Below are 57671 nucleotides of genomic sequence, written 5' to 3'. Positions count from 1 at the left end.
GCCGCGGAGCCCGCGCCGGTGGAATCTGCTCCCCATGGGATCTCCTCGGTTGACGTCGCACGGCGCCCTGCGCTTACCGGGGGGCCTGGTGCGTTCGATGCGGAGAATGTATAGATGGTCCCGCATGAAGTCAACGGAACTAATTCGCTTTGTTCGCAGACTTCTTTCGGTTTAGAGTCGAAGTCGCCGGTGCCTCATGATGGGGCTCTGTTGCGACGACGGGCCTGCCGGGGAACCGGCCTGAAAGAGGAGCGGCATGCCGGAGCCATCGAGTCCCGCCAACCTGCGTGAGCAGGCGCTCAGCCTCTTGGCCAGCGGTGCGGCGACGTCGCGCGCCGATCTGGTGGAGACCCTCCAGGTGGCTCCGTCCACGGTCTCCAGCGTGGTCCGGCGGCTGCTGGAGGAGGGCGCCATCCTGGAGGAGGGCGTCGGCCGCTCCACCGGCGGGCGCCGGCCGCGGATCCTGCGGCTGCGCGACGTCCCGGGCGCCTTCGCGGTGTCCGAGCTGGGCGCCCAGCACGCGCGCGTGGGGCTGTGCGCGCCCGACGGCCGGCTGCTGGCCGTACGGGAGATCGCCACCGACATAGCGGAAGGGCCCGGCCAGGTCTTCGACGCCATCTGGCGGGCGTACGAGCAGCTCAGCACCGCCAAGGCCCCCGGCCAGACGCTGCTCGGCATCGGCGTCGCGCTGCCCGGCCCGGTCGAGTACCCGCACGGCCGGCTGATCGGCCCGGCCCGGATGCCCGGCTGGAGCGGCTTCGACGCCCAGACCCACCTGAGGGAGCGCTTCGGCGTGCCCGCGGTCGTCGACAACGACGCCAAGGCCGCCGCCATCGGCGAGTACGTCAGCCGGGGCCGCGACCCCGGCGACATGATCTACGTCAAGGCCGGCACCGGCATCGGCGGCTGCCTGGTCAGCGGCGGCCAGATCTACCGCGGCGGCCGCGGCCTCAGCGGCGACGTCACCCACGTGCGGGTGGCCGACAGCGGCGAGCGCGAGTGCTCCTGCGGCAGCCGCGGCTGCCTGGAGACGGTGGCCAGCGGCGCCGCCCTGGTCCGCCAGCTCAAGGACCGCGGCCTGCGGGTCAGCACGCCGCGCGACGTCGTCGCCGCCACCGTCGACGCCGAGCCGTCCGTCGTGACCCTGGTGCGCCACGCCGGCGAGCTGCTCGGGGTCGCCCTGTCCGGCCTGGTCAACTTCCTCAACCCCGACGCCGTCGTCATCGGCGGCGCGCTGTCCAGCCTCGACGTCTACGTGGCCGCCGCCCGGAGCATGCTCTACAAGCGCTGCCTGCCGTCCATGACCCAGTCACTGTCCATCGAGGCCAGCGCCGCCGGCCCGGACGCCGCCCTGATCGGCCTCGGGCACCTCGTGCGCGCCTCGGCCGACGTCCGTCCCTCCTAGGCAAGGAGTCCCCCGCCCGTGTCCCGTCCCCTCCGCGTCGCCGTCGGCGGCGTGCACATCGAGTCCAGCACCTTCTCCCCGCACCTGAGCACCGCCGCCGACTTCGAGGTCACCCGCGGTGACGCCCTGCTGGCTCGGTACGGCTGGCTCGCCGAGCCGTGGGCGGCCGACGTCGAGTGGATCCCGCTCGTGCACGCCCGCGCCCTGCCCGGCGGGGCCGTGGCCAGGGAGACCTACGACGCCTGGGCCGCCGAGATCGCCGCCGGGCTGGCCTCCGCGGGCCCGGTGGACGGCGTCCTGCTCGACATCCACGGCGCGATGAGCGTGGTCGGGCTGGAGGACGCCGAGGGCGACCTGATCACGGTGGTCCGCTCGGTGACCGGCGGTCAGCCGTTCGTCTCGGCGGCCATGGACCTGCACGGCAACGTCTCCCACCGGTTCTTCGCCGGCTGCGACCTGCTCACCTGCTACCGCACCGCCCCGCACGTCGACGTCTGGGAGACCCGCGAGCGCGCCGCGCGCAACCTGGTGGCGGCCCTGCGCCGCGGGCAGCGTCCGCACAAGGCGCTCGTGCACGTGCCGATCCTGCTGCCCGGCGAGATGACCAGCACGCGCGTCGAGCCGGCCAAGGGCCTCTACGCCCGCGTCCCCGAGATCGAGGCCAGGGACGGCGTCATCGACGCGGCCATCTGGATCGGCTTCGCCTGGGCCGACGAGCCCCGCTGCCGCGGCGCGGTGGTCGCCACCGGCACCGACGCCGACGCCACCGCCGCGGCCGCCCGCGAGCTGGGCGAGCAGTTCTGGGCGGCGCGCGACGCCTTCACCTTCGTCGCGCCCACCGGTTCCATGGACGACTGCCTCGACCAGGCGCTGACCGCGGTCAAGGACCCGGCCCGGCGCCCGTTCTTCATCAGCGACTCGGGCGACAACCCCGGCGCGGGCGGCGCCGACGACGTCACCTTCGCCCTCGAACGCATGCTGGCCCGTCCCGAGATCGCCGGCGGCTCGGTCCGCGCGGTTTACGCCTCGCTGGTCGATCCCGAGGCCGTGGCCCAGGTCGCCGGCCTCGCGCCGGGCTCGCCGGTCAGCCTGCGCGTCGGCGGCCGGATCGACGCCCGCGAGCCGGGGCCGCTGCCGATCGAGGGCGTGCTGGAGGCGGTCGCCGACGACCCCGACGGCGGGTTGTGCGTCAGCGTGCGGGTGGGCGGTCTGAGCGTGTTCGTCACCTCCCGGCGCATGCAGTACCGCGAGCTGGCCTCCTACGCCCGGCTGGGCGTCCAGGTGGACGACGTCGACCTGGTGACGGTCAAGATCGGCTATCTGGAGCCCGAGTTGTTCGACGCGGCCGGCGACTGGCTGCTCGCGCTCACGCCGGGCGGGGTCGACCAGGACCTGCAGCGCCTGCCGTACGAGCGCCTGGCCCGGCCGGTCTTCCCCCTCGACCGCGACTTCGAGGCCGACCTCACCGTGATCACCGGCCCACAGACGCCCTGACGCGCCGGCCCCCTCCGGCACCGGACCCGGCAGGGCTTGAAGGGGGCTCCCAGTCGGCTCCAAGCCAGGAACAAGAGGGCTAACTCATCATTTCCGCCTGTGAGCGGATATTTCAGGAAAAGGCTGATGAGGGTCGCCGCGGGTGCGGCGGTCGTCGCGGCGGTCATGCTGCCCGCGCTGCCGGCGGCCGCCGACGGCGCCCCCGACGAGCGGCCCGACATCCCGGTAGGCACCTGGCTGGCGGCGCGTACGCAGCCCGCGGTGCAGCTGACCAGCTTCACCTACACGGCGACGGTGTCCGTCCCGTCCAACACGATCAACGAGGCGGCCTACAACCAGATCGTCCAGGAGGCCGTCGCCGCCGTCCAGTCCGGCAAGATCTCCTCGGACGAGCGCAGCATCGGCAAGTGGGTCTTCCAGCAGATCGCCGCCAACGTGGACACCTACGTGTCCTCGACCACGCCGATGCGTACGGTCGAGGCCGAGGTCGGCGGCATGTGCACCGGCTGGTGGGTCACCCCCGACGGCTACATGGTCACCGGCGCGCACTGCGTCCAGGTCGGCGAGACCGAGCTCAGCCAGCTCTTCGCCCAGCAGGCGCTGGCCAAGTTCAACAAGCAGGACGCCAAGGAGATCATCAGCGGCCTGGGCGACCTCAAGAACGACGAGGAGATCCTCAAGCTCGCCCAGCAGATCTACGTCACGTTCAACTCGACCCACATGCAGCTCAGCAACCTCAAGCAGAGCCTGTCGGTCATGCAGAGCCTGCCCGGCGGCGGGGTGGACAAGACGGCCAAGGCGGTCCCGGCCGAGCTGGTGTCGGTCGGCGAGAGCTACCCGGGCAAGGACTTCGCGCTGCTCAAGGTGAACGGCCAGCAGAACCTGCCGACCGTGCCGCTCGGCGACGACGCCGACGTGCGCACCGGTGACACGCTCTACATCAGCGGCTTCCCCGGCCTGGTCACCAACACGCCGTTCTTCAGCCTGGAGTCGAAGCTGGAGCCGGCCCTGACCGAGGGCCCGTACAACGCCAAGCGCACCACGCAGACCGGCGTGCCGTACATCCAGACGCAGGCGCCGTCCTACCACGGCAACTCCGGCGGGCCGGTGTTCAGCAAGGACGGCAAGGTCGTCGGCATGCTGATCGCGGGCACGGTGAGCGAGGGCGGCGAGGCGTCGGAGAGCGAGAGCTTCGTCCTGCCGGTCGGCATCATCAAGGAGAAGCTCGGCGAGAAGAACGTCAAGCCCGCCCAGGCCGTCACGACGACCCGGTACAACGAGGCGCTCAACGACTTCTTCCGGCACTACTACTCCGACGCGCTGCCGAAGTTCCGCGAGGTCCAGGCGCTGTTCCCGAACCACCCGTACGTGGCCAAGTACATCAGCGACTCCCAGCAGGCGATCTCCGCGGGCAAGGACGAGACGCCCAAGCCGATCCTCATGTGGGTACTGATCGCCGGCGGCGTGCTGCTGCTCCTGGTGCTGGTCGCGGTCGTGGTCAAGGTCCTGCGCGGACGCCGGCGGCCCCAGCCGGCCATCGTCTCGCCCCAGCCCGGGTACGGCGCGGTGCCGCCGCCCCCGTGGCAGCAGCTGCCCGCGGCCCAGGCCCAGCTCTCGCCGCCGGTGCACCAGGCCCAGAGCCCGTACGGCCACGGCGGCGACGGCTACGGCCCCGGCGGGTACGGCGCGAACGGCCACGCCGCGAGCCCGTACGGCTCGGCCCCGGACGCCCACTTCCACCAGCCCCCTCACCAGCAGCCCTCCTACGAGCAGCCCTCCTACGAGCAGCCCGGCGGCGACCAGACCAGGTCCGTCCGCTACGGCCAGTTCAGCCCGCCCGCGGACCCCAGGTCCGGGCAGGTCGCGGACCTGGAACGGCAGATCGCCGACCTCCAGCGCCGGCTCGGCGACCAGCCCCCGAACGCCTGACGGGCCCGCGTGAGCCGAGTCCCGCCAGACACGTCAGGATGCGTGGCCCCGGAACCCCATGACGGGTTCCGGGGCCACGACGTGTGCCCGCCGGATCCGGGCCGCAGCGCCCGCCGCGGCCTACGATGACCTCGTGGACGTGCTGAGCAGCCGCGTGCTCCTGCGGCCGACCGACCCCGCCCGGACCCGCCGCTTTTACGCCGACACCCTCGGCCTGGCGGTCTACCGCGAGTTCGGCCCCGACGACGATCCCGGCGTGGTGTTCTTCCTCGGCCAGGGTTTCCTTGAGGTCGCCGGGCGTTCCGACGGCCCCGCGACCGGCGGCACGCTGTCGATCTGGTTGCAGGTGCGCGACGTCGGGCGCGAGGAGGAGCGCCTGCGGCAGGCGGGCGTCACGGTGCTGCGCGAGCCGCGGCTGGAGCCGTGGGGCCTGGTCGAGATGTGGATCGCCGACCCCGACGGCCATCGCATCGTCCTGGTGGAGGTGCCGCCCGGCCATCCGCTGCGCCGCGACCCGCGGTGAACCGCCCCGCGTTTGCCTCCGGAGCAGATCGTGTGCTAGCTTTAATCCCGTTGCAGTTGTGGTACCCATAAAAGACTTTGTGCGCACCTGACCTAGCTGGACTTTCAGGTGCGTTTTTGTTTTCCGGTCATCTCCGGGATGGGCTCATCGCGGCGACACGGGGATCCGCACGGTGCGGATCCCGTCTCTGCACGTCATCTGAAGGAGATCGTTATGGCTACCGGTACCGTGAAGTGGTTCAACTCGGAAAAGGGCTTCGGCTTCATCGCGCAGGACGGCGGCGGCGCCGACGTCTTCGCCCACTACTCCAACATCGTCTCCAACGGTGGCTACCGTGAGCTGACCGAGGGCCAGAAGGTGGCCTTCGACGTCGTGCAGGGCCAGAAGGGCCCGCAGGCCGAGAACATCGTTCCCGCCTGACCTCACGCAGCCCGCGTCTGGGCCCGCACCCTCTCCGGGGTGCGGGCCCAGACCGCTTTCAGGGGCATTTGATCGGGTATGGACCGATCAGCTCCGCGCGGTTATGTTGCGAGAGCGTCAGGCACGTTGTCAGACGACGCCGGGGAGCACCACCAGGACTGCGTCTGAGAGGACCCTCGCATGTGCGGCATCGCCGGATGGGTGGACTTCGACCGCGACCTGACCAGCGAACGGGCCACCGCCCTCGCCATGACCGCGACCATGAGCTGCCGGGGCCCCGACGACCAGGGCCTGCACCTCGAACCGCACGCCGCGCTCGGCAACCGCAGGCTCGCCGTCATCGACGTCGAGGGCGGCCACATGCCGATCGAGGCCGAGGGCCTGGCCGTCATCACCTACAGCGGCGAGGTCTACAACTTCCGCGAGCTGCGCGAGGAGCTGGCCGCCAAGGGCCACCGCTTCCGCACCAGAAGCGACACCGAGGTCGTGCTGCGCGGCTACCTGGAATGGGGAGAGGGCGTCGCCGACCGGATCAACGGCATGTACGCCTTCGCCGTCTGGGACGAGCGCGCGCAGGAGCTCGTGCTGATCCGCGACCGCATGGGCATCAAGCCCCTGTTCTACTACCCCCTGCCCAACGGCGTGCTGTTCGGCTCCGAGCCCAAGGCGATCCTGGCCAACCCGCTGGCCCCGCCCGTGGTCGACCTCGACGGCCTGCGCCAGCTCCTCAGCATGGCCACCGTCCGGCAGCGGTCGGTCTACAAGGGCCTGTGCGAGCTGCCGCCCGGCCACCTGCTGCGCGTGGGCCGGCAGGGCGCGCGGCTGCGCCGCTACTGGTCGCTGGAGGGGCGCGAGCACACCGACGACCTCGACACGACCGTACGCACGGTGCGCGAGCTGCTCGACGACATCGTCGGCCGGCAGCTGATCTCCGACGTGCCGCTCTGCACGCTGCTCTCCGGCGGCCTCGACTCCAGCGTCGTCACCGCGCTGGCCAGGACGCACGGCCCGATCCGCTCCTTCGCCGTGGACTACGCCGGGTACGCCGAGCACTTCCGGGCCGACGAGTACCGCGGCGACCCCGACCGGCCGTTCGTGCGGATGCTGGCCGAGCACGTCGGCTCCGAGCACACCGACATCGTCCTCGGGCCGGCGGAGCTGGCCGACCCCGGGCTGCGGGCCTCGGTCGTCCGGGCCTGGGACGCGCCGAGCTTCCTGGGCGACATGAACTCCTCCCTCTACATGCTGTTCCGCGCCATCCGCGAGCATTCGACCGTGGCGCTGTCCGGCGAGTCCGCCGACGAGATCTTCGGCGGGTACGCCTGGTTCCACCTGCCGCAGACGGTCGAGGCCGACACCTTCCCGTGGCTGGCGATGGTGATGCGCGAGCAGCAGCCGACCGACATGCTCGACAAGTCGTTGATCCGGCAGCTCGACCTGGACGCCTACACCGCCGACGGCTACCGTACGGCGCTGGCCGAGGTGCCCCACGTGGCCGGGCAGGACGCCCGCGAGCGGCGCATGCGCGAGATCTGCTACCTGCACCTCACCCGCTTCCTGCCCTTCCTGCTCGACCGCAAGGACCGGATGAGCATGGCCGTCGGGCTGGAGGTGCGCGTGCCGTTCTGCGACCACCGGCTGGTCGACTACGTGTTCAACACACCCTGGTCGATGAAGACGTTCGACGGCAGGGAGAAGAGCCTGCTGCGGGCGGCCGGGGCCGACCTGCTGCCCGAGCCCATCGTGCGCCGGGTCAAGGCCCCGTACCCGGTGACCCAGGACGTGGGCTACGAGCAGGCGCTCCGGGACGCGCTGCGCGAGCTGGCCGCCGACAAGGACGCCCCGGTGCTGCAGCTGCTCGACGCCGACGCCGTCCGCGAGGCCGCCTTCGCGCCGGCCGAGAAGGTGACGACCACGATGAGCAGGTACGGCCTGGAGCTGGCGCTGGATCTGAACGTCTGGCTGACCACCTACGGCGTGCGCCTGGAGGTGTAGCGGGCACACTGGGCGGATGACGTCCACTGATCATCTGCCGGCCACGCCGTTCGAGGAACAGTTGTGGGCGGCCCACCAGGACGGGCAGACCGCCCTGTGCCTGGGCCTGCTCCGCGACGCCGACCTGGCGTTGCCGATCACCGCCGCCGCGGCGGCCGGGACCGAGCCGCCCGCCTGGGCGACGGCCACGGACTCCGGCCGTACGTGGGTGCTCGCCTTCACCTCGGTCGAGGCGATGGTGACCGCGACCGGCGGCCTGGCCACGCACTGCCGGATCGTCTCGCCCGCCGAGCTGGCGGCCGGCTGGCCGGACCCGCGATGGGGCCTGGCGGTCAACCCGGGCCTCGGGGCCTCGTTCCTGCTGGAGCCCGGGACGCTGGCCAGGCTGGCGGTGCCCACGCTCGTCCAGGACCTGCGGCTCGCGCCCGGGTCGGGGGTGCCGGTGGTGCAGAAGCTGCTGTCCCCGGCCGACATCGCCGACCTGCTGGCGACGGCCGAGCCGCGCGTCTCCGGCTACTGCCACCACGCCCTCGACGTCTCGCACATCGCCACGCCCACGGTGCTGGCCGACGCGCTGAAGCAGCCCGGCATGCTGACCGAGAGCGGCTCGCTGAACATCCTGCGCTGGCATCCCGTCGGCCTCGACCTCTACCGCACCCCGTACGGCGGGCTCGACGAGCAGGGCCGGGACGCGGTGGCCGGCTGGGTGGTCGAGGAGCCGCCGTTCGTGGGCATGGGCCTGGTGCCCAACGTCGACCAGGTCATCCGCGAGTACAAGGTGTACGGCGTCGGCCTGCCGCACGGCGCGGAGATCTGGGAGCTCACCCACGAGGGCACCGAGCACCGGCGCGCGCTCTACCACGGCGACCTGCGGCGATGGCTGCTGATCGGCCGGAAGGCGGCGGCATGACCTGGCACTTCTACCGCGCCCACTGGCAGGGCGCCGACTACGTGGCCAGCCCCGAGCCGCACCCCCTTGAGCTGTGGGTACGCCTGCGCGTCACCGGCCCGGCCGACGGCTTCGAGGAGGTCGAGCCCGGCTGTCACGTCCGCACGGTGCCGTTCACCGAGTGCGCGTCCCTGCAGTTCGTCACCACGGAGTGCACCTGGCGGGGCGAGCGGTTCCAGGTGCACGACGAGCGGGACGGCCTGCTCCTGCTCGAATACCTGGGCGGCTCCGCGCCCGCGGCGCTCGCGCTGGGGTTGGAGCGGGTCGAGCGGGGGGTGTACCGGGCGTGGGCCCCGCGGACGGAGATCACCGAGCTCCGCGAGGAAGTTGTGGCGATAAGTCCACAGGATGGGCCTTTTTGAAGATTGGCTCTTGTCTCCTGTTGTTCATGTGACAGAAACTGACCTGAAAGGTGCATGTGACGTAAGAAACACGCGGCATGGGGGCGGGGGTGTCATGGATTCTCCTGACGTGGCGGGGATGCGGGCATACGGCGACGAGCTGCGCGACATGTTCCGCCAGATCCAGGACGTGGGCATGGAGCTGCACCAGCAGGCCAAGGCCGTCCAGGTGACCGAGACCTCGAAGGACGGCCTGGTGTCGGTCACCGTCGGCTCGCGCGGCGAGCTGATCCGGCTCGACCTCGACCCGCGCATCTACCGCCGCCCCGACGCCCGTCAGCTCGCCGACACCATCGCCGAGACCACTCGCCTGGCCGCCGAGCGCGCCCAGGAGCGCGTCACCGAGATCTTCGAGCCGGTGATCCCGCGCGAGGACTTCCAGGCGCATCTGAGCGGCGATCTCGAAACCGTCATGGCCCGGCTCGCCGACCGCATGGGAGGCAGCCGATGAGGCCCTGGGACGGCACCCAGATCATCAAGCCCGTCGTGGACTCGGGCATCTCCCAGTGGACCACCGTGGCCGAGGACTGGGAGAAGGAGTCCGAGCGGCTGGTCGCCGCGGTCGTCGAGGCGCTGGCCGCCGCGCCCTGGGGCAACGGCGCCGAGGGCCAGGCGTTCATGAACTCCCATTTCCGCGACGACGGCCCCAACCGCATGCTCAACCAGTGCGTCGAGCTGTCCAAGCAGATGATGGACGCGTGCGGCAGGCTGCGCGCGAGCATCGACAACACCCTCGGCGTGGACGCCGCCATCGAGCAAGACCTCAAGGCACGAGAGGTCTGACGCGTGACGCACAGCGCCACCGGCCCCCAGGGGTCGACTTCTCAGAATTCGTCGGATGTGTCCACCGTCCAGCCCCCGGTCCGCATCGACCGGGACGTGGAGCCGGTCTGGGAGACCGAGGTGCTGCCCGACTGGGTGGTCAACTGGTTGATCCCGATGTTGTCGGCCGGTCAGAAGTGGCCGGAGGCGAGCGAGAGCGGGATGTCCAAGCTCGCCCACGCCTACCACGCGCTCGCCGCCGGGGCGATCGGCACCGCGCCGCGCGCCGGCTCGGCCGTGCGCACCGTGGCGACCGGCTGGTCCTCGCCGGCCAGCGCCGACTTCGTCTCCCGCGCCAAGTACCTGTACGGCCACGGCGCCGGCATGGCGGGCGCGGCCGGCAAGTCGCAGAACTACCTGAGCCAGTCGGAGAACTTCGCGGTCGAGACCCAGTACTCCAAGCTGTCGGTCAACGTGGCGTTCTGGGTCACGGTCGTCGCCATCGCCATCGCGCTCTTCGTCGCCTTCTTCACCGCCGGCTCCGCGACGGCGATCATCGGGCCGTACGCGGCCGCGGGCCGCGCGGCGATCAGCCGGATCCTGGTCCGCCTCGCCATGATCGGCGCCAGGGAGGTGGGCGCCGGCAAGCTGGCCCGGGTGACCGCGCTCAGCGGCGCCACCGGGCGCGGCCTCATCGCCCGGCTGCTCGGCTCCGCGATCGGCAAGGAGCTGATCGAGGAGATCGGCGAAGAGTTCTTCATCGACGCCGGCGCCCAGTACCAGCAGATCCAGATGGGCACCAGGAAGGAATGGGACTGGAAGAAGTCCCGGGCGGCGATCATCGGCGCCGGCGGCGGCGCGCTCGCCGGCACCGCGCTGTCCGGGCCCATATCCAAAGTCACCCGGCACATGCCGGGCTTCCCCGGCCGTGCGATGACCACCGGCCTGACCAACACGATCGCTTCCCCGTTCGGCAGCTTCTTCGCCAACGGCCTGGTGTACGGCCAGTGGGACAACCCGTTCACGGCCGACGCCATCTTGGGCGGCTTCATGGGCGGCGCCGGGCGTACCGGGTCGATCAGCCCGTTCAACCCCGAGGTGTACACGACGCTGGCCAACCCGGTCACCGCCTTGGCCTCGGCCTACGACAGCGCGGCCCGTACCGACGCGGCCCGCGCGGGTGGCGGCGACCCCAACGCCGGGGTCGGGAACCCGCCGGCCGGCGGCCCGGCCCCGTCGGGCGGCGGGCCCGTCGTGCCCGCCGGGGCGGCGCCCTCCTCCAGCCAGAACGACGACGTCAGGCGCGGCACACCGGCCACCTCCGCCCCCGACTCCGACGCCGGCCCGCGCCGCGGCTCCACCTCGCGGGACGACCGCCAGAACACCGACCGCGAGCCCCGGGCCGAGACGAACGAGGACTCGACCGACGACACCGCCGACGACGACGCCGCGGCGAACACCGACACGACGCCGCAGGCCCCGGACCCGAAGGCGAAGAGCAGCTCCGCACCGGCTCCGCAGACCACCGCCGCCCCCCAGACCCAGGACGACTCCCAGACCCAGGACGACTCCCAGGACGCCCAACAGGACGACCAGCAGCAACCGGCCCCCCAGCAGGACGCCCAGCCCGCCCCGGCAGCCCAGCCGGACACCCAGCCAGACGCTCAGCCGAACGCACAACAGGACGCCCAGCAGGACAACCAGCCGAGCGCACAACAGGACGCCCAGCAGGACAACCAGCCGAGCGCACAACAGGACAACCAGCAGAACCCGCAGCAGGACAACCAGCAGGGGCCGATCGCGCAGCAGGGCGACCAGCAGGGAGCGGCCGCCCCGCAGAACGACGACACCCCCGCCACCACGTCGGCCGCCGCCCCCGACGACGCGCCGCCGCCCACGCCCGTCCTGGCGACCGTCCGGGCCCGTAACGCGCTGATGAACTCGCTCACCGTGGACTTCCCCGGCGCGGTCGTCGGCCCGAACGGCGACCTCCTCATCCCCTCCCCCGACGGCAGCGTACGGGTGATCCGCGCCGCCACCATGAGACGCGTACGCGCCGCCCTGGACACCCGCGCCGACGAGGTCACCGACGCCGACGAGCTGCAGGCCGAGGCCACCGCGCTGGTGCTGCTGGCCCAGGAGACGGGCGAGACCCGGCAGCCCGCCACGAGCAAGCCGGGCACGGTCACGTCCAGGCCCGTCCCGGGCACCCGGCACGTCCCCGACGCCCGGCCGGGCACCTCGTTGCAGCCCGACGAGGTCGAGGCCGGTGCCGACGCGCTGCGGACGTCCCACTTCCTCAACCAGGACGTGCAGGACATCACCTGGTCGGCCGACGGCACGCTCGTCGTCCGGACCAGGAACAACGGCACCCACCACTTCCGCCCGGTCATCGGCGGGATGACCGAGGGGCTCATGGGCGAGACCGAGCTCTCGACCGGCGAGGACGCCCAGAACGCCCACGTCGTGCACTTCGCCCCCGGCATGAACCCGAGCCAGGTCTCCCGGGTCTGGCTGCACGAGATCACCGACACCCTGCAGAAGCTCCAGGAGGACACCGCCCCCAAGCGGCGCGGCTTCCTGCGCCGCAAGCCGGCGACCAGCGAGCCCACGCAGGACATGTGCGCCCAGGCCCAGCTCAACGAGCTGGCGTTCCTGGCCGAGCAGTGGCACGCCGCGCAGACGCCGCAGGAGCAGCGGCTGCTCGCCCTCGACATCGACGGCGTGTCCCGCCAGCTCACCGAGCGCGGCCACACCCCGCCGCTGCCGCCGTGGGCTCCCAAGCCGGGGTCCCGGCCCACGCACGCGCCGCCGCTGCCGCAGGGCCGCCCGGCGCGCGAGGAGCTGCCGGCCGTCATCGACGCGCTCAAGCGGGCCGAGGCGGCGATGCAGGAGCAGATCGACGCCAAGCGGAAGAGCGCCGAGGAGGCCAAGGAGGCGATCCGCAAGTCGCGGCAGGAGGCGCGGAAGGCCGACAGGCAGCACGACCAGGGCCACGCGGAGCGAGCGCGCAAGGCGCGGGCGGAGAGCCGCACCCATCGCGCCACCCGGGAACGGCACACCAGGATCGCCGACGCGTACGAGGTCGCGCTGCGCGAGGCGACCCGGACCCGGCAGACGTACGAGCAGTTGCTCACGGCGTTGAACGAGATCGAGAACCCGAGCGCGCCCGCCGGGCCGGTCGGCATGCGGCCCGTCGCCGAGCGGCTGGCCAACCAGGTCCTGCGGCAGCACGCCGCGTACCTGGACGCGCTGGCCGCCGCGTTGCCCCAGGAGATCAACCTGGCCGCGGCCCAGCCCACGGGCCGGCTGGCCCACGTGTCCGCCCTCACCACCGCCGTCAACGACCTGCTGGCCGACAACGGCATCGGCCACAGGTTCACGACGCACGAGCTGGAGGGGGCGATCCGAGCGGACTTCCACAAGGCCGTCTCCGCCGACGGCCTCGTCGTGCAGGTGGGGCAGCACGGCAAGGCGGCCGAGGTGCGCATCAAGCTGACGCTCGCCGACCTGGTCGAGGTGCTCGATCCGGCCATCAAGGGGTCGGAGATGATGGTGGGCCTGTTCCACCAGGCCGGCCGTACGGCCTCGGTCACCCAGGCGGGCAGCGGCGGGCTGTCGATGGGCTTCGACACCAGCGTCCTGGCCCAGTTCCTGCCCGAGGACACCGCGACGCGGATGATGACCGAGCTGTTGGGCGTCGGCATCGGCGCCTCGATCGGGCGCAACTGGTCGAACGGCGGCGGAGCCGGCATGTTCGCCCAGACGGGCTCGGTCACCGACAACCGGAGCGAGTCGCTGCTGTTCGACGCCGCCGCCACCTGGACGGCCGAGATCCGCACCGGCCAGGACGAGAACTGGCGGGGCACCGTCACGGTCGACTCCGGCGCTCCCGGCGACTCGTCGAGCCAGCGGTTGTGGTTCTCGCACTCCGCCACCGACCAGCCGCCGCGCAGGCTGGAGTGGATCGACAGGGCCAAGCGCCGCACGGAGATGCCCAACGTCGTCGTCCAGAGCATGAGCGACCTGGAAGGCGCCGTCGACATGCTCGCGGACGTGCTCGGCGGCGACTACGCCGAGATCGGCACCTCGGCCCGCGACGCGCTGCGCGGGTTCGTCACCCATAACCTGCCCCACAGCCTGCGGACCGCGGTCAACGAGGGGCTGGAGCGCGTCTTCACCAAGAACGGCGAGCCGCAGGTCCGGGTACGCGCCGAGAGCCGGGTCGTGGTGGAGCTCTCCCAGCCGGTCGGCGGCTCGACCTCCGAGGAGTGGGAGGAGGAGGTGCTGGTCGACTTCGTCGCGACACCCGCGGGCGCGTCCTCGGGCGCCTCGCTCGAAGGCAGCGCCTCGGCCGGGTTCAACGCCCCCGGGCTGGCGGCCGTGGATCTCGGCGGGTACCAGCCCAAGATCGGCCCCAAGGCCAACGGGGCGAGAGGGGCGTCGCGGTCGTATTCGGCCACGGCCAACAAGCAGGCGATCCACCCCAGCGTGCGCCGCATGACCCACCCCAAGCAGAGCTACCGGCTCGTGGTGGTCACCACGTTCACCGTGGAGCGGTTCGGTGAGCCGCCCGTCACGTTGACGCCGGTGCGCAGCACGGCGCTGGCCGACATGCGCGAGAAGGCCGCCTTCCGTTTCGGCCTGCCCGTGGACAGCGCCGCGCTGGTCCGCAAGAACGGACAGCCGGTCACCGACGCCAACGGCGAGCCGGTCCTGCGCGGCGACCCCAACCCCGCCCCGCCGCCCGGCCGCAAGCCGGAGCTGCCCGTATGGCTCGGCGAGGGGCCGGGGAAGATGCGCGGCGCGGGCCCGGCGCTGGTGGAGGAGATCGAGGGGCTGGCGGAGTTCCGGGAGAAGGTCCTGGAGGAGCTGGCCGAGCGGGGGGTCATCCCCAAGGTCGTGAACGGCGTGCCGGAGTACGCCACCAACGATCTCGCCCGCGCCAGCCAGATCCTCAACCGGCAGGAGCTCCTGGAGCAACTGTCGGAGCAGCGGATTCGCGCCGCCTACGACTCCCTGGCTCAGGACGGCATCGTCCTCGACCTGACGCTGCACGGTCTCAACGCCGCCCCCGAGCACTACATGCTGCACCTGTCGCTGCAGCAGGACTTCAAGGACGTGACCTACGTCGGTCACACCGACACCCAGACGGTGGTCAACCTCGACATCGGCTCCGACACCTCGGCCCGCGCCATCAGCAGGTCCAGGACGTACAGCGGCGGCGCGTCGGTCAGCGAGAGCGACGGCCCGGACAAGGGGCACGACGGCCTCACGCACGAGGTCGGCGTCAACGGCGGCGGCAACCGCACCCGTACGGCGGGCTCCAGCGCCGGCGGCACGACCAACATCGTGACCCTGGAGGAGAGCAACGGCCCGGTCGCGATCCTGAAGTTGGGTCACCACATGACCGCCGACCTGCTGCACAACGGCACGACGACGACGATCGCGACCGCCGAGGGCTCGGCCCAGCTCGTCTTCGCCGCCGACCTGCTCCCGTCGACGCAGGAGACGCCGCCCGCGCCGATCGGGCGGATGTCCCCGAAGCTCCGGTCCATCGCACAGCTGCTGCACGTGGACGTGGGCCGTCCCCTGGACGCGGCCCGCCAGGTGCTGCCACGCGGCACGACCGCCGACTCCGTGGCCCTCCAGCACCTCATGACGTTCCTGAACGTGCGCAACCTGGTCGGCCATCCGAAGCTGCTGAACCGGCCGTTCACCACGGACGGCGCGATCCGGCCGAACGGCGGCCCCACGCGCTCGTCGCTGTCGGTGTCCGGCGAGATCGGCGAGACCGAGGTGGTGGGCGTCGTCGACCACGTCACCGGCAAGATCAAGTTCGGGCTCGGCAGCGCGGGGATCTCGTGGGGCGGCTCGTCCGGTCTGTCCGCGGGGATGTCGACGAGCGCCTCCGACCTCGACGACGGCGGCACGACCAGCGACGGCGGCTCGCTCTCGCTGCCCTCCCGGTCCGGCGGCACGTCCGAGTCCACCGCGCTCACGGACATCTGGGGCAGCGAGGAACTACTGATCAACTTCGGCCGCCACTACATGCTGCGCAGCACCGTCGATCTCACCCTCACCGGCTCCGAGAGCGCCGAGCACGGGGTGCCGACCGGCGAGCGCATCACCGTCAGCGGGTCCAGGACGGAGACCGTCTCCGGCACCGCGCTGTTCGCGGTCGCCGAGGACGACGCGCTGCTGATGTACGGGGAAGGCGACCTCGACCTGCCGCTCCACCTGGTCGGCGACGCGGTCGAACGGTTCCTCAACGGCAGCCTGACCCTCGACCGGAGCATCGCGGTCCCGCTGGTGCAGCGCTACGTCAAGGACATGGCGCAGTCGGGGGTCACCAACGAGTACACCGAGCGCCACACCCCGCAGGCCCTGCTGACCAAGCTCAAGGAGGTCTCCGGGCTCGGCTCCCCCGCCCCGGGAAGCCCGCAGGAGAAGCTCGACCAGGCCCTGGACGACGCCGGCAAGCAGCTCGAACGCTCCAGGGACGTGGTGCTCGCAGCGCCGTACGACCGGTCGGTGGGCGCGAGCGCGACCGAGTCGCTGACCCTGACGGACGAGAACGGCGACCCGGTCGACCTGATCGACGCGGTCCGGAGCGCCGTGCAGGACGCCGTGCCCGGGGCGCTGGACGAGAGCACCACCCTCGGCGAAGAGCTGAACGTCGACTTCTCCGAGGACGCCGCGGTGATCCACGTCGCCGACATGTGGTCATCGCGGGGCTTCGAACGCAGCTACCACGTCCAGCAGGGCGCGCAGGTGACGCAGGCCGAGGAGGTGACGGTCAGGGTACGCCTCGAACCCGTCGGCGACCCGCGCACGGCCAGGATGCTCAGTCAGACGTCGCAGGCCGGTCTGATCGTCCAGCACTACCGGTACACCGACAAGACGCATTCGGAGTCGTACAACGGGTCCTATTCGGCCGGCCTCGACTCGTCCACCGGCGACCCGGCCGGCGGCCAGGGCGGCGGCCTGTCCACCGACCGCGGACGCGGGTACTCGGGCTCCACCAACCACCAGAACACGCGGCTGCAGCGGATCGGCCTGTTCAACGGGCTGACCCAGGTGGAGCAGCAGATGCGGGTCGTCATCGAGGTGGAGCGCCGTCCCGTACGGGGAGGCAGGATCCCGGCCGGCGCCAAGAAGGCCGCCGACAGGCTCCAGCGCAAGCCGCGCGCCACGCCGCCGGTCGTCTACAACGCCGCGCTGGTGCGGCGCATCCCGACCGGCATGACCAGGCCCGTCGCCGAGGACCCGGGGCCGGTCGTCATGAACACCGACCCCCGGCAGGCCGAGCTGCATCCCGGCTTCTTCCCGCAGGCGCTGTGGGAGAACCCGGCCAAGCCCAGCCTGTACGAGGTCATCACCGCCCAGCTCACCAAGATGCTGGGCGCGGCGGCGGTGCAGGAACGCCGTCCCGAGCTGATCAGGCGGCTGGCGCCGTCGGCGCTGCTGACCGCGTTCGAACGGATGACGGACCCCGCCGGCGAGCCGATCGTCCCGGTGTCCAGGCAGAAGTTCAAGGACCAGGGCGCGACGGTCACCGCCCACGCCCGCCTGTCCGACCTGACGATCGTGGCCGGGCCGTACGACGGGGAGAAGGGGCAGGTCGACCGGCAGGCCGACGCCCAGAACGTGACGGTCTCCCGCGGGCACACGACCCCGGTGGGCTGGGGCGTCAACGGGTCGGACAAGTCGACCGGGGTGAACGGCGGCGTCAAGGGCGGGGAGCAGACGTCCGAGAACGTCAGCGACCACCACGGGGCGCGCCGCGAGCGCAGCATGTTCGAGAAGGGCAAGCTCTACACCGTACGTCTGCGGGTGGACTTCGACCTCGACTTCCAGTACATGGCGCGGCTGCGCGACGGCAACGAGCACCCGGTCGGCGACCCCGTGCACCTGCCGTCCGCCTCGACCGGCGAGGTGGACGTGGTCATGTTCGGGGAGGAGCTCGAGGAGCTGCGCGCCCGCATGGAGGCGGGCGTACGGCTCGGGCCGCCGCACTCTGACGGCCCGCCGCCCGCGACGTTCACCTTCGTGCCCGCCGCCGACAACCAGAACCCGATCCAGACCCTCCAGGAGGCCCGCATGGCCGCCCGCGACCGCGGCGAGGTGGCCAGGGTGGCGGTCCGGGAGGCCGGCGGCCTGCACCGCTACCGCGTCCTGCCGGACGGCTCGTTGTACAGCGAGACGCCCGACGGCGGCTACGCCGACGCGTTCGCGGGCCTGGCGCCCGATCTGCTGGACGCGGCCGTCGGCGCCGGGCTCGATTTGCGCGACGTCTACATGAACCCGAGCACGGAAGGCACCTTCACCGAGCAGGTCAAGGCCGCGCTCGCGACCGTCGACGCCCTTCCCGCGCCCGCCCCGCCGCCCGCCTGGCCCGCCCCCGCCACCGCCGAGCACACGAACCCGGTGGGCGGCAGCGTGGCGCAGGGCGTGACGCCGGCCGCCGGGATGCCGTCCCCCGCGATCGAGAACACGCCGTTCAGCAGGTCGGCCCGCCCCGAAGGGGTGCCCGACCTGAGCCTGGACGAGCTGCGCGGCCAGCCCCTGTCCGCCGTCGACCTCGGCGGCGCCGCCGCCCACGTGGGCTGGACCGGGGACGACGTCCTGACCGTCCAGGTGCCGGGCGCGCCCGACCAGCACGTCCGCGTGGAGGTCGGCGAGCCGGGCGAGGGCCTGAACGCGCTCACCGTGCCGCGCGCGGGCACGGCCGAGGACCCGCACCTGCTGCGGATCTGGGGGCGCGTGCATCCGGACCTGGTGTCGTCGGTCCTGGTCCACGACCTCTCGCACGTCGTCCAGACGGCGACCGCGGCGGCCGCCGGCATGCCGCAGGGCGTGCTCAGGACGTCGCCGCAGGGCGAGCAGACCGAGGGCACCGACCTGTGCCTGCTCCCCCGCATGGACGAGCACGCCCACCTTTCCGACAAGTGGCACGCCACCACCGACCCGGCCCGGCGCGAGCGCCTGGCGGCGGCGATCGACGCCGTCGCCGAGGACATCCGCCGGCGCGGCCACACCCCGCCGGCCCCGCCGTGGGGCACCGGACCCCGCGCCCCGGCCGCCCCCGAGCCGCAGAGCCGGATCGCCCGCCTGCTCAACGGCGGCTCGGCCACCGGCCTGGACACCTCGCCGCCGGGCCTGGGCAAACTGGCCGAGATCGCCGGCGTGCCGGCCATCACCCCGGGAGCCGCTCCCGTCAACGGCGCCGCCCCGCACGTGGGGCCGGCGGACACGTTCACGGTGACCACCCCAGGCGGCGAGTTCACGCTGACGCTGGCCGAGGCCGCGCCCGGCGCGGCCGGGGTGACCGTCGAGTCGAGCGCTCCCGGCCACCTGACGCTGCGGGTGCCCGCCGACGTCGGCTCCAAGGCCACGGCGGCCGTCGCCGAGCACGTCGCGGCCCACGCCGCCACGCTCGCGGGCGACCCCGCCACCGGCCGTCCGGCGCAGGCCCGTCCCGCCGAGGGCGGGCGGCCCGGTCCGGCCGAGGCGGCGGCGCTGGCCCGGCTGCGCGGGCTGGCGCGGGCGGTCGCCGAGGCGGGCCCGATCCGCTCGCGCGCCGAACGGGCGGCGCTCCAGGAGGAGGCCCGGCGGCTGGGGCTGACCGGCGACCAGCAGGGCGCGCCGTCCAGGCTGGCGGAGCTGTCCCGCTCGGGCGACCTCACGCCCGCTGACGTCACGGCGATCCGCGGCCACGCGACGCTCCCCGAGACGGCCGCCGCCGGGGCCGTCGTACGGGCCGCCGCCCTCATGGGCGGGCGCGTCGTGATCCACGGCCCCGGCCTGCTCGACATCGTGCTGCCCGGCCGGGCGCCCATCACCGTCGACGTCCGGCGGCCCGGGTCCGGCGAGCCCGACCCCGGCGTGCTGACCTACGACGTGGACCCGGCCCGCACGGTCGGCGCGAACGAGCGGGCCGCCGCCGGGACGGCCGCCGCCGCCGTCGCCCGCGCGCTGGGCCTGCCGCCCGCCGACAGCCAGGAGCTGGCCGAGTTGCACGAGGCCGTGCGCCAGGCCCGCGTGGCCAACACCAGGCAGCGCCCTGGCCGCCTGGGCGTGCTGTTCGACCTGGTCACCGGGGCCCGCCCGGAGATCCTGCGGCTGCTCCCCCCGCAGGTGGCCACCCAGCTGGCCACCCTGGCGGACGGCCGCCGCCCTCGCGACTGGTCCGCGATCCTGGACCAGGTCCGCGCGCTGGCGAACACGACCGGCTGGAACCCGCCCGAGGGCGAGTGCATGTGCCCGGACGACGGCCCGTGCGTGTGCGGCCTCCGGCTGAACGACACCCCGCTGGTGACGCCGGACCCCGAGGCGGTGGCGGTGTGACAGGCGGGACGTCGGGCATGATGGGAACCCCGAGGAGAGGACGGCTATGGCTTTCGCGGTGGCGCGGACGAGGGACGAGGCGCATCTCTACCTCGACCTCAACCCCTGCGCCTGCGGGTCCACCGACACGACCTGGCGCAACGGGCTGGTCGACGTCGAGGGCGAGCTGGTCAACCGCTACTTCGGCCCGTGCGAGGAGTGCGGCACGCCGCGCGAGTTCGTGTTCGGGCTGCCGGAGCGTCCGGTGCTGCCCGCCGGGTTCCCGACGTTCGGCGGCCCCGAGCCGTCGGAGCTGCTCGACGCGGGCGAGTGGTTGTGGGTGGCCGACCTGACGGCCAGCGACGTGCCGGTGGCCGACCGGGCCGAGGCCCTGCGCACGCTGAGGATCGCCGCCGCGGCGGTGGAGGAGGTCGTCAAGTTCGTGCCGGCGGGCGCGGACGCGGTGCCCGACGACGGGTTCTGGTCCGAACGCGGACAGGGGCTGCGCGCGGCCGAGCCCGGCAGGTTCCAGCTCGACCGGCTGCTGGTCGTCCGCGACACCTACCAGGCGCTGGCGGGTGAGTATGCCTGAGCAGGGTCTGGGCCGCTCGCTGGTCGAGGCGTACGTCTACATCGACCTGGTGGCCCACTCCGGCACGCCGGGCGCCTCGCGCGACGCCGTCGTCGACCAGGACGCCGAGAGCCTGCGGGTGCGGCTCGGCGACGTGGAGGTCGAGGTCCCCGTCGAGGCCGAGCGGGCGGCCAGGGAGACCGGCGCGACGTTCGGCACCGGCCTGTCGGAGCTGCTCGACCCCGGCCAGTGGGTGCTGATCGCCACCACGTACGCGAGCCGGGCGCTGGAGGAGGGCCTGTTCTACGCCGCCGGCCCGGCCTCCCCCGAGCGGTACGACGCCGTGGCGACCGGCTGGCGCTTCGCCGCCGACGCCCTGGCCGAGGCGCTGAAGTTCTTCCCGCCGGAGGCCGCCGAGCTGCCGCCCGACGCCTTCTGGAGCGACCTGGGCCGAACCGTGCGCGAGACCGAGCCGCAGCGCCTGACCCGGGCGAAGCTGGAGGACGACCTGGCCTTCTACCGCAAGAACCTGGACGACTTCGAAGGCCTGCACACAAGGCCCTGACCGGCAGAGTGCGCCCGCCGGAGGGTAAGGCTCTCATTACCGATTGGCTACTCTACTTTTAGTAGCTGAATAACTACTTTCGGTAATGTCCTGCTCCTCCTGAGGGAAGAGGCGCGCCATGCCCCAGTACGCCGCGGTCCCGCGGCTCCCGACCGGCCCCACCGGCCTCGGAACCTCCGCGCTCCACCTTCCGGCCTCGGCCCCACCCCCCGCGCCCGTCCCCGCGCCGCGGCAGCTCCCGGCGCCCGTTCCCTACGTCGAGCGGGAGTGGGGCGACGGCTCCTACCCGCCGCTCTACTGCCCCGAGACGGTCCGCGACGACCCGGCGCTCGGCGCGGAGGTCGACCGGCGGCTCGTGGCGTGGGCCGAGAAGGTGGGCCTGCACGCCGGGCGGATGGACGAGTTCGCCGCCACCGGGTTCGGCCGGCTGGCGATGCTCGCCCACCCCGACAGCGACGACCCCGACCTGCTGCTGATCGCGGCGCAGATGAACACCGCCTGGTGGGCGGCCGACGACTACTACGCCGACGAGACCGAGCTCGGCGCGAGCCCCACCGAGCTGCCGCCGCGCCTCGCGCTCGTCATGTCGGCCATGGACCCGCCCCCGCCCGCGGGTGTGTACACCGAGCAGCTCGAAGAGGCGATCGAGGCCGACCCCGTGCTGGTCGCCCTGCGCTCGGCCACCGGCCACCTGTCCCGTCACGGCACCCCGTCGCAGGTCATGCGGGCCTGCAACACCACTTTCCAGATGTACGTGAGCTGGACCGCCTACGCCGCCTGGCGCTACCTGGAGACCCCGCCGCCCGTCTGGCGCTACCTCGCGGCCCGGCAGCACGACAGCTTCTACACCTCCATGACCCTCATCGACGTCGTCGCCGCCTACGAGCTGCCCGCCAACCTGTTCTACGACCGGCGCTTCCACACCGCGCTCATGCAGGCCGGCACGGCCAGCGTCATCGTCAACGACCTCCACTCCGTCGCGCGGGAGGCGGCCGACGAGCTGCCCGACTCCAACGTCGTCCTGCTCATCGCGGGCGAGGAGAAGTGCTCCGCGCGCGAGGCCACCGAACGCGCCGTCGCGCTGCACAACGACTTCGTCAAAGGCTTCGAGACCAGCCAGCGCGAGCTCGCCGCCGTTCCGTCCGTGGAACTGCAGCGATTCCTGCGCGGCGCCCAGGGCTGGATGGCCGGTTGCCTCGAATGGCACGGCAGCAGCAGCCGCTACCACTCATGACGACCGGCCGCCCCCGGCCGGAAAGGAGCTCTTCCCAGGTGACCGTCAACACCCAGTCCCCCGTCCTCACGAGCCACTACCAGCACTCCGTCGCCAGCTACTGGAACGCCGAGAAGAACCCGGTCAACCTGCGCCTGGGCGACGTCGACGGCCTGTACCACCACCACTACGGCATCGGCGAGGTGAACTGGACGGTACTCGACGGCCCCGAGGACACCCGCGAGGACCGCATCGTCAAGGAGCTCCACCGCCTGGAGACCGCCCAGGCCGACCTGCTGATCAGCCATCTCGGCCCGCTCGAACCCCACCACCGGGTGCTCGACGCCGGCTCCGGCCGCGGCGGCAGCAGCCTCCTGGTCAACATGCGGTACGGCTGCGAGGTCGACGGCGTGTCCATCTCCGAGTCGCAGGTCGCCTTCGCCAACGACCAGGCCAAGAAGCGCGGCGTCGACGACAAGGTGCGTTTCCACTTCCGCAACATGCTGGAGACCGGCTTCGAGACTGGATCGTTCCAGGCGAGCTGGAACAACGAGAGCACCATGTACGTCGAGCTGTCCCTGCTGTTCGCCGAGCACGCCCGGCTGCTGCGCCGGGGCGGCCGGTACGTCTGCGTCACCGGCTGCTACAACGACGCCTACGGCCTGCCGTCCCGGGCGGTCAGCCAGATCAACGCCCACTACATCTGCGACATCCACCCCCGCAGCACGTACTTCGAGCAGATGGCGGCCAACCGGCTGGTCCCGGTCAGCGTCGTCGACCTGACGGCGGCCACGATCCCGTACTGGGAGCTGCGCGCCCGCACCCACCTGGCCACGGGCATCGAGCAGTCCTTCCTCGACGCCTACAAGAACGGCAGCTTCCAGTACCTGCTCATCGCGGCCGACCGCGTCTGATCAACCGGCCACCGCGGCGGCCAGCTCCCACGGGTCGTGGGCCGAGAAGACGCTCACCTGGTCGCCGTGGTCCCGTACCAGCTCCCGCAGCCGGGCCTGGGTGCCGAGCCGCAGGTCGTGATGGACCTCCGAGCGGGTCTGCACGAGTCCATCAGCGGGTGCGGATGCGGGTCCTGCTGGAGCTCGCGGTGGTAGTAGTAGGCGTCGCCGCAGTGCAGCAGCCAGCGGTCCCCGTCGCGGACGGCGACGCCGGTGTGCCCGGCGGTGTGCCCGCCGAGGGGGACCAGCCTGATGTCCTCGGGCAGGCCGTCGAGCTTGATCGAGGCGAAGCCGAACCAGTCGTCGTTCGCCTCCGGGGTGTAGGTCACCCAGTCGGGGCCGTGCGCCCAGTGGGCCGGGCGGTAGCGGTAGCTCGGGGCCTCGGCCAGCGCCGCCTCCAGCTCGGCGGCCAGCAGGTGCACCCGCGCGCCGGGGAAGTCGGGCAGCCCGCCGCAGTGGTCGACGTCGAGGTGGGTGACGATGACGTGGCGCACGTCGTCGGGGCGGTAGCCGAGCCGGGCGACCTGGCGTACGGCGGTCTCCTCCTCCTCCAGCGCGGGCTCGGCCATGGCCACCCAGTCGGCGCCCAGCGTGCCGGCCGGGTCGCGCACATTGCCGAGCCCGAGGCCCGTCTCGACCAGCACGAGCCCGTCGGCCGGGGTCTCCACCAGCAGGCAGTGGTTCACGGCGGGGGCGGCGGGCGGGCCGTCGTAGGTGGCTTCGATCGTCCGTACGGACCCGCAGTTCAGGTGATGAATCCTCATGGGACGATCGTCGTACTTGAACCGCGGTTCAAGTCAACTCGTCAGCCGCCCGCCATCATGTCGCCGAAGGCGCGGGCCGCCGGGCCCGAGGTGAACAGCCGGTCGAGCCGCGCCCTGGCCAGCCGGCGGCGGAACGGCCCGGCCAGCGTCTCGTCGCCGGCCTCGTGGGTCATCTCCGTCATCCAGCGGGAGAACTCCTGGTGGTGCCACACCCGTTCCAGGCAGGTGGCGGAGTAGGCGGCCAGCGGCTCCTCGTCGCCCTCGCGCAGGGCGGCGCGCAGCGCGCGGGCCAGCACGTCGGCGTCGGCGACCGCCAGGTTCATGCCCTTGCCGCCCATGGGCGTGATGATGTGGGCCGCGTCGCCGACCAGGAAGAGCCGGCCGTAGCGCATCGGGTCGACGACGTGGCTGCGCATCTCGACGAACGCCTTCTCCCCGATCGGGCCGTCCGGCAGGCCGTCGTCGGCCAGGCGCAGCCGCAACTGGGCCCAGATGCGCTCGTCGGGCCAGTCGGCGGCGGTGGCGTCGGGGGTGCACTGGAGGTAGAAGCGGCTGGCCCGCGGGCCGCGCGGGAAGTGGGCGGCGAACCCGTGGGCCGTGATCGCCATCAGCGGGTAGCCCGGCGGCGGGACGTCGGCGAGCACCGTCAGCCAGCCGATGCCGTAGTCGTGGGAGTAGGTGGTGAGGGCGTGCGCGGGCACGCCGGCCCGGCTGACGCCGTGGTGGCCGTCGCAGCCGGCGACGTAGGAGCAGGCGATCTCGTGCGTGACGCCGTCGGCGTCGCGGTAGGTGACCGTCGGCGCGGCCCCCTCGACGCCGCGCGGGGTCACCTCGGCCGCCTCGAACCGCAGGTCGCCGCCGGATTCGAGGAGACGGGCCAGCAGCCTGCCGACGAGCACCTGCTGCGGCACGAGCCGGCCCGTCCGGCCCTCGGTGATCGCGGGGACGTCGAGGAAGCGCCGCTCCCCGTCGACGCGGAACTCGAACCTGGTCTCCTGCGGCATGCCCGCCAGGACGGTGTCGGCCAGGCCCCACTCCTCGAAGACGCGGGCGCCGTGGTGGTCGAGGATGCCCGCGCGCTGGCGCTGCTCGACGTACGGGCGGCTCTGCCGTTCGAGCACCACGCACTCGACGCCGGCCTGGCGGAGCAGGCTCGCCAGGGTCAGCCCGGCCGGACCGGCTCCGACGACGACGACCTCGGTGCGCTCTCGCCTGCTGGTCTCCCCGGACATGGCGGTCCTTTCGCCTCGGTGACGCGCAGTGGTACCCGGCCAGGATGATCACGATGATAGTCCGTGCGGTCACCACCGCACCGGGAGACTGAGCACCCCGTGGATGTCGGTGCCGGCGCGCACCGGCACCTCCTCGGGCGCGACGGCCAGGCGCAGGCCGGGGAAGCGGGTGACCAGCGCGGGAAGGGCCGTGCGCAGCTCCACCCGGGCGAGCTGCTGGCCGAGACACTGATGGATGCCGTGGCCGAAGGACAGGTGGCCGGTCGCGTCGCGGCGCAGGTCGAGGCGGTCGGGGTCGGCGTACCTGCGGGGGTCGCGGTTGGCGGCCGAGAGGGACACGACGACCGACTCGCCCGCCCGGATCAGCCGGCCGGCCAGCTCGACGTCCTCCAGCGCGGCCCGGACGCCGGTGTGGGCGATGGTGAGGTGGCGCAGCAGCTCCTCCACGGCCTGGGCCGCCCGCTCCGGCTCCGCCCGCAGCACGTCGAGCTGGACGGGGTCGCTGAGCAGCGCGTACGTGCCGAGCGCGAGCATGTTGGCGGTGGTGTCGAGCCCGGCGGCCAGCAGGAAGGTGCCGACGCCGGCCAGCTCCTCGTCGGTGAGGTCGGTGGCGGTCAGGTCGCTGAGCAGGTCGTCGGCGGGTTCGCTGCGCTTGGCCTGGACCAGGCCGTCGATGTACCGCTGGAGCTCGCCGTAGGCGGCGAACTGTTCCTGCTCGTCGGTGTCCACCCCGGTCAGCGCGGCGGCGTGGTGCTGGAAGTTGTCGCGGTCGGCGTACGGGACGCCCAGCAGCTCGCAGATCATCAGCGCGGGGATGGGCTGGGCGAAGACGCGTACCAGGTCGGCGGGCGGGCCCAGGCGTTCCATGGCGTCCAGGTGGTCGGCGGTGATCTGCCGCACCCGTTCGGTGAGCAGGTTCATCCTGCGGACGGTGAACTTGCCGGTGAGCAGCCTGCGGTAGCGGGTGTGCTCGGGCGCGTCGAGGCCGGTGAGGTCGCCGGGCGGGGCGGCCGGCAGCGGGCCGATCGCGGCCGTCGGGTGGTGCAGGAACTCGTAGCGCGAGCTGAACCGCCGGTCCGCCAGCACCGCCCTGACCTCGGCGTGGCCGGTCACCAGCCAGCCGCGGTGGCCGTCGGGGAAGTCCAGCGGGGTGACGGGCGCCTGCTCGCGCAGCTCCGCCAGGCCCGCGGGCGGGTCGAAGGGGCAGCCCGCGGGGCGGGTGACGGGAAGCGTGACGGGGGCGTCGTTCATGAGGATCTTCCTTTCAGTGGGTCGCGGTGAGGGACGGTTCCTGCGCCGGCCTGCGTTCGCCGCGCATCACGACCAGCGCCAGGACGGCGGCGGCGACCACCCCGGCCGCGCTGATCGCGAAGGCGGCCGACATGGCCGAGGTGAACGCCTCGCGGGCCACCTGGGCCAGACCGGCGTCGCCGAGGGCGAGCGCGTCGCCGATCGAGCGCCGGGCCGCCTCGGGCGCGCCCGCCGGCATCCCCCGGGTGTAGGCCCCGGCCAGGACGCTGCCGAGGACGGCCACGCCGAGCGCCGCGCCCGCCTGCTGGATGGTGTCGTTGAGCGCCGAGCCGACGCCGGCGTGCTCGGGCGGGATGGTGCCCATCAGCGCGGCGATGGCCGCGGGCATCGCCAGGCCGCCGCCGGCGCCCATCACGAACAGGGCCGTGCCGGTGAGCAGGATGCCGCTGCCGGAGGAGACCATGGCGAGCAGCCCGAACCCGGCGGCGCAGACGAGCAGCCCGGTGACGATCATCGGACGGTTGCCGAGCCGGGCGCCGAGGCTCGCGCCCAGGCCGTTGAAGAGCAGCGAGGCGACCGCCATCGGCAGGAACGCCAGCCCGGCCGCGGTGGGCGTGTAGCCGAGCACGTACTGCAGGTACTGGGTGAGCACGAGCAGCAGCCCGCCGTTGCCGATCTGGACGAGGGTCAGGGAGAAGCTGCCGCCGCTGAACGTGCGGTCGCGGAACAGGACGAGCGGGACCATCGGGTGCGGCGTGCGCAGCTCCCAGATCACGAAGCCGGCCAGGCAGAGCACGGTGAGGGCCAGGGCCGGCCAGGACACGCCGTGCGGCAGCTCGATGATCGTCCACACCAGGGCGGACATGCCGGTCGCCGACAGGATCACGCCCAGCGGGTCGGGCTTGGTCCAGGGGCCCTTCGACTCGGGCATGAGCAGCAGGGAGGCGACGATGGCGAGCAGCGCGACCGGCACGTTGATCAGGAACACCGCGCCCCACCAGAACCAGGCGATCAGCGCGCCGCCCAGGACCGGGCCGCCGATCATGCCGATCATGGCCACCGCGCTCCAGACGGCCATCGCCTTGCGGCGCTCGGCCTCGTCGAACACGGTGATCAGGATCGACAGCGTGCTCGGCATGATCAGCGCGCCGCCGACGCCCATCGCGGCGCGGGCCGCCACGAGCTGCGCCGGATCGGCGGCGTAGGCGGCCAGCAGGGACGCGGCGCCGAAGAGGGCCAGGCCGATGATCATCACCCGGCGCCGGCCGTAGCGGTCGGACAGGCTGCCGGCGGTCAGCAGCAGGCCGGCGAAGACCAGGATGTAGGAGTCGAGGATCCATTGCAGGTCCTGGGCGTCGGCGCCCAGGTCGGCCGCCAGGGGCGGGACCGCCACCGTCAGCACCATGTTGTCCACGACCAGCACCAATGTGCTGAGGCACAACACCACCAGGATCCACCAGCGGCGGTTCATGGGTTTCTCCCCTTCGACTTGCGTACGTCGCTCTCGGAATGCGCACACTGTACGCATATGAAAGAGCTGTACGCAAGCAGGTGTTCGCGGATGCGTACACTGTGCGCTAGGCTCGGGTCATGCCAGCATCGCAGCCGCCTGTCCCCTCGGTCTGGGTCCGTCAGCGCCGGCAGCGGGAGCGGCCCGCGCTCAGCCTCGACCGGATCGTGTCCGAGGCCGTCCAGCTGCTCGACGAGGAGGGGCTGGAGGCGCTGAGCATGCGCAGCCTCGGCACCCGGCTCGACGCGGGCGCGACCTCCCTCTACCGCCACGTCGCCAACAAGGACGAGCTGATCGAGCTGGTCGTCGACGAGGTCTACGGCGAGCTGCGCGTGCCGTCCGTGGAGGAGGCGGGCGGCTGGCGTGACGGGCTCGCCGTGTCCGCCCACAGCCTGCGGGCGGTGATCCTGCGCCACCCGTGGATGGCGTCCGTGCTCGGCCAGGTCGGGCTCACCAGCCTGGGGCCCAACGTGATGCGGCGCTCGGAGGAGCTGCTGGCGCTGGCGCACTCGGCCGGGTTCGTCCCCGGCGAGGCCGACCGGGCGGTCAACACCGTGCTGGCGTACGTGATCGGCGTGGCCATCGCCGAGGCGGCGTACCTGTCGACGCTGGCCCGCAGCGGCCGTACCGAGCAGGAGTGGATCGACGCCGTGCGGCCGACCGCCGAGCAGGCGTTCGAGGACCACCCGTGGATGCGGGCGGAGTACGCGGCCAAGGGGTTCGACGACCCCGAGCGCGTCCGGGAGGAGGACTTCCGCTACGGCCTCGACCGGGTGCTCGACGGCCTGCGGGCCCGGCTCGACTCATCGGCCGGCTGACCCGCGCCGTGCGCCCCGGCGTGAGAACCTCGGCGTCATGGAAATCTGGATCAACCCCGACTGCTCCAAGTGCCGTTCGGCCCTGTCGATCCTCGACGCCGAATCGGCCGACTACAAGGTCCGCCGCTACCTGGAGGACCCGCCGTCGCCGGACGAGCTGCGCGCCGTCCTGGCCCGGCTCGGGCTGGAGCCGTGGGACATCACCCGTACGGGCGAGCCGGTCGCGGCGGAGCTGGGCCTCGACGCCTGGCCGCGCGACCCGGACGCCCGCGAGCGCTGGATCGCCGCGCTGTCCGCGCACCCGATCCTGATCCAGCGGCCGATCATCACCGCCGACGACGGGCGCGCCGTGATCGGCCGCACCGAGGACGCCGTGCGCGGCACGCTGCCCGGGTGAGCGGTCAGTCGTTCATGCGGCCCTCCTGCTGGCCGAAGCGCTCGGGCCCGGACATGCTGGAGCCGCCGGCCGGCACGTCGACGCTGCCCGGGGAGTAGTAGCGGCGCAGCCACTCGGCCAGCCCGTCGAGGCCGGGCAGCAGCACCCGTTCGGTGATGCCGGCCTGGTCGAGCCGCCGCCGGATCTCGACCTTGACCCCGGCCGGGATCGACCAGCCCCGCCACAGCCCGGGATGCTCGGCCAGCCAGTCGTCGAGCTGGTACCTCGCCCCCGACATCGCCGACAACACCGACGACTGGTTGACCATGCGCTCGTCCAGCGACGGCGGCTCGAAGAAGGCGACGAACGGGCGGTCGCGGCCGAGCGCGTCGAAGCCGGCCAGTCCGGCGGCGCGTTCGGCGAGCATCTCGGTGCTGAACAGCAGCGCGCCTTCGCCGTCGAGCACCTCGCGCAGCGGCTCGGGCAGCAGGCGGTGCGCGCCCGCGCAGTCGACGGCCAGCAGCACGGCGTCGTCCCCGGGCCAGGACGCCGTGGCGAAGTGCAGCGCGACCAGCGGGGAGAACGTCCAGTCCAGGAGGCGGGTGGGCAGGCCGTGGTGCTGGCCGAGGGCCAGCCAGTCCCAGACGGAAGGGCCAGGGGCGGCCCTGTGCGCGTATTTCCTAAAATTTCGTATCAAGTGGGTTTCTAGGGTGGCGTAGTCGCCCGCCAGCCGCGCCAGGCTGTGCACGTGCGAGTACGTGCTCTTGGCCAGGCCGCGGAAGACCAGCGTCGAGTGCGCCTGGGCCGGGCCTCCGGTGTGGCCGGCCGCGCTGATCGCGTCGTCCAGCTCGCGCCAGGACGACACCGTCACCATCCCCATCCGCCTCCGGTGCCCCTGGACGCCACTGTCACACCTGCCGCCGAGCCCTTGAGGTGGAGTGGACTCCAGGTCCTAGAGTCGCGGACTATGACAATGCGCTACCGCGTACTCGGCGGCACCGGCATCGAGGTGAGCGTCCACTGCCTGGGGGCGATGATGTTCGGCGCCGTCGGCAACCCCGACCACGACGACTGCGCCCGCATCATCCACGCCGCGCTCGACCAGGGCGTCAACTTCGTGGACACGGCGGACATGTACTCCGCGGGCGAGTCCGAGGAGATCGTCGGCAAGGCGCTGAAGGGCCGCCGGGACGACGTCGTGCTGGCCACCAAGGTGCACTTCCGGATGGGCGAGGGCCCGAACCGGTCCGGGAACTCGCGTTTGTGGATCATGAAGGAGGTCGAGCAGAGCCTCCGGCGGCTCGGCACCGACTGGATCGACCTCTACCAGATCCACCGGCCCGACCACACGACCGACATCGAGGAGACGTTGTCGGCGCTGACCGACCTCGTGCGGCAGGGCAAGATCCGCGCGTTCGGCTGCTCGACGTTCCCGGCGGCGGAGATCGTCGAGGCCCACCAGGTGTCGGAGCGACGGGCGCTGCACCGGTTCAGGACCGAGCAGCCGCCGTACTCGCTGTTCGCCCGCGGCATCGAGAAGGACCTGCTGCCCGTCTGCCGCCGGTACGGCATGGGCGTCCTGACCTGGAGCCCGCTCGCGTCGGGCTTCCTGAGCGGCCGCTACCGCAAGAACGGCGACATCGACCTGACCACCGGCCGGGCCGCGCTGACCCCCCACCGCTTCGACCCGTCGATCCCCGAGAACGCCGCCAAGCTCGACGCCGTCGAGCAGCTGGTCGAGCTCGCGGACGACCTCGGCTGCACGCTCCCCCAGCTCGCCGTGGCCTTCGCCGCCGCGCACCCTGCGGTCACCTCGGTGATCACCGGGCCGCGCACGATGGCGCAGCTCGACGACCTGCTGAAGGGCGCCGCGCTCACGCTCGACGACGCCGCGCTCGACCGGATCGACGAGATCGTCCCGCCGGGCCGTGACATGTACCAGCCGGACGGCGCGTGGCGTCCCGCGTCACTGACCGACCCGGCGCTGCGCCGCCGCCCGCTCGCCGAGCGCGCCGCGGCCGGCTAGATCCACAGGCTGTGGACGACGGCGGCCACCCGCCGGCCCTGCTCGCGGCCGGCGTGGGCCGCCGGTGACCGTACGGCGGGGTCGAGCGGGTTGGCGCCCATGGCCGCGACGGCCCCCTCGTCCGGGCTGACGACCTCGACCGCGGAGCCCTCCTTGCGCAGCAGGGCCACCTCCTGTTCGAGCGACGTCCAAGGGGAGGCGGGGGCGCCGGGCGGCTGAGGCGAGACCACCAGCACCCGTTCGAAGCCCGCCGCCAGGTCGGCGTTGTCGCTGGACCGCACGCCGCCGTCGACGTAGCGGCGGCCCTCGATGGTGACCGGCGGCCAGACCCCGGGCACGGCGCAACTGGCCGTCACCGCGTCCACCAGGCCCACCCCGGACGCCCGGTCGAACAGGCGGGTCTCTCCGGTCGCCGCGTCGAGCGCGACCAGCACGAGCGGGCGCTCCGGCCAGTCGGTCTCGGGCAGCCGCGAGGCCACCGCCGCACGCCGTTCCGGCTCGCCGACCGTGGGGGCCTCCAGCGCCCAGGCGCCGATGCGCCGGTGCAGCTCGTCCCGGTCGTGGGCGCCGGTCAGGATGCCCTGGAGGGCGGCCGCGAAGGAGGCCGCGTCGAACACCGCGGGGATCTCCCTGGCCTGCAGCGCGGGATCGACCTGCCGCTGGAACAGCTCCTCGACGGTCAGCCGGCTGCGGGCCTGGGCGCCGACCGCCGAGCCGGCCGAGGTGCCCACGATCAGGTCGGCGTCCCGTACGTCCACGCCCTCGTCGGCCAGCCCGGCCAGCACGCCGGTCGCCCAGGCGATGCCGGCCACGCCGCCGCCCCCGAGCACCAGGGCCCGGCGACGGTCAGAAGCTTCAATTCGGTCCATGAGCATCATCATTCACCAATCAGGAACAAAGCGCGCGTCTCATTCGGGCCGTCCGTGTGTATGGTGAGCCTGTGGAACGTACTCATGATTTTGGGTACAACCCCGCCGTCGAGAGCCTGCGACTCATCGATCACGGGCTGCCGAGATCCCTTCCCGGCAACCTGAGCGGACGCTTCCGCTTCACCCCTGCCTCCCTGTACGTCGGCGACCGGATCGCGGCGACCGCCTTCGCCCGTCTGGACGGCTTCGGCCTGTCCTGGGTGGACATCTGGCTGCTGTCGTTCCGGCGCGGACGCTGGGCACTGCGCGCCGGCGACAGCATGTCCGCCGCGCGCAGCGACGACCTGCTGGCCCACCGCCAGGGCGTCTCGGTGCTCAAGGAGCACGGGCTGACCGACGAGAACGGGCGGTTCGACACCAACGCGGGTCGCTGGTTCCCCCGGCCGAAACGGTGGGTGGCCTACGGGCTGCTGCGGCTGTCGGCCGAGGTGGAGACGGTCAGGCTGGGCGGGCGGGAGGTGCCGGTGCCGGGACACGGCCTGCAGGCGCTCGCCTGGCGGCTGCAGACCGGCCCGGTGGTCGCCGACCTGCTCGACGACATGGGCGAGACGATCGCGGCGGTGAGCCTGACCGCGTAGGCGGGCTTCAGGCCGCGAGGAAGTCCGGGGCGTGGTCGCGGGCCCAGGAGCGGAACGTGCGCGCGGGCCGGCCCAGCAGCTCCGGCACCGTGCCGGTCACGCGTTCCGGGGTGTGCGTGAACGACTCCCACGCCCTGAGCCGGGCCTCGACGAACGCCGGATCCCCCCAGGCGGCCGTCAGCTGCTCGCGGGCGATCTCCGGCGGCAGGTCCTCCCAGCGCACCTCGCGGCCGACCTCCTCGCCGACGGTCCGCGCCAGTTCCTCCTGGGTGATCGACTCGGGGCCGGTGATCAGGTATTTGGCGCCGTCGTGGCCGGGGGTGGTGAGCACGTGGGCGACGACGTCCGCGATGTCCCGCTCGTGGATCAGCGATCTGGCGGCCTTTCCGTACGGGAGCCGGACCACTCCTTGCCGGATCTGGGCGGCCCAGGCCAGCGTGTTCGTGGCGAAGTCGATGGCCCGGACGAACGTCCACCGCGTCCCGGACGCCCTGATCAGCCGTTCGATCTCCTGGTGGTAGATCGTGGCGGGCTCGCCGTCCGCCAGGTCGGGCACGTCCGCCGACAGGTACACGACGTGCTCGGCCCGTCCGGCCACCGTGGTCACCACCCGGGGGTCCACGGGGATGCCGGGCCACATCAGGTACACCCGGTCGACGCCGCGCAGGGCGGGCTCAAGACTGCCGGGATCGGCCAGGTCGCCGCGTACGGGCTCGACGCCGTCCGGGAGCACCACCCGGGCCGGGTCGCGGACCAGCGCCCGCACCTCGTGTCCCGCCTCCGCCAGGGAGGAGACGACATGCCTGCCCACGTTGCCGGTCGCGCCGGTCACCAGAATTCCGCTCATGAAAGGCAGCCTAGAACCTCAACCGCAGTCAAGGTCTAGTCATAGAACCGACTCGGCTAAGTGATAAGCCGCACATTCCGGGTAGCGGCAGGAACGGTGATCGCGCTTCAAGGGATGGGAAGGGCTCGGCTGCGGCCGGGCCCTTCCGCTGTTCCCGGGGCCTCCTGTGCGTCGGAAGCGCGTCACAAGCGCGTCCTCATGCGCGTCACAAGCGGTCCTCAGACAAACCTCATGCGCGACCGGCATCGTTTCCGGCATGCACCCGACCGGTCCGACCGTCACGCCCGGATCCGCGCGCGACTCGTACGCCGTCCTCGTCGTTGACGAGCGCCCGCTCGGCGCGTCCCTCTCCCGCGCGATGCGCCGCTGGGACGTGCGCAGCCTGGGCGGCGGCGAGGCGGTCAGGGCCGTGCGCGGGTTCCGTCCGGGGGCGATCGTCCTGGACGTCAGGGGCGGCGGCCGCTTCCTGCCCCGGCTGCGGGCCGCGCTGCCCGGCGTGCCGGTCCTCTTCCTGACCGCGCCGGACGCCCTGCCCGACCCGTCGCTCGGACTGCGCGCGGGCGCCGACGACTACGTGATGCGGCCGTTCGGCGTGGACGAGGTCGTGATCAGGCTGCACGGCCTGCTGCGCCGCTCGGCCGACGCCCTGTCCGTCGCCCTGTCCGTCGGCGACCTCACCCTGGACCAGGAGACCCGCCAGGTACGGCGGGCCGGCCAGGAGGTCAGGCTCACCCCGACCGAGTTCGAGCTGCTGCGGCTGCTCATGCGCCATCCGGGACGCGCGCTCAGCAAGGCGCACATCCTCGACCGGGTGTGGGCCTACGACTTCGCCGGCCAGGGCAACATCGTCGAGCTGTACATCTCCTACCTGCGCCGCAAGATCGACGCGGATCGCCGTCCGATGATCCACACCCTGCGCGGCGTCGGCTACGTGCTCAGACCGGCCGCCTGACGTCCCGCTAGATCCCGTCTAGCGGACGTCTGGCGGCCGTCTCGCGCCTCCTTGGTGAGAGCCCGGAACGGGCCGAGGGAGGTGGACGATGACGGGCAGGGACGACACCGCCGGCGGGAGCGCCGCACCGCTCCGCCTCGCGGTGATCATCGCGAGCACCCGCGTCGGGCGGATGGGCGAGACGGTGGCGAAGTGGTTCGCCGCCCGCGCCCGCGACCGTCCCGACCTGGCGGTCGACGTCCTCGACCTGGCCGACTACGCCTTCCCCGACCGCTACCCGGAACGCAGCACCCCCTCGATGCGCCGCTTCACCGCGGCCGTCGGCGAGGCCGACGCCTTCGCCGTCGTCACCCCCGAGTACAACCGCAGCTTCCCGGCCTCGCTCAAGCAGGCCATCGACTACGCCTACGACGAATGGCAGGCCAAGCCGGCCGGTTTCGTCGCCTACGGCTCGGGATCTTCCGGTCTGTACGCGGTCGAGCAGCTCCGTACCGTCTTCTCCGCCCTGCACGTCGTGACGATGCGCGACTGGGTCGGCCTCGACCTGCTGGGGGACGACGTGGCCGGAAGCGGCGAACCGTACGACACCGACGACCGCGCGCGTGCGGTCGCGGCCATGCTCGACCAGCTCACCTGGTGGGGCCGGGCGTTGCGCGACGCCCGGCGCGCCCAGCCGTACTGCTCATGAGAGGAACACCCATGCGAGACCTGGCGATACAGACCTCCGGCCTGGTCAAGGTCTTCGGCGACAACCGCGCCGTGGACGGCCTCGACCTGGAGGTGCCGGCCGGCACCGTCTACGGCGTGCTCGGCCCCAACGGCGCGGGCAAGACCACCGCCGTCCGCATGCTGGCCACACTGCTGCGGCCAGACGGCGGCGAGGCCACCGTGTTCGGGCACGACGTGGTGCGCGAGGCCGACGCCGTACGCGGCCGCGTCAGCCTGACCGGCCAATACGCCTCCGTGGACGAGGACATGACCGGCGCCGAGAACCTGGTCCTGCTCGGCCGCCTGCTCGGCCACCGCAAGCCGGCCGCCCGGGAGCGGGCGGCGCAGCTGCTGGAGGCGTTCGGCCTGACGGAGGCCGCGGGACGGCAGGTCAAGACGTACTCGGGCGGCATGCGGCGGCGCATCGACATCGCCGCCAGCATCCTCAACACGCCTGACCTGCTCTTCCTCGACGAGCCGACGACCGGCCTCGACCCGCGCAGCCGCAACCAGGTCTGGGACATCGTCCGCATCGTCGTCGCCCACGGCACCACCGTGCTGCTCACCACCCAGTACCTGGAGGAGGCCGACCGCCTGGCCGGCCGCATCGCGGTCATCGACCACGGCAGGGTCATCGCCGAGGGCACGCCGGGCGAGCTCAAGTCGTCCGTCGGCGCCGGCTCGGTCCACGTGCGGCTGCGCGATCCCGGCACCCGTCCCGAAGCCGAACGGCTGCTGTCCCAGATCCTCGACGCGCCCGTCTACCTGGACGCCGACCCCGTGTCGCTCACCGCCCGCATCACCGGCCACGGCCGCGAGGCCGCCGCCGCCGAGCAGGCCTCGCGCGCGCTCGGCCGCCTGGCCGAGGCGGGGATCGTCGTCGACGACTTCTCCCTCGGCCAGCCCAGCCTGGACGAGGTCTTCCTCGCCCTGACCGACCACCCCGCCACCGGGACCGCCACCGGGACCGCCGAGTCCGCGACCGCGCAGGAGGCCGCAGCATGACCGCCACCACCGAGACCGCCACGACCTACTCCCCCGCCGCCGACGTGCTCGGCACCGTCCTGGCCCCCGGGGTGAAGCCGCCCCGGCCGAGCGCGTGGTCGGCGTCGGTCACGTTCGGCTGGCGGGCCATCCTGAAGATCAAGCACGTGCCCGAGCAGCTCTTCGACGTGACCGCGTTCCCGCTCATGATGACGCTGATGTTCACGTACCTGTTCGGCGGCGCCCTGGCCGGCTCCCCGACCGACTACCTGCAGTTCCTGCTGCCCGGCATCATGGTCAGCAGCGTCGTGATGATCACCATGTACACCGGGGTGGAGGTCAACAAGGACATCGAGAAGGGGGTGTTCGACCGCTTCCGCACCCTGCCGATCTGGCGTCCCTCGACCATGGTGGGCTACCTGCTCGGCGACGTCCTGCGCTACACCATGGCCTCGACGGTCATCCTCGCCGTCGGCCTGGTCCTCGGGTTCCGTCCGCAGGGGGGCGTCACGGGCGTGCTGGCCGGGATCGTGCTGCTGCTCGGCTTCTCCTTCGCCTTCTCGTGGGTGTGGACGATGTTCGGCCTGCTCATGCGGAGCGAGAAGTCGGTGATGGGGGTGAGCATGCTCGTCCTGTTCCCGCTGACCTTCCTCAGCAACGTGTACGTCGACCCGGCCACGATGCCCGGCTGGCTGCAGATCTTCGTCAACGTCAACCCGATCACCCGTCTGGTGGCCGCCGTCCGTTCGTTGATGGCCGGCACCCCGGACGTGGGCGAGCTGACCTGGGTGCTGATCGCGTCCGTCCTCCTCATCGCGATCTTCGGCACCCTGACCATGCGCCTCTACAACCGCAAGTAACCGGCCGCCACCCTGATCGGGCGCGAAGGCATTCCCAGCCTTCGCGCCCGATTCGTGCTGCGCGGTTCTCCATGGGCTAGCAGTAGTACCGGACCCTGGCGGTGAATTCGGCGGTGGAGAGGAGGACGTCGTGGCCGTCCTTCTCCGCCTCCTTGTGCTCCGTGATGATGACCTGTCCCGGACGGACCTTCTTCCTGCTCCCGGCGTCGAAGACCACGTCGTACATGCGGGCGTTCCTCTTCGCGTCGTAGCCGGCCGCCTTGTACTTCAGCTTCCGCCGGAAACGCAGGTCGCCCTCGGCCAGCGACCATCCCGGCGGGAGCTTCTCCAGGTCCAGGTAGGCCAGGGCCCCGGGCAGGGGCGGTGCGGTGAGGCGTGCCTGGTCCACGAGGGTCCCGTCATCCTTTCGGTAGACGACCACACCGTCCGGCGGGCGTGCGCACCACGCCATGACCAGCGTCAGCCTGCCGTCGGCGTTGACCGTGACGCCGGTCAGGCCGCCGAAGCTCGGAGTGGTCGGGAACGGAAGGCAGCCGGTCGCGGCGGTGAGTGCGAGCAGGGCGAGAGCACGCCGCCCGATCGTGGTTCTGGAGGCCGACGGCATCAGGGCGTCTCCTCTGGCTGGGGGTCTGCGGGATGAGACCCGCCTGACGCGGGAGAGGTTCGGCGTTCCGAGATCTCGATGCGATCGCGATCGAACCGGCGCGGGCCGGAGCGGCTTCGGTCAGAGGTGCCAGGTGACGGGGGTGGTGGGCTGGTAGCGGCAGGTGGCGCCGGTGGAGATGGTGGCGCGGAGGTGGGTGGCGAGTTCGGGGTGGGTCTGGGTGATTTTGCGGAGGGTGTCACGGATTCTGGCGGTCACCGTCTTGCGGGCCCGTTCGGTTTCGTCGCCCAGACGGCGGGAGCGGCCGCCCAGCCCGGCGGCCGTGCGGAGCTCCTCCAGCAGGGCAGCCCTTTCGCGGTCGTACTCGGCCGCCCGGTCGTCGTCGCCGCGGCCGGTGGCCCGGTCGATCTCGTCGTCGAGGACGGACAGGCGGCGGCGGTAGTCGGCCTTGGCCTCCTCGTCGAGCACGGCGTCGCCGCCCATCGCGCGGGCGGCCAGCACGACGTCGCCGCCCTCCGGGGCGAGCAGGGCCACGGCGGGGATGTCGGCGCCGGGGTGGCCGAGCAGGTGATGCAGGTCGCGCAGGCCCTTGGCGTCGGGCATGTGGGCCAGCCGCCCGGCGAACCGGAGGGCCCAGACCTCGCCGTCCTTGCGGAAGTGGCCCGTGGCCGGCTCGGGGCCCTCGTCGCGTGCGGGGGCCTGCGGGGGCGCGGGCTCGGCGGCGGCGCTCCCCTGCGGCGGGAGGGTGTCGAGGACGTGGTGCATGCCGAGCTCGGCCGCCTCGCGCCGGACCTCCGCCAGCACGGGACGGGCCCCGACGGTGTCGCCGCCGGCCAGCAGGGCCTCGGCCAGGCGGGCACGGGCCAGGACCGACCACGGGCGGGCCCGCATCCGGTCGGCCGACCGGTACGCCCGCGCGAACCCCTCGGCCGCCTCCGCCCACCGCCCCTCGGCCAGGTCGAGCACGGCGATCCACAGGTCGTAGGGGCCGCTGATGTCCCAGCCGTAGTAGGACACCGCCCACCGCCCCCGGTGCGGCAGCAGCGCGGCCCGCGCCCCGGCCGCGAGCTCGCGGTCGTGGGTGGCGGCGGCCAGCTCCGCCTGGAAACGCAGCCACAGCGGCTCGGCCATGCGCCCCACCCGCGCGCCGGCCGCGTGGTGGCGCAGCGCGGTGCCGACGTCGCCGGCCTGCAGGGCGGTCAGCGCCTCCAGCAGGCCGCGGTCGGGGTGGCGGCCGGCCCTGAGCCTGCGCAGGACGTCTTCCTGCTCCTCCACCCTGCCCTGGAGCCAGCGGATCGCCCAGCGGTGGTGGTCGAGCATGACGTCGAAGTCGTGGTCCTTGCCGTCGAGGGACAGCCCCGTCATCAGCGACTCGGCCTCGGCGAAGCGGCCGGCGAGCGCGGCCACGATGCTGGCGTCGACGGACGTGGTGAGGTTGAGGTGGGCGTCGTCGGTGCTGCGGCCTTTGGCCGCGTAGTCGTGGAACCGGTCGAGGTAGCGGGGGTCGCCCTCTTCGATCATGGCCACCCAGCGCAGGGCGCCGGCGAAGTGTTCGAGCTCGCGGTCGGAGGTGCGCCGGGCGATGTCGAGCAGCTCGCCGGTCAGGGCCACCCGCTCGCCCGCCGTGCCGGGGCCCCAGATGATGTCGTGGTGGGCCCACAGGCTGAAGGCCAGGACGTCGTCGTCGCCGCCCTGGCGGGCCTGGGCGGTGAGGTGGAAGACCAGGTCGAGGGCCAGGCGGTCGTCGGGGGCCGGCTCGCCGACGAGCGCGGCGTGGGCCCTGCGCAGCCGGTCGAGGGAGTCGTCGTGGCCGTGGTGGGAGCGGAAGACCAGCGCGACGCGGGCGGTCAGCTCGGGGTCGCCGAGATCGGCGGCGACGGCGCCGGCCTCCTCGAACAGCCGGCGGCCCGCGTCGCGTTCGCCGCGGTGGTGCAGCTCGCGGCCGAGGTCGAGGCAGATCAGCACGCGCCGGCGGGGCGCGGCGGCGGCGCTCAGCTCGTGGGCGCGGCGCAGGTGGCCGAGCTCCTCCTCGCCGGCGAGCCGGCTGCGGGCGGCGCGGGCGGCGGCCTGGAGCAGGTCGATCGCGCGCTCGGGGTCGACGCGGTCGCCGGCGAGGTAGGCGTGCCGGGCCAGGTCGCTCGGCAGCATGCGGCGGGCCAGGTCGGGGGCGCCGTCGAGGGCGCGCACCACGGCGGCGTGCAGGTCGCGCACGTCGGGGACGGCGTCGTAGAGGGTCTCGCGGACGAGGTCGTGGGCGAAGGCGAACCGGCCGCCGCCCTTGGTCACCACCAGCCTGGCGATCACGGCGGTGTCGAGGAGACGGTCGACGTGCGCGACGGGGGCGGCCACGGTGGCGGCCAGCACCTGGCGGTGGAACTCGCGCCCGAGCACGGCGGCGGCGGGCAGCAGCTCCGACACCGGACGCGGCAGCAGGGACAGCCGGCGCAGCAGCGCGTCGCGGACGCCGGGCGCCACGGCCGTGGCCGAGCCGCCGCTGCGCCACAAACGGGCCGTCTGCTCGACGAAGAACGGGTTTCCGCCCGTGCGCACGTGGACCTCGGCCACCAGGTCGGGGGGCGGGTCGAGCCCGGCTGTGCGGGCCATGAGGGCGCCCACCCCGGCCTGGTCGAGGCCGGTGAGCGTGATGGTGGTGGCCTTGGCGACGAGCGGCGACAACAGGTCGCGCAGCGGGTGGTCGACCGGCTCGACCTCGGCGTCGCGGTAGGTGCCGACGAGGAGCAGGCGCTCGAACCAGGTCTGGCGGGCCGCGAACTCAAGGAGCCGCAGCGAGGCCGGGTCGGCCGCGTGGAGGTCGTCGATGACGATCACGAGCGGGTGGTGCTGCGAGAGCGACACCAGGGCGGTGGTGACCGCGTCGTAGATCTGGAACGCCGAGGCGGGGTCGGCGTCGGCGGCGGTGACCTCCAGGTGTGGCTGGGCGAGCGCCGCCGCCTCGCCGAGCAGGGCGGCCAGGCTGCCGCCGGCCGACTGCTCGGCCTCGGCCCACTCGTGGGGGGCGGCCGAGCGGCGCAGGGCGCGGATGACCTGGACCCAGGGCCAGTAACCGGGGGCGCTGCCGGAATCCCAGCAGGCGCCGCCGACCACGAGCGCGCCCCTGCGCCTGGCCTCGGCGGCGGCGCTGGTGACGAGCGTGGTCTTGCCGATGCCGGCCTCGCCGGTGACCAGGACCAGGCCGCCGTGGCTGTCGACCACCCGCGCGACCTCGGCGCGCAGCAGCGCGGCGGGGTGGTCCCTGCCGATCAGCTCGTGTGGCCTGGCTTCGGTTGGCATGACACCCGCACGTTATCCGCCGCCGCCGACAAAATCCGCGTGCGCGCCGCTACCAGGCGACCTCCAGCTCGGTCAGGCCGTAGACGACGTTGAAGGAGCGGAACTCCGGCGTGGACTCGGTCGGGCGCAGGCCGGGGAAGCGCTCGAAGAGCGCGGGGAAGGCGATCTTCATCTCCATGCGGGCGAGCGGCGCGCCCAGGCAGTGGTGGACGCCGTGGCCGAAGGCGACGTGGCCGGGGGCGCCGCGGGTGATGTCGAGGGTGTCGGGGTCGGCGATGAAGCCGGGGTCGCGGTTGGCGGCGGGCAGCGAGCACAGGATCATCTCGCCCGCGCCGATGGTCCGCCCGGCCAGCTCGACCTCCCTGGACGTGATCTTGATCGTCCCGGAGTGGACGATGCTGAGCCAGCGCAGCAGCTCCTCGACCGTCGCGTCGATGCGCTCGGGCTCCTTGCGCAGGAGTTCGAGCTGCCCGGGGTTGCGCAGCAGGGCGAGCGTGCCGAGCGAGAGCATGTTGGAGGTGGTCTCGTGCCCGGCGAGCAGCAGCAGGTTGCCGATGCCGACGAGCTCGCTGGTGGTCAGGTCGTCGCCGTGCTCGCGGATGAGCATGCCGAGCAGGTCCTCGCCCGGGTCGGTGCGCATGCGGGTGACCAGTTCGCGCATGTACGCCCGCGACTCGAAGCTGGCCGCCACCCGTTCCTCGACCGGCAGCGACAGGTCCAGCATGCGGCCGGACCGCCGCTGGAAGTCGGCGCGGTCCTCGTACGGCACGCCCAGCAGCTCGCAGATCACCAGCGACGGGATCGGCAGCGCGAACGACGACACCAGGTCGGCCGGGGAGCCCGCGGCCTCCATGGCGTCGAGGTGCTCGTGCACGATGTCCCTGATGCGGGGCTCCAGCCGCTTCATCCGGCGGATCGTGAACTCGGGCGTCAGCATCCGGCGCAGCCGGGTGTGCTCGGGCGGGTCCTGGCCGAGCAGGTTGCCCGCGCGCAGCTCGGCGAGCTGTTCCTCGGTCAGTTCGGGCGCTCCGGGCATGCGGGCGGAGCCCTGCCTGGCGAGCCTGAACCGGTCGGCGTCGCCCAGGACCTCGCGGACGTCGGCGTACCGGGTCACCACCCATGCCTCCAGGCCGAGGAGGGTGTCGATGCGCTTGATCCGTTCCTGGTCGCGCACCTCGCCCAGCTCGGGGGCCGGATCGAACTCCACCCGCCGCATGTGCAGCGGCACCGCCGAGGACTCAGTCATGCAACGACCGTAACAAGTCCGGCGGCCGTCCTCTAGATCGTTTCCGATCGGTGATCCGGCCAGGGTTTCGGCCCGAGCTTGACGTGGGACGCGCGGCGCTTGGAGTATGCCGATGATCACCATGACGAATGGGAGCAAAGCGTGCGCCAGACCGACATACCGGTACTGATCGCCGGAGGCGGGCCCGTCGGGCTGGCGACGGCCGTGGAGCTGGCCCATCACGGCGTGCGCAGCATGGTCGTCGAGCCGCGCGAGAGCGTGTCGTGGCTGCGTCCGCGCGCCAAGACCACGTCGGCCCGGTCGATGGAGCTGCTGCGCAGGTGGGGGCTGGCCGAGACGGTGCGCGCCCGCGCGCCGCTCGCGGTCTCCTGGTCGGACGAGGCGGTCTTCACGACCGGCCTGCTCGGCCGCGAGATCACCAGGATCGGCGGCTGCTTCGGCCTCGACCTGACCGGCTCCGACCTGGCCGCCGAGCCGGGCCAGCAGGTGCCGCAGCCGATCGTCGAGGAGGTGCTGCGCGAGGCCGCCGGTGACGCGCTGCTCACCGGCTGGCGGGTGACCGGCCTGCGCGAGGACGCCGACGGCGTCACCGCCGACCTGGCCGCCGCGGGGGGCGAAACCCGCCAGGTGCGCGCCGCGTACGTCGTCGGCTGCGACGGCGCCCGCAGCGTGACGCGCCCGGCCATCGGCGCCCGCTACGAGGGCCGCCAGGACGCCAGGCCCAACTTCAACGTCGTCTTCCGCGCGCCCGGCCTGGCCGAACGGGTGCCCCACGGCCCCGCCGTGCACTACTGGGTGCTGAACCCGGCCCAGCCCGGCATGCTCGGCCGGCTCGACCTGGAGGACCTGTGGTGGTGCATCGCCCAGGGCGTCCCGGCGGAGGGGACCGACCCGGTGCGCCTGGTCCGCAACCTGGTCGGGGCCGACGTCGAGGTCGAGATCCTGGCCACCGACCCGTGGACCGCGCGCATGCTGCTGGCCGACCGGTACGCCGGCGAGCGGGTGTTCCTGGCGGGCGACGCCGCGCACCAGAACCCGCCCTACGGCGGCCACGGCTTCAACACCGGCCTCGGGGACGCGGTCAACCTCGGCTGGAAGCTGGCCGCCGTACTGAACGGATGGGCCCCCACGACCCTGCTGAACAGCTACGAGGCCGAACGCCGGCCGGTCGCGGCGGCCACGATCGAGGCCGCCGCCGCCAACATGGCCACGCTCGCGCCCGAACTGGCCGATCCCGCGCTGATGGGTTCGGACGCCGACTTCGAGCGGGTGCGCCCGGCCGTCGCGGAGGCGGTGCGGCGGACCAAGGACAGCGAGTTCCACAGCCTGGACCTGGTGCTGGGGTACACGTACGCGGGGTCGCTGGTGGTGGCCGGCGGGTGCGGCGAGCGGCTGCCGCACCGGTGGCTCGCTCCGGGCGAGTCGCTCTACGACCGGCTCGGGCCCGGGTTCAGCCTGGTGGGCGACCTGTCGTCGCCGGAGGCCAAGGTGCTGGTGGAGCGGGCGGCCGAGCTGGGCGTGCCGCTGCGGGAGGTGGACCTGCCGGACGCGGCCGGCACGCCGGCCCTGGTCCGCCCCGACCAGCACGTGGCCTGGCGCCCGACGCCGGGCCAGGACGCGGCCCACGCGCTCGACCTGGCGATCGGGCGCTCTGCCTGATCCGCCCCCTGGACCTGGCGATCGGGCGGCCTGCCTGATCGCCCCCCGGGCCCGGCGATCGGACGGCGCGCCTGATCGCCTCCGGGCCCGGCGATCGGGCGCCCGGTTCGAGCCGGTCTAGGGTGGGTGCATGCGCGTAGTGGTGATCGGGGCGAGTGGGCACATCGGCACCTATCTGGTCCCGCGCCTGGTGGACGCGGGCCACGACGTGGTCGCGGTGAGCCGGGGCAAGCGGGAGCCGTACACGCCGCACGGCGCGTGGCAGCGGGTCGCCACCGTGGTCGCCGACCGGGAGGCCGAGGAGGCCGCGGGCACGTTCGGGCGGCGGATCGCCGAGCTGGAGGCCGACGTGGTCATCGACCTCATCTGCTTCACCGAGGCGAGCGCCCGCCATCTGGCCGGGGCGCTGGCCGGCCGGGTCCGGCAGTTCCTGCACTGCGGCACGATCTGGGTGCACGGCCCGAGCACCCGCGTCCCGACGACAGAAGACCGCCCGAAACACCCCATCGGCGAGTACGGCCGGCAGAAGGCCGCGATCGAGGCGTACCTGCTCGACCTGGCCGCGCGGGAGGGGTTCCCGGCCACGATCGTCCATCCCGGGCACATCACCGGCCCGGGCTGGATCCCGGTCAACCCGGCCGGCAACCTCGACCCGGCCGTGTTCCAGGCCCTCGCCGACGGTGCGGAGGTGCGGCTGCCCAATCTCGGCATGGAGACCGTGCAGCACGTCCACGCCGACGACGTCGCCCGGCTGTTCGTGGACGCCATGAACAACCCGGCCGCCGCCAGGGGCGAGAGCTTCCACTCGGTGGCCGTGACCGCGCTGACGCTGCGCGGCTACGCCGAGGCGGTGGCGGGCTGGTCCGGCCGGGAGGCGCGGCTGTCGTACCTGCCGTGGGAGCAGTGGCGGGAGACCGTGCCGGAGCACCACGCCCGCGTCACCCACGACCACATCGCGCACAGCCCCCACTGCAGCATGGAGAAGGCCGGACGGCTGCTCGGCCACCGCCCCCGGCACACCTCGCTGGAGGCGGTCGCGGAGGCGGTCGACTGGCTGGTCCGGGCGGGCACCCTGACCCGCTGACCCCCACCTGACCAGCGAGCGCACCAGGGCCACGCACTAGAGTCACCCGCCATGACACCTTGGGAGATGGCCGCGGTCTTCGCGGCGGGCGTCGGAGCGGGAGGCATCAACGCCGTCGTCGGTTCCGGGTCGCTGATCACGTTCCCGACGCTGCTGGCCGTCGGCCTGCCGCCGGTCACCGCCAACGTCTCGAACAACATCGGCCTGGTGCCCGGCGGCGTGACCGGCGTCCTCGGCTACCGCGCCGAGCTCAAGGGTCAGCGCGGCCGCCTGCTCCGGCTGGCCTCGGCCTCCGCGCTGGGCTCGCTGATCGGCGGGCTGCTGCTGCTCAACCTGCCGGAGCGCACGTTCACGGCGGTCGTGACGGTGCTGATCGGGTTGTCGTGCGTGCTGGTCCTGGCCCAGCCCAGGATCAGCCGGCTGCTGGCCAGCCGTCCGCGGCAGGCGCATGGCGGACCCTGGTTGTGGCTGGGCGTGCTGGCCGCCGGGGCGTACGGCGGCTACTTCGGGGCGGCGCAGGGCGTGCTGCTCATCGGGCTGCTCGGCATCTTCCTCGACGAGGAGCTGCAGCGCGTCAACGCCGCCAAGAACGTGTTGTCGCTCGTGGTCAACGCCACGGCCGCCGTCCTTTACACGCTGGTGGCCGACGTCGACTGGTGGGCCGTGCTGCTGGTGGCGCTGGGCTCGACGGTCGGCGGGTTCCTGGGGGCGCGGGTGGGACGCAGGCTGCCCGCGCCGGTGTTGCGCGGTGCGGTCGTCTGCATCGGGGTGGTGGCGATCGTCAAGCTGCTGACCGCTTAGGCGGTGACCGGCTCGTCCCAGTCGAGGTGGTGGCGCTGCTCGGGGCCGAGGGCGCGTTCGGGGGCGAGGAACGTCCGGGTGGCCAGCGGCATCATCAGCCGCATCATCGTGACGGCGAAGGGCCCGAGGGTCTTGCTGCTGTTCGTCCGGGAGGCGCGGGCGGCGACCCGCTCGACGCGGTCGCGGCGCAGCCGTACGTAGGCCTCGAACGCGGCGGGCACGGCGGGCAGGTCACGCAGGCAGCGGGCGAGCTGGACGGCGCTCTCGGCGGCCAGCGACGCCCCCTGCCCCGAGCTGGGCGAGGGCGCGTGCACCGAGTCGCCCACCAGCACCATCCTGCCGCGGTGCCAGTGCGGGACGCTCGGCATGATCTCCACCGTGCCGAGCGCCACCAGGTTCTCGGGGGACGTGTGCCGCACCAGCTCCTGCCCCGGCTCCTCACCCGCGAAGAGCTCGCCCAGGCGGCGCAGCCACTCCCCGGCCGGCACCCGGCGCGCCTGCGCGGACGTCGTCGGCTCGGCGTGCGGCACGTTGCAGAACCAGGCCGTGCGCCCGTCGGGCTGCACCCAGTAGCCGAGGAACGCCCGCCGCCCGAACACGAAGCAGGACGCCTGCTCCCCGGCCGGCACGGCGACGTCGGCCAGGCCGCCGAAGTTCAGCAGGGGCACGTGGCGCGGCCCCGGGGCGGCCGGGTCGATCAGGGACCGGACCACGGAACGGATGCCGTCGGCCCCGACCAGGATGTCGGCGCTCGCGCTGCCGCCGTCGGCGAAGCGCGCGGTGACGCCGCCGGGGTGCTCCTCGACGCCGACCAGGCGCCGGCCGTACTCCGTGCGGATGCCGGCGGCCAGGGCCCGGTCGCGGACCGCGCCGTAGAGCTGCGAGCGCCACATCGCCTGGCTGGGCGGCAGGTCGGGCAGGCCGGCCAGCTCGCCCATGCGCCTGCCCGCGCCGTCGCGGACGACCGTGTGCGCCACCGGCTGGCCGACCGCCCGGACGGCCTCCTCCGCGCCGACGGCCCGCAGCGCCGCGAGCCCGTTCGGGGCGATCGTGAGCGTGCCGCCGACGCCCTCCGCTCCCCGGTCGTACGCCTCGTACAGCGTCGCCTCGATCCCCGCGCGGCGCAGCGCCATCGCGGTGACGGGGCCGGCGATGCCCCCGCCGATCACCAATGCCGTGCTCACTGCTGTCATTGCCGACTCCCGAACATCTCGTGCCAGGTCCTGGCGTAGTCAGGTGCGCTGAGGGACTCGACGAGGCGGGCGACGAAGGCCAGCTCGGCGTCGAGCACCGCGAGGCGGTAGTCGTCCTCCACGAGGAACACCCAGGCCACGCCGCCCGCGCGGGCGGCGTCGGCGGTCCGGGCGAGCTCGGCCCGCTGGGCGGTCATCGCCGCCGCGCGCCGCTCCAGCAGCCCGACGGCCTCGGCCGGGTCGAGCACGCTGATCAGCGACAACGCGACGCCGAAGTGCGGATAGTCCTCCTGCGGCGTCGAGACCAGCTCGCGCAGCCAGTCGTAGAGCTCCGCGCGGCCCTCGCCGGTGAGCTCGTAGAGCGTGCGCTCGGGCCGCTCGGTGTCGCGGACGGTCTCCCGCTCGACGATGAATCCCGCCTTGGCGAGCTGCTTGACGACCATGTAGAGCGAGCCGCGGTTGTACTTGAAGCTCTTGTCCTTGTCGGTCTCCTGCAGACGGCGGCCCAGCTCGTACGGGTGCATGGGCTCGACCAGCAGGAACGCCAGGACCGCCAGCGCGAGCGGGTTGGCCACCTTGCGGCGCTTCTCCATCGGAGTCCCCTTTAGTTGATATCAACTATCCATTGTCGGCTAGTTGATGTCAACTATAGAGGAGTCAGCCCGCCATTCCCACGAGGAACGCCGCCGGGACCAGCGCGAGCGTGAGCACGAGCGCCCACCAGCGGGGCGCGGGGCCCGTCCGGAGCAGCGCGACGCCCATGGGCGCCAGCGCGACGACGAGCCCGGCCAGCGCGGCCAGCGCGATCGGGTCACTGCTGCCCTTGAGCACGCCGAGCGGCAGCCCGGCCGCCAGCGCCAGCGCGACGCACCTGGCCACGCCGGCCGGCCCGGCCCCGAGGGCTCCGGCACGGAAGGCGCCCACGGCCAGCACGACCCAGCCGCCCATGATGCAGACGTTGACCGCCTTGAACACGTGGAAGGCCCCGTACGTGCCGGCGACGACCCGCTCGGCCGCCTCCGGGCCGAGCGCGTCCACCAGCTGGAACGCCAGATGGCTCACCCCGGCGTGGAACACCCTGCCGAACAGCCCCAGCACCGCCAGCGTCACACCCCACCTGGCCAGAGCCGGATGGGTGGCGGCGATCGCCCGGCCGAGCGCGGTCACCGCCGGCCACAGCAGCACGGCGCCCGCGGCGTACAGGCTGTAGGACAGGGCCATGCGGCCCGGGTCGGCGGCGTAGGCGGCGAGCTGGCCGGGGAAGAAGTCGTCGGCGCCGAGGCGGACGAGGACTCCGGCCAGCAGCAGCCCCGGTCCGAGCACCAGCCCGGCGCCCTCCACCCAGCGCCCGGGGATCGTCATGCGCGTGATCGTCATGCCTGCCATTCAAGTGACGGACGCGTCCGGGCACATTGGCGCGGCCGCGAGGACCCGCACTCCACCTGGCACTACCACGACATGAAAGTTTCAGGCGTTCCCGCAGTTCAGAGGGGTTGACAGGCGTTCTCACATTGACGTGCCCGAACGCGGCGGCCGAGCATGACGCCGCGTTCCCCCTCGCGGAAAGGGCACCCCATGCAGACCTCGAAGGCGGGACTGACCGCCCTGGCCACGGTGGTGGCCGGAGCGGCTGTCGCCGTCGCGCTGACCACCACCCCGGCGGGCGCGGCGACCGGAACAGGGACCGGCTACCTGCACACCAGCGGCAACAAGATCCTCGACAGCACCGGGGCGACCGTCCGGCTGACCGGGATCAACTGGTTCGGGATGGAAACTGATAACAAGACCTTCCACGGTCTGTGGTCGAGCAACCCCTGGAAGAGCCAGATCGACAAGATGGCCTCGCTGGGCTACAACACGCTGCGGGTGCCGTACTCCAACGACGCGCTCAAGCCGGGGGCCACCGCCACCGGGATCAACGACTACGTCAACCCCGACCTGGTCGGCCTGTCCCCCATGCAGATCCTCGACAAGGTCGTGGACTACGCGGGCGTCAAGGGCATGCGGATCATCCTCGACCGCCACCGCCCGACCGCGGCCGGCCAGTCCCCGCTCTGGTACGTCAGCGCCACCCCCGAGAGCACCTGGATCAACGACTGGAAGGCCCTGGCCCAGCACTACGCGAACAACCCCACGGTCATCGGCGCCGACCTGCACAACGAGCCGCACGCCGAGGGCACGAACCCGAACGCGACCGGCGCCTGCTGGGGCTGCGGCGACCAGGCCCGCGACTGGCGCCTGGCGGCCGAACGGGCGGGCAACGCCGTCCTGGGCGTGAACCCCGACTGGCTGATCTTCGTCGAGGGCGTGAGCTGCCCGAGCGGCGGCCTGTCGAACGTCTGGGACAACGATCCCGGCAACGACGAGGACTGCGGCTGGTGGGGCGGCAACCTGTCGAAGGCCGGCCAGTACCCGGTACGGCTCAACGTCGCGAACCGCCTGGTCTACTCACCGCACGAGTACGCCACCTCGGTCTACCACCAGACCTGGTTCGACGCCCCTGACTACCCCGCCAACATGCCCGCCATCTGGGACAAGTACTGGGGCTACCTGTGGAAGCAGAACATCGCGCCGATCATGATGGGCGAGTTCGGCACCACGCTGACCTCGAACGTCGACAAGGTCTGGCTCCAGGAGCTCATGAAGTACACCGGCACCGGGGTGAACGGCATGTCGTTCACGTACTGGTCGTGGAACCCGAACTCGGGCGACACCGGCGGCATCGCCAATGACGACTGGACCACGATCAACCAGGCCAAGCAGGACATCCTGCAGCCGTACCTGATCCCGCCGGCCGGGGGCGGGGGCAACCCCACGACGTCGCCGACGGCGAACCCGCCGGGGCAGTGCACGGTCGGCTACAAGCAGACCAACGCCTGGCAGGGCGGCTTCCAGGGCGAGGTGACGGTGAAGAACACCGGGACGTCCCCGATCAACGCCTGGACCGCGACCTGGACGCTGCCCTCGGGCGTCACCCTGAACAACGCCTGGAACGCGGTGGTGACGGTCTCGGGCACCACGTGGACCGCCAAGGGGCCCGACTGGGCGCGGAACCTGGCGCCGGGGGCGTCGGTGGCGATCGGCTTCACCGCCAACGGCACGGCCGCCACCCCGGCGAACACGACCTGCTCCTGACCCCGGCCCCTGACCCCCGCCGCCCGCCCGCGTTCCTCCATCGGAGCGCGGGCGGTCAGCTGAACGGGCGGGACATCTCGTCGAGCATCTCGGCCATGACCTCCCGCAGCGAGCGCGACTGACGCTCCTCGACCCACAGATGCGACCCGAGCCGCAACGCCGTGAGGAACCCGGCCGCCATCACCTGCGGACGCACCGGGCTCTCCCGCTCGGAGATCGCCTGAGCCAGGTCGCGCTCCAGCGCCGCGTGGTTGGCGAGCTGCCGGGCCAGCAGCGACGGGTGCCGCTTGGCCAGGCGGGCGCGCACGGCCCACTCCCGCGCCGGCTCGCCCACCTCCTCGAACACGTCGTCGATCGCCCCGCAGAGCGCCTGCCAGGCGGTCCGGCCGGCCGGCTGGGCGCCCACCTTCTCGACCAGGTCGCGGATGCGCTGCTCCTCGCCGTAGAGGACGGCGTCCTCCTTGCCGGCGAAGTAGTTGGAGAACGTGCGGCGCGAGATGTTCGCGGCGTCGGCGATGGTCTCGACCGTGACGGCGTCGAGGCCGTGCTCCCCGACCAGCCGCATGGCCGCCTCGTGCACGGCCTGCCGCGTCTCGGCCTTCTTGCGTTCGCGCAGCCCGCCGGTGCTGTCCATGATGCGCCAAGCCTACCGTCCGGGAATATATGCTCAGCGGGCAAACTTTCCCATTGGGCATTGTTTTAACGTAGGAGGAGGCCGCGCATGAGCGCACCGACCGTCCCGGCCGCGCCGCCGGGTCAGATGAGCCATCGGCAGATCATGGAGGCCCTGAGCGGGCTGCTGCTCGTCCTGTTCGTGGCGATGATCAGCGGCACGATCGTGTCGGTCGCGCTGCCGCAGATCATCGGCGCGCTGAACGGCACGCAGTCGCAGTACACCTGGGTGATCACCGCCTCGTTGCTGGCGTCCACGGCCTCCACCCCGATCTGGGGCAAGCTGGCCGACCTGTTCAGCAAGAAGCTGCTGTTGCAGATCTCTATCGTGATCTTCATGGTCAGCTCGGTGGCCTGCGGCTTCGCCCAGGACACCGCCCAGCTCATCGCCTTCCGCGCCCTCCAGGGCCTCGGCATGGGCGCGCTGCAGGTCCTGGTCCAGGTGATCATCGCGGCGATGATCAGCCCCAAGGACCGGGGCAAGTACAACGGCTACCTCGGCGGCGTCATGGCCGTCGCGACCGTGGCCGGGCCGCTGCTCGGCGGCCTGATCGCGGACACCTCCTGGCTCGGCTGGCGCTGGTGCTTCTTCGTGGCGGCGCCGTTCACCGTGGTCGCCTTCTTCCTGCTGCAGAAGACCCTGCGGGTGACCCACGTGCGCCGCGAGGGCGTCAAGGTCGACTACGTCGGCGCCACGCTGATCGCGGTCGGCGTGAGCGTGCTGCTCATCTGGGTGACCTTCGTCGGCAACTCCTTCGACTGGCTGTCCTGGCAGACCGCCGCGATGGTGCTCGGCGGCGTCGCCGTCCTGGCGGTCGCGACCTGGGTGGAGACCGTGGTCAAGGAGCCGGTCGTGCCGCTGCACGTCATCCGCCGCCGTACCCCGGCGCTGGCCATCCTGGCGAGCCTCGCGGTGGGCATGGCGATGTTCGGCGGTTCGGTCTTCCTCGGCCAGTACTTCCAGATCGGCCGCGGCTACAGCCCGACCGAGGCGGGGCTGCTGACGATCCCGATGATGCTCGGCGTGCTGCTGTCCTCGGCGATCTCCGGGCGCATGGTGTCGAGGAGCGGGAACGTCAAGCCGTACATCGTGACCGGGGCGGTCGTGCTGACCGTCGGGTTCCTGGTGCTGTCCACGATGGACCACCAGACCTCGCTCGTGCTCATCGCCGGCGCGATGGTGCTGGTCGGCGCGGGCGTCGGCATGTCGATGCAGAACCTCGTCCTCGCGATCCAGAACACCGTGCCGCTGCGCGAGCTGGGCGCGGCCAGCGGGGCCGTGACGTTCTTCCGCTCGCTGGGCGGCACGGTGGGCGTGTCGGTGCTCGGCGCGGTGCTGGCCAACCAGGTCGCGACCGGCATCGCCGAAGGGCTGGCCAAGGTGGGCATCGACCCGGCCAAGGCGGCCGCGGGCGGCAAGAGCACGCTCAACATCGCGGCGCTGCCGGAGCCGTTCAAGGGCATCGTCCGGGCCGCGTACGGCGACGCCACCGGGCACATCTTCCTGATCTCGGCGGGCATCGCCGTGATCGGCGTGATCGCCACCCTGTTCCTCAAGCCGGCCAAGCTCCGCGACAGCGTGGACCTGGCCGAACCCGCCCCGGCGGGCGACGGCAGGACCCCCGTCGCCTCCTGAGGCGCCACCCGCGCGGGACGGGGCGGCCGAGGGCGCCGGGATCACCGGCGCCACCAAGGGCACGGCATTTGACCGGAAAACAGAGGGTTGACCCGCGCTGACCTGTGATGGATAACAGTATTCCGACAGGGGGAGTAAACCTGCACTGTTACGGAGACCCCGATGACAAGCCTGGCTTCTCCTGGGTTGATCGGGCGTGACGCCCAGTTACGCTCACTCGTCGACGCCATCACCGGCCCTCCGGCCGTCATCCTCGTGCAGGGCGAGGCGGGCATCGGGAAGACCCGGCTGGTCAGGGCCGCGCTCGACCTGTTGCCCGACGGCGAACGCACCGTCCTGATCGGCCATTGCCACCAGATCCGCGAGCCGTTCCCGTACGGCCCGGTGTTCGACGCGCTGCGGCACGTCGGGTGCGCGCTGCCGGAGACGGGCACGCTCAACCCGGTCACCGGCGCCCTGCGCGGCTACCTGCCGGAGCTGGCCGGGCACCTGCCACCGGTGCCGTCGCCGCCCCCGCTGGACGACCCGCGCGCCGAGCGCCACCGCCTGTTCCGCGCGGTGCACGCGCTGCTGGCCGCCGCGGCCCCGGCGGTGCTGGTGATCGAGGACCTGCACTGGGCCGACGACGGCACCCGTGACCTGCTGCGCTTCCTCACCGACCAGCCGCCGGCGGGGCTCGCGCTGGTGGTGACGTTCCGCCGGGAGGGGCTGCCGGTGCCGGGGCTGCCGTTCGGGCGGGCGTACCGGCGTCCGCCGGGGGTGCGCAGCGAGGTGATCTCGCTGACGCCGCTCGACGTCGAGGGGGTGCGCCGCCTGACCGGGGCGCTGCTCGGCCGTTCCACGCTGACCTCCGACTTCGTCACGAAACTGCGCGACCGCACGGCGGGGGTGCCGTTCGTGATCGAGGAGGTGGTGCGCTCGTTGCTCGACGACGAGGGCCAGTTACTCGGCGGCGAGGAGGAGCCGGAGGTCCTGGAGCGCATGGCGGTGCCGCTGCTGCTGCGCGAGGCGATGACCGAGCAGCTCACCGGGCTCTCACCGGCCGCGCTGCACGCCGTGCACGCCGCCGCCGTGCTCGGGCTGCCCGCCGACGAGCAGCTCATCGCCGCCGTCTCCGGCCATCCCCTCGGCGACGGGCTCAGCCAGGCGCTCAAGGCGGGCGTGCTGCTCGAACAGCACGACGGCCAGTACGGCTTCCGCCACGCCCTCGCCCAGCAGGCCGTCTACGACGCGATCCCCGGCCCCGACCGGCGGCTCATCCATCAGCGGGCGGTGACCGCGCTGTCCGCCCTCGAACCGCCGCCGCTCGTCCAGCTCGCCTACCACGCCAGGCGCGCGGGCGACTTCGAGTCCTGGCAGCGGCACGGCCCCGCGGCGGCCGACCACGCCGCCGCCATCGGCGACATCCCGCTCGCCGTCGAGGTGCTGGCCGGCATGCTGGCCGACCCGAAACTGCCGCACGACGCGCGCGGCCCGCTCGCGCTGCGGCTCAGCCGGGTGGCCGCGATCGGGCTGTCCTACCGGCGGGTGGTGCGCTCGCTGCGCCACCTGCTGGCCGAGGACTTCCTGTCCCGGCACGTACGCGGCGAGGCCCGGCTCAACCTGGGCGTGCTGCTGTCCAATCAGGCGGGCGTGGTCGCCGCCGGCCGTCAGGAGATCCTGCTCGCCCTGCCCGACCTGCACGACCGGCCGAGCCTGGCCGCGCGCGGGCTGGCGCTGCTGGCGATGCCCGCCTGGGGCGACGAGCCGCTGGCCGTCCACGAGGAGTGGATGAACCGGGCGGAGAAGCTGCTGGCCACGGTCGAGGACCAGGATCCGGAGCTGACCGCCGCCGTGCACGCCAACAAGATCAGTCTGGCCATGATGCTGGGCTCGCCGGACGCCTTCGACCTGGCCGCGGCCCTGCCCGCGAACGACCCGTCGGCGGCGGTGCGCAGGCAGGTGGCGCGCGGCTACGCCAACCTGTTCGACTCGGCCATCGCGCTCGGCCACTACGCGGCGGCCGAGCGCTTCGCCGACCAGAGCAGGCGCATCGCCGAGGAGACGGGCGCGCAGTACCCGGTGTTCCTGGTGGAGATGTCCTCGATCCGGCTCGCCCTGCTCACCGGCCGCTGGGAGGGCCTGCGGGAACGGGCCGTCGCGGCGGTCGAGATGACGGCCGAGGCGCCGCTGCTGGCCGTGGACGCCCGGCTCGCGCTGGGCATGCTGGCCCTGGCCAGGGGCGAGTGGGAGGAGGCCGCCGAGCACCTGGTGGCGGCGGGGGTCAACGACGTGGAGTCGGGGTTCCTGCCGGTCGCCGCCGTGGCCTCGGGCGGCCTGATCGAGCTGCACCTGACCCGCGACTGCCCGCACGAGGCGCTGGCCGAGGCCGAGCGGGCGGTGGCCAGGCTGCGGCGCAAGGGCATGTGGGTGTGGGGCGACCAGCTCGTGCCCCCGGCCGTGACGGCGCTGCTGAGAGCCGGACGGGCGGAGCAGGCCGAGGACCTGGTGGCCGAGTTCGCGGCGGGCATCGAGGGCCGCGACGCCCCATCCGCGCACGCCGGCCTCGACGCGGCGGCCGGCGCGCTGGCCCTGGACCGGGGCGCGTACGAGGAGGCGGCCAGGTGCTTCGCCAGGGCGCGGGCCGCGTACGAGGCGATGCCGAGGCCCTACACCGTGGCCAGGACGGCCGAGTCGGAGGCGGCGGCCCGGCTGGCGACGGGCGACCGGGCACGGGCCGCCGACCTGATCGCGGACGCCTGCGAGCGGTACGCCGGCCTGGGCGCGACCCACGACGCCGCCCGCTGCCGCCACCTGCTGCGCGAGATCGGGCCGGGCAGCGCGCCGCGCAGGGGCAGGAAGGGCCGCAGCGGGGTGTTGTCGCCGCGGGAGGCCGAGGTGGCCAGGCTGGTCGCGCTGGGCCGGACGAACAGGGAGATCGCCGAGGTGCTGTTCCTGTCCCGGCGGACGGTGGACACGCACGTCGCGCGGGTGCTGCAGAAGCTCGGCGTGCGCACCCGCAACGACGTGAAGGAGCCCCGGCCGGATGACCGGCCGGGGCTCCTCAACCCTGATTCCGACGGTTAGACCGTGATGCTCCAGGAGTCCAGGAAGCCGGTGTCACCGGCGTAGACGTCCTCGATGTCGAGCGTCCAGGTGCCGGCGGCCTGCTGGCTGACCGGGATCGAGAAGGTCCTGGTGCCGTACTGCGTGCAGGTGGTGCCGCCGTAGGCGTCGACCACGTACCAGGTGCCGCTCGGGCCGCGGAGCCAGATGTCGAGGTCCTCGGCGCAGGTGTGGCTGATCGTGATGGACACCTTGACCGGGGAGGCCGCGGTGCCCGTCGCGGTGGACGTGATCGAGCTCTGGGTGTTGGAGTAGTCCCTGATCTGGTAGTCGGTGTCGTTGGTGAACGTCCGGCCACCCGAGGTGCCCTGGACGGTCAGCGCGTACGACGTGGTGTGCGTCGCCGTCTCGCCGGTGCCGGTCACGGTGATCGTGTAGCTGCCCGCCGGGGTGGTGGGCGAGGTCGCGATCGACAGGCTGGACGAGCCGCCCGACGTGACGCTGGCCGGGTTGAACGAGGCCGTGGCGCCGGTCGGCAGGCCGCTCGCGGACAGGTTCACCGTCTGGGCGGTCCCGTTCGTGGTGGTCGAGCCGATCGTCGTCGTGGCGGTGGAGCCGGCCTGCACCGTGCCCGAGCCGGGGTTGGCGGAGAGCGAGAAGTCACGCGGCTGGGTGGTGCCGCCGACCGCCTGCTTCCAGATGGCGTACGCCGCGGCGTCCGCCGCCCGGTCGAGGACGGTGTCGTTGATGTTGGAGGTGGTGTCGCAGGAGGAGTGGTAGCAGGAGTCGTAGGCCCGGTTGGCCGTGCCGCCCCACTTGGTCGCCTGCGCCGACGTCTTGGTGGCGCTCGCGCCCGCCGCCACGCCCGAGCTGGCGATGCCGGCGTTGCGGAAGGAGGCGTCGTCGGACCGGTTGGCGCCCTCGGTGTTCTCCTCAGGCTGGAGGTTCAGCTTGTCGTAGAACTCCTTCAGGTAGGCCGCGCCGGTGGTGGTGATGTTGTTGATGAAGTAGCCACCGTTGGGCGAGCCGACCATGTCGTAGTTGTAGTAGACCTTGATCTTGGACCGGTCGGTCGAGCTGAGCGAGGCGACGTAGGCCTCGGAGCCGTTCAGGCCCTGCTCCTCGTCGGTCCACCAGCCGAACCGCACGTGCTTGGTCATCGTGGGGTTCTTCTGGGCCAGGGTCAGCGCGACCTCCAGGAGAGTGGCCGAGCCGGAGCCGTTGTCGTTGATGCCCGGTCCCGCGGACACGCTGTCCAGGTGGGCGCCGGACATGATGACCTGGTTGGCGTCGCCGCCGGGCCAGTCGGCGATCAGGTTGGGGCCGGCGCCGCTGGTGCAGTAGGAGACGCTGCAGGTCTGACGGGTCACGGTGTACCCGGCCGCCTGGAGCTTCTGCTCGACGTAGGAGACCGACTGCAGGTAGCCCTGGCCGGTGGACCTGCGGTTGCCGCCGTTCGCGGTGGCGATGCTCTGGAGCTGCGCCAGGTGCGTCTTGACGTTGGCGACGCTGACGTCAGGCGGGTCCTGGCCGCCGGGGCCGCCGCCGCCCACCGTCAGGGTGTACGTCGCGGTGTGCGTGGTCGAGCCGGTGCCGGTCACGGTCACCTGGTAGGTGCCCTGGGCGGTGGAGGCGCCGACCGACAGGGTCAGCGTGGAGGAGTTGCCCGAGGTCACCGAGGCCGGGTTGAAGCTGGCGGTGGTGCCGCTGGGCAGCCCGGAGGCGGTCAGGTTGACGGTCTGGGCGCTGCCCGAGGTCGTCTGGGTGTTGACCGTGGTCGTGGCGGTGGCGCCGGGCTGGGCGCTGCCGGAGGACGGGTTGAGCGTGAGGGAGAAGTCGGGGCCGGCGGTGCCGCAGGCGGGCTCGCCGGAGGCGGCGGCGACGCTGACGGCGCTCCAGGCGGCCTTGGTGCTGTTGCACTCGGCGCTGTTGGCGCCGTACAGCTCGATGGCCGCGGCCAC

The 57671-nt window shown here is 72.7% G+C and carries 44 protein-coding genes and 1 pseudogene (1 of these 45 running past the window's edge); 29 read left to right on the top strand and 16 right to left on the bottom strand.

The annotated features are described in order from the left end of the window. Positions 1–36, bottom strand: partial view of a peptide ABC transporter substrate-binding protein gene (locus AB0C33_RS37290; RefSeq protein WP_358296410.1) — the 5' portion only. Its footprint begins 1776 nt before the window's first position; only the first 36 of its 1812 coding nucleotides appear in the window; it begins with the start codon at positions 34–36; the stop codon falls past the left edge of the window. Between the two features lie 220 nt (positions 37–256). On the opposite strand from AB0C33_RS37290, the gene AB0C33_RS37285 reads away from it, so the two are divergent. The 15 genes from AB0C33_RS37285 to AB0C33_RS37215 all read left to right on the top strand — a co-directional run bounded on the left by AB0C33_RS37285 (position 257) and on the right by AB0C33_RS37215 (position 23470). Then, entirely contained in the window at positions 257–1405 is a 1149-nt protein-coding gene (locus tag AB0C33_RS37285) for an ROK family transcriptional regulator (protein WP_358296407.1), read from the top strand. An 18-nt stretch (positions 1406–1423) separates the two neighbouring features. Then, on the top strand, positions 1424–2899 hold the full coding sequence (locus AB0C33_RS37280; RefSeq protein ID WP_358296404.1) for a M81 family metallopeptidase: 1476 nt from the start codon (positions 1424–1426) through the stop codon (positions 2897–2899). 126 nt (positions 2900–3025) lie between these two features. Continuing rightward, the gene (locus tag AB0C33_RS37275; protein WP_358296401.1) at positions 3026–4828 is read left to right on the top strand and encodes a serine protease; all 1803 of its coding nucleotides are present in this window, start codon (positions 3026–3028) and stop codon (positions 4826–4828) included. Between the two features lie 133 nt (positions 4829–4961). Next, the gene (locus AB0C33_RS37270) at positions 4962–5351 is read left to right on the top strand and encodes a VOC family protein (protein WP_352320544.1); all 390 of its coding nucleotides are present in this window, start codon (positions 4962–4964) and stop codon (positions 5349–5351) included. A gap of 213 nt (positions 5352–5564) precedes the next feature. After that, complete coding sequence (locus AB0C33_RS37265) at positions 5565–5771, top strand: cold-shock protein (RefSeq protein WP_055509312.1); 207 nt, start codon at positions 5565–5567, stop codon at positions 5769–5771. A gap of 180 nt (positions 5772–5951) precedes the next feature. Further along, the gene (asnB, locus tag AB0C33_RS37260) at positions 5952–7766 is read left to right on the top strand and encodes an asparagine synthase (glutamine-hydrolyzing) (protein WP_358296398.1); all 1815 of its coding nucleotides are present in this window, start codon (positions 5952–5954) and stop codon (positions 7764–7766) included. A gap of 16 nt (positions 7767–7782) precedes the next feature. Further along, positions 7783–8676, top strand: a complete 894-nt coding sequence (locus tag AB0C33_RS37255; RefSeq protein WP_358296395.1) for an SseB family protein — start codon at positions 7783–7785, stop codon at positions 8674–8676. Continuing rightward, on the top strand, positions 8673–9077 hold the full coding sequence (locus AB0C33_RS37250) for a hypothetical protein (protein WP_358296392.1): 405 nt from the start codon (positions 8673–8675) through the stop codon (positions 9075–9077). The genes AB0C33_RS37255 and AB0C33_RS37250 overlap by 4 nt, the downstream gene beginning before the upstream one ends. A gap of 94 nt (positions 9078–9171) precedes the next feature. Next, complete coding sequence (locus AB0C33_RS37245) at positions 9172–9567, top strand: YbaB/EbfC family nucleoid-associated protein (RefSeq protein WP_352360836.1); 396 nt, start codon at positions 9172–9174, stop codon at positions 9565–9567. Continuing rightward, on the top strand, positions 9564–9899 hold the full coding sequence (locus AB0C33_RS37240) for a hypothetical protein (RefSeq protein WP_358296389.1): 336 nt from the start codon (positions 9564–9566) through the stop codon (positions 9897–9899). Before AB0C33_RS37245 ends, AB0C33_RS37240 begins: the two co-directional genes overlap by 4 nt. A gap of 57 nt (positions 9900–9956) precedes the next feature. Continuing rightward, on the top strand, positions 9957–20228 hold the full coding sequence (locus tag AB0C33_RS37235) for a hypothetical protein (protein ID WP_358296386.1): 10272 nt from the start codon (positions 9957–9959) through the stop codon (positions 20226–20228). Between the two features lie 46 nt (positions 20229–20274). After that, a complete protein-coding gene (locus AB0C33_RS37230; protein WP_358296383.1) occupies positions 20275–20799 on the top strand; it encodes a hypothetical protein in 525 nt (174 codons plus the stop codon). Continuing rightward, positions 20792–21343 (top strand): hypothetical protein, encoded by a 552-nt coding sequence (locus AB0C33_RS37225; RefSeq protein ID WP_358296381.1) that lies wholly within the window; start codon positions 20792–20794, stop codon positions 21341–21343. The genes AB0C33_RS37230 and AB0C33_RS37225 overlap by 8 nt, the downstream gene beginning before the upstream one ends. A gap of 118 nt (positions 21344–21461) precedes the next feature. Continuing rightward, entirely contained in the window at positions 21462–22577 is a 1116-nt protein-coding gene (locus tag AB0C33_RS37220) for a family 2 encapsulin nanocompartment cargo protein terpene cyclase (protein WP_358296379.1), read from the top strand. Positions 22578–22615: 38 nt separating this feature from the next. Further along, entirely contained in the window at positions 22616–23470 is an 855-nt protein-coding gene (locus tag AB0C33_RS37215; protein ID WP_358296377.1) for a geranyl diphosphate 2-C-methyltransferase, read from the top strand. A gap of 53 nt (positions 23471–23523) precedes the next feature. On the opposite strand, the gene AB0C33_RS37210 is transcribed toward AB0C33_RS37215, so the two are convergent. The 4 genes and pseudogenes from AB0C33_RS37210 to AB0C33_RS37195 all read right to left on the bottom strand — a co-directional run bounded on the left by AB0C33_RS37210 (position 23524) and on the right by AB0C33_RS37195 (position 28227). Further along, the gene (locus AB0C33_RS37210; protein ID WP_358296375.1) at positions 23524–24273 is read right to left on the bottom strand and encodes an MBL fold metallo-hydrolase; all 750 of its coding nucleotides are present in this window, start codon (positions 24271–24273) and stop codon (positions 23524–23526) included. Positions 24274–24314: 41 nt separating this feature from the next. Continuing rightward, positions 24315–25532, bottom strand: a pseudogene (locus AB0C33_RS37205) (4-hydroxybenzoate 3-monooxygenase); the annotation flags it as partial. Between the two features lie 42 nt (positions 25533–25574). Further along, positions 25575–26756: a cytochrome P450 gene (locus AB0C33_RS37200; protein ID WP_358296373.1), complete on the bottom strand. Its 1182-nt coding sequence runs from the start codon at positions 26754–26756 to the stop codon at positions 25575–25577. A gap of 13 nt (positions 26757–26769) precedes the next feature. Beyond that, positions 26770–28227, bottom strand: a complete 1458-nt coding sequence (locus tag AB0C33_RS37195) for an MFS transporter (RefSeq protein WP_358296370.1) — start codon at positions 28225–28227, stop codon at positions 26770–26772. A gap of 119 nt (positions 28228–28346) precedes the next feature. Here AB0C33_RS37195 and AB0C33_RS37190 point away from each other — a divergent pair, with 119 nt between their 5' ends. Both AB0C33_RS37190 and AB0C33_RS37185 read left to right on the top strand, forming a co-directional pair. Further along, entirely contained in the window at positions 28347–29084 is a 738-nt protein-coding gene (locus AB0C33_RS37190; protein WP_358296367.1) for a TetR/AcrR family transcriptional regulator, read from the top strand. A gap of 37 nt (positions 29085–29121) precedes the next feature. Further along, the gene (locus AB0C33_RS37185) at positions 29122–29481 is read left to right on the top strand and encodes an arsenate reductase family protein (RefSeq protein ID WP_352320574.1); all 360 of its coding nucleotides are present in this window, start codon (positions 29122–29124) and stop codon (positions 29479–29481) included. Positions 29482–29485: 4 nt separating this feature from the next. Here the strand turns inward: AB0C33_RS37185 and AB0C33_RS37180 are convergent, their stop codons facing one another. After that, a complete protein-coding gene (locus tag AB0C33_RS37180; protein WP_358296364.1) occupies positions 29486–30340 on the bottom strand; it encodes an FRG domain-containing protein in 855 nt (284 codons plus the stop codon). A gap of 87 nt (positions 30341–30427) precedes the next feature. Between AB0C33_RS37180 and AB0C33_RS37175 the strand changes: the two genes are divergently transcribed. Beyond that, the gene (locus AB0C33_RS37175; RefSeq protein WP_358296361.1) at positions 30428–31486 is read left to right on the top strand and encodes an aldo/keto reductase; all 1059 of its coding nucleotides are present in this window, start codon (positions 30428–30430) and stop codon (positions 31484–31486) included. Here AB0C33_RS37175 and AB0C33_RS37170 read toward each other — a convergent pair. Continuing rightward, positions 31483–32355, bottom strand: coding sequence for a patatin-like phospholipase family protein (locus tag AB0C33_RS37170; RefSeq protein ID WP_358296358.1), 873 nt, complete (start codon positions 32353–32355; stop codon positions 31483–31485). The genes AB0C33_RS37175 and AB0C33_RS37170 overlap by 4 nt on opposite strands. A gap of 71 nt (positions 32356–32426) precedes the next feature. On the opposite strand from AB0C33_RS37170, the gene AB0C33_RS37165 reads away from it, so the two are divergent. Further along, a complete protein-coding gene (locus AB0C33_RS37165) occupies positions 32427–32993 on the top strand; it encodes a hypothetical protein (protein WP_358296355.1) in 567 nt (188 codons plus the stop codon). A 7-nt stretch (positions 32994–33000) separates the two neighbouring features. Here AB0C33_RS37165 and AB0C33_RS37160 read toward each other — a convergent pair whose 3' ends face one another. Then, positions 33001–33840 (bottom strand): NmrA family NAD(P)-binding protein, encoded by an 840-nt coding sequence (locus AB0C33_RS37160; RefSeq protein ID WP_358296352.1) that lies wholly within the window; start codon positions 33838–33840, stop codon positions 33001–33003. Positions 33841–34096: 256 nt separating this feature from the next. Between AB0C33_RS37160 and AB0C33_RS37155 the strand changes: the two genes are divergently transcribed. The 4 genes from AB0C33_RS37155 (at position 34097) to AB0C33_RS37140 (ending at position 37344) form a co-directional block, all read left to right on the top strand. Next, positions 34097–34792, top strand: a complete 696-nt coding sequence (locus AB0C33_RS37155) for a response regulator transcription factor (RefSeq protein ID WP_358296349.1) — start codon at positions 34097–34099, stop codon at positions 34790–34792. 88 nt (positions 34793–34880) lie between these two features. Next, positions 34881–35480 (top strand): NAD(P)H-dependent oxidoreductase, encoded by a 600-nt coding sequence (locus tag AB0C33_RS37150; RefSeq protein ID WP_358296346.1) that lies wholly within the window; start codon positions 34881–34883, stop codon positions 35478–35480. Positions 35481–35491: 11 nt separating this feature from the next. Further along, entirely contained in the window at positions 35492–36505 is a 1014-nt protein-coding gene (locus AB0C33_RS37145; RefSeq protein WP_358296344.1) for an ATP-binding cassette domain-containing protein, read from the top strand. After that, a complete protein-coding gene (locus tag AB0C33_RS37140) occupies positions 36502–37344 on the top strand; it encodes an ABC transporter permease (protein WP_358296341.1) in 843 nt (280 codons plus the stop codon). The genes AB0C33_RS37145 and AB0C33_RS37140 overlap by 4 nt, the downstream gene beginning before the upstream one ends. Before the next feature lie 76 nt (positions 37345–37420). Here AB0C33_RS37140 and AB0C33_RS37135 read toward each other — a convergent pair whose 3' ends face one another. The 3 genes from AB0C33_RS37135 to AB0C33_RS37125 all read right to left on the bottom strand — a co-directional run bounded on the left by AB0C33_RS37135 (position 37421) and on the right by AB0C33_RS37125 (position 42485). After that, entirely contained in the window at positions 37421–37948 is a 528-nt protein-coding gene (locus AB0C33_RS37135) for a hypothetical protein (protein ID WP_358296338.1), read from the bottom strand. A 120-nt stretch (positions 37949–38068) separates the two neighbouring features. Further along, positions 38069–41239 (bottom strand): AAA family ATPase, encoded by a 3171-nt coding sequence (locus tag AB0C33_RS37130; RefSeq protein WP_358296335.1) that lies wholly within the window; start codon positions 41237–41239, stop codon positions 38069–38071. Between the two features lie 49 nt (positions 41240–41288). Beyond that, positions 41289–42485 (bottom strand): cytochrome P450, encoded by a 1197-nt coding sequence (locus AB0C33_RS37125; RefSeq protein ID WP_358296333.1) that lies wholly within the window; start codon positions 42483–42485, stop codon positions 41289–41291. A gap of 141 nt (positions 42486–42626) precedes the next feature. On the opposite strand from AB0C33_RS37125, the gene AB0C33_RS37120 reads away from it, so the two are divergent. The 3 genes from AB0C33_RS37120 to AB0C33_RS37110 all read left to right on the top strand — a co-directional run bounded on the left by AB0C33_RS37120 (position 42627) and on the right by AB0C33_RS37110 (position 46029). Then, on the top strand, positions 42627–44144 hold the full coding sequence (locus tag AB0C33_RS37120; RefSeq protein WP_358296330.1) for an FAD-dependent monooxygenase: 1518 nt from the start codon (positions 42627–42629) through the stop codon (positions 44142–44144). Positions 44145–44274: 130 nt separating this feature from the next. Then, positions 44275–45228, top strand: coding sequence for an NAD-dependent epimerase/dehydratase family protein (locus AB0C33_RS37115; RefSeq protein ID WP_358296328.1), 954 nt, complete (start codon positions 44275–44277; stop codon positions 45226–45228). A gap of 51 nt (positions 45229–45279) precedes the next feature. After that, positions 45280–46029: a sulfite exporter TauE/SafE family protein gene (locus tag AB0C33_RS37110; RefSeq protein WP_352360786.1), complete on the top strand. Its 750-nt coding sequence runs from the start codon at positions 45280–45282 to the stop codon at positions 46027–46029. Here AB0C33_RS37110 and AB0C33_RS37105 read toward each other — a convergent pair. From AB0C33_RS37105 to AB0C33_RS37095, 3 genes are all read right to left on the bottom strand, one after another. Next, a complete protein-coding gene (locus AB0C33_RS37105; RefSeq protein WP_358296317.1) occupies positions 46026–47222 on the bottom strand; it encodes an FAD-dependent monooxygenase in 1197 nt (398 codons plus the stop codon). The two genes, AB0C33_RS37110 and AB0C33_RS37105, sit on opposite strands and share 4 nt — an antisense overlap. Continuing rightward, on the bottom strand, positions 47219–47815 hold the full coding sequence (locus AB0C33_RS37100) for a PadR family transcriptional regulator (protein WP_358296314.1): 597 nt from the start codon (positions 47813–47815) through the stop codon (positions 47219–47221). The genes AB0C33_RS37105 and AB0C33_RS37100 overlap by 4 nt, the downstream gene beginning before the upstream one ends. 64 nt (positions 47816–47879) lie before the next feature. Continuing rightward, positions 47880–48599 carry a hypothetical protein gene (locus tag AB0C33_RS37095; RefSeq protein ID WP_358296311.1) on the bottom strand — a complete coding sequence of 240 codons (720 nt, stop codon included), beginning with the start codon at positions 48597–48599 and terminating at the stop codon, positions 47880–47882. Positions 48600–48797: 198 nt separating this feature from the next. Between AB0C33_RS37095 and AB0C33_RS37090 the strand changes: the two genes are divergently transcribed. Continuing rightward, positions 48798–50357 (top strand): cellulase family glycosylhydrolase, encoded by a 1560-nt coding sequence (locus tag AB0C33_RS37090; RefSeq protein WP_358296309.1) that lies wholly within the window; start codon positions 48798–48800, stop codon positions 50355–50357. A gap of 55 nt (positions 50358–50412) precedes the next feature. On the opposite strand, the gene AB0C33_RS37085 is transcribed toward AB0C33_RS37090, so the two are convergent. Next, a complete protein-coding gene (locus tag AB0C33_RS37085; protein ID WP_358005084.1) occupies positions 50413–50991 on the bottom strand; it encodes a TetR family transcriptional regulator in 579 nt (192 codons plus the stop codon). A gap of 144 nt (positions 50992–51135) precedes the next feature. Between AB0C33_RS37085 and AB0C33_RS37080 the strand changes: the two genes are divergently transcribed. Both AB0C33_RS37080 and AB0C33_RS37075 read left to right on the top strand, forming a co-directional pair. Further along, the gene (locus AB0C33_RS37080; protein ID WP_358296807.1) at positions 51136–52665 is read left to right on the top strand and encodes an MDR family MFS transporter; all 1530 of its coding nucleotides are present in this window, start codon (positions 51136–51138) and stop codon (positions 52663–52665) included. Between the two features lie 162 nt (positions 52666–52827). Next, positions 52828–55731 (top strand): AAA family ATPase, encoded by a 2904-nt coding sequence (locus AB0C33_RS37075; RefSeq protein ID WP_358296306.1) that lies wholly within the window; start codon positions 52828–52830, stop codon positions 55729–55731. Here the strand turns inward: AB0C33_RS37075 and AB0C33_RS37070 are convergent. Further along, positions 55728–57671 (bottom strand): M28 family peptidase (locus AB0C33_RS37070; protein WP_358296304.1); only part of this gene is annotated, 1944 nt, incomplete at its 5' end. The genes AB0C33_RS37075 and AB0C33_RS37070 overlap by 4 nt on opposite strands.

The organism is Nonomuraea sp. NPDC048881, from assembly GCF_040649795.1.
In the GTDB taxonomy this organism is placed as follows: domain Bacteria; phylum Actinomycetota; class Actinomycetes; order Streptosporangiales; family Streptosporangiaceae; genus Nonomuraea.
This window is presented reverse-complemented; position numbering and strand designations above follow the sequence as displayed.

Excerpts from the sequence above, each read along its gene's own strand:
- AB0C33_RS37285 (WP_358296407.1), top strand. The coding sequence starts at position 257 with ATGCCGGAGCCATCGAGTCCCGCCAACCTGCGTGAGCAGGCGCTCAGC.
- AB0C33_RS37275 (WP_358296401.1), top strand. The coding sequence starts at position 3,026 with ATGAGGGTCGCCGCGGGTGCGGCGGTCGTCGCGGCGGTCATGCTGCCC.
- AB0C33_RS37265 (WP_055509312.1), top strand. The coding sequence starts at position 5,565 with ATGGCTACCGGTACCGTGAAGTGGTTCAACTCGGAAAAGGGCTTCGGC.
- asnB (WP_358296398.1), top strand. The coding sequence starts at position 5,952 with ATGTGCGGCATCGCCGGATGGGTGGACTTCGACCGCGACCTGACCAGC.
- AB0C33_RS37255 (WP_358296395.1), top strand. The coding sequence starts at position 7,783 with ATGACGTCCACTGATCATCTGCCGGCCACGCCGTTCGAGGAACAGTTG.
- AB0C33_RS37250 (WP_358296392.1), top strand. The coding sequence starts at position 8,673 with ATGACCTGGCACTTCTACCGCGCCCACTGGCAGGGCGCCGACTACGTG.
- AB0C33_RS37245 (WP_352360836.1), top strand. The coding sequence starts at position 9,172 with ATGGATTCTCCTGACGTGGCGGGGATGCGGGCATACGGCGACGAGCTG.
- AB0C33_RS37240 (WP_358296389.1), top strand. The coding sequence starts at position 9,564 with ATGAGGCCCTGGGACGGCACCCAGATCATCAAGCCCGTCGTGGACTCG.
- AB0C33_RS37230 (WP_358296383.1), top strand. The coding sequence starts at position 20,275 with ATGGCTTTCGCGGTGGCGCGGACGAGGGACGAGGCGCATCTCTACCTC.
- AB0C33_RS37225 (WP_358296381.1), top strand. The coding sequence starts at position 20,792 with ATGCCTGAGCAGGGTCTGGGCCGCTCGCTGGTCGAGGCGTACGTCTAC.
- AB0C33_RS37220 (WP_358296379.1), top strand. The coding sequence starts at position 21,462 with ATGCCCCAGTACGCCGCGGTCCCGCGGCTCCCGACCGGCCCCACCGGC.
- AB0C33_RS37210 (WP_358296375.1), bottom strand. The coding sequence starts at position 24,273 with ATGAGGATTCATCACCTGAACTGCGGGTCCGTACGGACGATCGAAGCC.
- AB0C33_RS37200 (WP_358296373.1), bottom strand. The coding sequence starts at position 26,756 with ATGAACGACGCCCCCGTCACGCTTCCCGTCACCCGCCCCGCGGGCTGC.
- AB0C33_RS37195 (WP_358296370.1), bottom strand. The coding sequence starts at position 28,227 with ATGAACCGCCGCTGGTGGATCCTGGTGGTGTTGTGCCTCAGCACATTG.
- AB0C33_RS37190 (WP_358296367.1), top strand. The coding sequence starts at position 28,347 with ATGCCAGCATCGCAGCCGCCTGTCCCCTCGGTCTGGGTCCGTCAGCGC.
- AB0C33_RS37185 (WP_352320574.1), top strand. The coding sequence starts at position 29,122 with ATGGAAATCTGGATCAACCCCGACTGCTCCAAGTGCCGTTCGGCCCTG.
- AB0C33_RS37180 (WP_358296364.1), bottom strand. The coding sequence starts at position 30,340 with ATGGGGATGGTGACGGTGTCGTCCTGGCGCGAGCTGGACGACGCGATC.
- AB0C33_RS37175 (WP_358296361.1), top strand. The coding sequence starts at position 30,428 with ATGACAATGCGCTACCGCGTACTCGGCGGCACCGGCATCGAGGTGAGC.
- AB0C33_RS37170 (WP_358296358.1), bottom strand. The coding sequence starts at position 32,355 with ATGGACCGAATTGAAGCTTCTGACCGTCGCCGGGCCCTGGTGCTCGGG.
- AB0C33_RS37160 (WP_358296352.1), bottom strand. The coding sequence starts at position 33,840 with ATGAGCGGAATTCTGGTGACCGGCGCGACCGGCAACGTGGGCAGGCAT.
- AB0C33_RS37155 (WP_358296349.1), top strand. The coding sequence starts at position 34,097 with ATGCACCCGACCGGTCCGACCGTCACGCCCGGATCCGCGCGCGACTCG.
- AB0C33_RS37150 (WP_358296346.1), top strand. The coding sequence starts at position 34,881 with ATGACGGGCAGGGACGACACCGCCGGCGGGAGCGCCGCACCGCTCCGC.
- AB0C33_RS37145 (WP_358296344.1), top strand. The coding sequence starts at position 35,492 with ATGCGAGACCTGGCGATACAGACCTCCGGCCTGGTCAAGGTCTTCGGC.
- AB0C33_RS37140 (WP_358296341.1), top strand. The coding sequence starts at position 36,502 with ATGACCGCCACCACCGAGACCGCCACGACCTACTCCCCCGCCGCCGAC.
- AB0C33_RS37135 (WP_358296338.1), bottom strand. The coding sequence starts at position 37,948 with ATGCCGTCGGCCTCCAGAACCACGATCGGGCGGCGTGCTCTCGCCCTG.
- AB0C33_RS37130 (WP_358296335.1), bottom strand. The coding sequence starts at position 41,239 with ATGCCAACCGAAGCCAGGCCACACGAGCTGATCGGCAGGGACCACCCC.
- AB0C33_RS37125 (WP_358296333.1), bottom strand. The coding sequence starts at position 42,485 with ATGACTGAGTCCTCGGCGGTGCCGCTGCACATGCGGCGGGTGGAGTTC.
- AB0C33_RS37115 (WP_358296328.1), top strand. The coding sequence starts at position 44,275 with ATGCGCGTAGTGGTGATCGGGGCGAGTGGGCACATCGGCACCTATCTG.
- AB0C33_RS37110 (WP_352360786.1), top strand. The coding sequence starts at position 45,280 with ATGACACCTTGGGAGATGGCCGCGGTCTTCGCGGCGGGCGTCGGAGCG.
- AB0C33_RS37105 (WP_358296317.1), bottom strand. The coding sequence starts at position 47,222 with ATGACAGCAGTGAGCACGGCATTGGTGATCGGCGGGGGCATCGCCGGC.
- AB0C33_RS37100 (WP_358296314.1), bottom strand. The coding sequence starts at position 47,815 with ATGGAGAAGCGCCGCAAGGTGGCCAACCCGCTCGCGCTGGCGGTCCTG.
- AB0C33_RS37095 (WP_358296311.1), bottom strand. The coding sequence starts at position 48,599 with ATGACGATCACGCGCATGACGATCCCCGGGCGCTGGGTGGAGGGCGCC.
- AB0C33_RS37090 (WP_358296309.1), top strand. The coding sequence starts at position 48,798 with ATGCAGACCTCGAAGGCGGGACTGACCGCCCTGGCCACGGTGGTGGCC.
- AB0C33_RS37085 (WP_358005084.1), bottom strand. The coding sequence starts at position 50,991 with ATGGACAGCACCGGCGGGCTGCGCGAACGCAAGAAGGCCGAGACGCGG.
- AB0C33_RS37080 (WP_358296807.1), top strand. The coding sequence starts at position 51,136 with ATGGAGGCCCTGAGCGGGCTGCTGCTCGTCCTGTTCGTGGCGATGATC.
- AB0C33_RS37075 (WP_358296306.1), top strand. The coding sequence starts at position 52,828 with ATGACAAGCCTGGCTTCTCCTGGGTTGATCGGGCGTGACGCCCAGTTA.